We start from the raw sequence: 55,918 nt of genomic DNA on the forward strand, positions 1-55,918 counted from the left end.
GATCTGGTCGTGTCGGATCGGCGGGGACTCGCAGTACGACAGCCGGGTGCAGGAGTTCGCGATCACGACCGAGCCACGGACCACCGCCCTGACCCGGAAGGACGGCGCGAGCACGTCCGATCTGGGGCGGGCCCAGTGGGTGGCCGACGGGACGCTCGTCACCACGTGCCGGGGCAAGGACGTCTTCTTCACCATCACCGGTGGGATCACCTCGGGCCTCGAGAAGCCCTTCCTCTTCCCCGACCAGAAGGACCTGGTCCGCCAGTTCCTCACCGCCGGGGGCAAGGCGATCGGCTGCGAGCCGATCCTGTAGCGGCGGAAATCGACGGGCGAGTGTCGGAGTAATGGCCTATCTTGCGGGAGGCCTATTACGCACGACACGGGGAAGCGCCATGACCACCACCGACCTGACCGCCCGCACCGACCACACCGCCCGCACGATCGTCACCGTCTCCGAGCGGCTGGTGTTGACGCGGCCGCAGGAGGACGACGTGGAGGTGGTGTTCGCGATTCACGGGGATCCGGAGACCAACCGGTACAACCCGAACGGGCCGCAGCGGGAGATCGCCCAGGCGCAGGAGATGTTGGACGGGTTCGTCGCCGACTGGGTGCGGGACGGGGTGGGGTACTGCGCCGTCGCCACCCGGGAGGACCCGGGGACGGTCATCGGGTTCGCCGGGCTGTACCTGCACACCCTGGACGGGGAGCGGGTGTTCAACCTCTACTACCGGTTCCGGCCGTCCGCCTGGGGCCTGGGGTACGCGGCGGAGGCGGCCCGGGCGGCGATGGCCGAGGCGCTGCCCCGCTACCCCGGCATCCCTGTGGTCGCGCTGATCCACGCCGACAACCTGCCCTCGCGCCGGCTCGCCGGGCGGCTCGGGCTGGTCGCCGGCCCGGACGGCCGGACCGACGAGGAGGACCGGTTGATCCACCGCATGGCCTGAGGTCGGTCTGCCGCACGGCCTGAGAATGGTCCGCAGCACGGCCAGAGGTCGGCCCGCAGCGCGGTCCCGGCCGGAGATCCCCCGCCAGGGGGAGGGGGATCGCGCCCCCGGCGGAGGCCCCGGGGTGCGCCCCGGCGGGACCGTGGGGGCATGAGGATCAACGAGCACGTGTTGCGGGCCGGGGCGGCCTGGACGGCGGTGGCGGCGACCGGGCCGTACCTGACGCTGAAGCTGCTCTGGCTGACCGGGCATCCGGTGGGATCGGACGACCCCGGCGGGATGGACCGGCTGTGGCTGGTGAACCTGCTGACCTTCGGCATGGACGCGATCGCCGTGGCACTGGCGCTGGCGTTCGTCCGCCCGTGGGGGCGGCGGGCGCCGGCCGGGCTCGTGGCGTTCCCGATGTGGGTGGCGACCGGGCTGCTCGGCACCATCCTGGTCGCGCTGCCGCTGTACCTGCTGAGCCTGCTGGTGCTCGGGCCGGAGCGCGCCGACCCGGACGACAAGGGCGTCGGCGACTGGGTCTTCCTCGTCGTGTACGGCGGCTTCGCCGTCCAGGGCCTCGCCCTGCTCACCGCCTTCGCGCTGTACGCCCGCCGGCGCTGGGCCGGGCTGCTGCGGGAGCGGATCGGCGACCTGCCCGACTCCCCCACGCTGGCCGTGCAGCGTTCCCTCGCCTGTGTCGCCGCGCTGCTCGCCGTGGGCGTCGCGGCGGGCCGGGCCTACTGGGCGCTCGGGGGTGCCGCCGGACTGCCTCAGGTCATGGTGGAGGAGCGGAACCGGGGCGTGGCGGTGATGGACGGGGTCTGCGCGGTGATGGCGGTGGCCGCGGCGGCGGCGCTGCTGGTCCTGGTCTTCCGGTTCCGTCCGGGGCGCCGGCTGCTCGGGCCGCTGCTGGTGGTCTGGACGGCGGCCGGCTCGCTGTTCGGTTGGGGCGCCTGGCAGGTGGTGGCCTTCGGGGCGACGACGACCCGGGTGACCGAGTTGCGGATGGCCGTGCCCGGGCTGATGCCCCTGGTGCAGGCCGCCCAGGTGGTGGCCGCGGTGCTGGTCCTGGCGGTCGGGGCGATGGCGCTGGCCGAACTGGGCGCCCGCCGGCGCACCGCTGCCGTAGAGTCGCGCGGGTGATCACGGGGGTGGGCGACAGGTTGCGGCGTACGGCGCGCGCGGACGGCCGGTTGCCGCGTACGGCGCGCGCGGACGGCCGGTTGCGGCGCACGGCGGGAGCCGCGCTGGGGCGGCGGGCCCGGCTGCGCTGGGTGCACCTGGTGCTGGGCGGCGCGCTGCTGATGCCGTACTGGATGCTGTCGGTGGTGCTGTTCGGCGCGCTCAACCCGAACCAGTCACCCGCCCGCCAACTGCTGCTGTACATCCTGTCGTTGGCCACCTCGCTGCCGATGGCCGCCGTCACCGCGCTGGTGCCGATGGTGCGGGGGCTGGAGGGCGCGGCCGCGCGGGCGCTGTGCTCGGCGCCTCACCCGGAGGAGCTGGCCGCCGGACCGGCCCGCTCCTGGGCCGCCCGCCGGCGCACCGCGCTCTGGTACGTGCTGCACCTGCTGTTCGGCGGGGTGGTCGCCGGGATGACGCTGGCCGGCACTCCCTTCGCGGTGGTGCTGGTCTGCGGCTTCTCGGGGACGGAGGAGTTCGTCCGGATGTGGCAGCGGCACTTCCCCGCCTGGCTGGCCAGCGGCCCCGCCCTCGGCCTCGGCCTGCTGCTGCTGATCGTCGGCACCAACGCCGCCTGCGGCGCGCTGCTCGCCCGCTGGGCGCCCGCCCTGCTCGGCCCGACCCCGGAGGAGCGGGTGGCCGCCGCCGAGCGCCGGGCCACGGTGCTCGCCCAGCGCAACCGGCTGGCCCGCGAGCTGCACGACTCGGTCGGGCACGCGCTCAGCGCCGTCGGCATCCAGGCCTCGGCCGCCGCCCGGGTGTTGCGCAGCAACCCGGACTTCGCCGCCGAGGCGCTCGCGGCGATCGAGGAGACCGCCCGGGCGGCCGTCGCCGAACTCGACACCGTGCTCGGGCTGTTGCGCGAGGAGGACCCGCGGGCCGCCGAACCGGCCGGGCCCACCCTCGCCGGGCTGGACGACCTGCTGCGCCAACTCGGCCGCGCCGGGGTGGCGGTGGACGCCGAGCTGGCGCCCGGGCTGGCCGGCCTGCCCGAGGCGGTCTCCCGCGAGGCGTACCGGATCGTGCAGGAGGGCCTGACCAACGTGCTGCGCCACGCCGGACCCGCCCCGGCCGGGCTGCGGGTCGCACTGACGGGCGGCCGGCTGGAGATCGAACTGACCAACCCGCTCGGCCCCGCCCGACCGAGCCGCCCCGGCGGCGGACGCGGGCTGCGCGGGATCGCGGAGCGGGCGGCGGCACTGCACGGCGGCAGCGCGGCGGGGTCGGGCGAGGACGGAACGACGTGGCGGCTGGCCGTCTGGCTGCCGGTGGGAGGGACGACGTGAACGAGGGCATGGACAGCGGCGCGGAGCGGGGTGTCGACAGCATCCGGGTGGTGATCGCGGACGACGAGCGGCTGGTCCGCCTGGGCCTGCGGGTGGTGATCGAGAGCGAGCCGGACCTCACCGTGGTCGGCGAGGCCGCGGACGGCGCCGAGGTCGTCCCGCTGGTGCGCGAACTGCGCCCGGACGTGGTTCTGATGGACGTCCGGATGCCCGGTATCGACGGCATCCGGGCCACCGAGCAGCTGGTCGGCGGGATGGCCCCGCCGCCGCGCATCCTGGTGGTCACCACCTTCGAGCACGACGACCACGTGTACGACGCGCTGCGCGCGGGCGCCGCCGGGTTCCTGCTGAAGCGGGCCCGGGCGGAGGAGATGGTGCAGGCCGTGCGACTGGTCGCGCGCGGCGACTCGCTGCTGTTCCCGGCGGCCGTCCGCGACCTCGCGCTGCGCCACGGCGCGGACCGGCGCCGGGAGGCCGGGGCGGCGGACCGGGGCCCGATCGGGCGGCTGACCGAGCGGGAGGGGCAGGTGCTGCGGCTGATGGCCACCGGGCTCAGCAACGGCGAGATCGCGCGGCAGCTGGTGGTGAGCCAGGAGACGGTGAAGACGCACGTCGGCAGCGTGCTGGCCAAGCTGGGCGCGCGGGACCGCACCCAGGCCGTCATCGCGGCGTACGAGTCGGGCTTCGTACTGCCCGGCTGACAGGCTGAACTGACGGATCATCAGGCCTCGACAGGGGAGCCCGAGGGGCGAAGTGGTTCGAACACGGATTCCATCCGCTCGGCCCCAGCGAGTAGAGTGCAGCCTTCCCCCTTGACGCCCGATACCTCCCGTATCGCCTGAAACGAACTGGTGGCCGCATGACAGTCCGGACCCGGCCCGCGCTGTGGTGGCGCATGGGCATCGTGCTCTCGGCGGGCCTCGGCCTGATCCTCGGAACCGCACCGCTGGTGTACTTCACCGTGCAGAGCAACGTGATCGTGTTCGGCTACTTCGTCGGCGCGGTGTACTGGATGCTCAAGCGCGACACCGTGGACGCGCCCGCGCCCCGGCTGCGCGGCGCCGCCACGCTGTACATCCTGATCACCGGGCTGGTCTCGCACATCCTGCTCGAACACGGCGCCAACCCGCTGCCCGGGCTGGTCAGCGGACCGGACAGGCTGGCGCACTGGTCGTCGTTCTTCCTGCACTACGTGACGCCGGTGATGGTGATCGTCGACTGGCTGGTGCTCAGGCCGCGCAACGCCGCGGCCTGGAAGGACATACCGCTCTGGCTGGCCTTCCCGCTCGGCTACGCGGCGATCGTCCTCACCCGCAACGCGCTGTTCGACGACTACCCGCTGCCGTACCCCTACTTCTTCTTCGACCCGACCACCAAGGGCTACGGCTACGTCTGGGGCCAGATCGCCCTGCTGACCGTCGAGTTCGTGGTGCTCGCCGCAGTCGTCGTCGGGCTGGACCGGCTCGGGACGCGGATCGCGGGCAGGCTGCGGCCGGTGCCGCAGAGCGCAGGCACGGGCACGGGCACGGGCACGGGATCGGACACGGGAACAGCCTCGGGCACGGCCTCGGACTGACGATGACGCGGCGGTCGGCCGGCCTCAGATCCGCCAGGCGCGGATCCGGTCGGCCGCCGCGTACACGTCCGCCCGGCCCTCCGCTATGTCGCGGGCCAGCTCCACCAACGCCCCGTAGGGCGAGTCGATCCCCTCCCCGGCCGCGTGCATGTACGCGGCCGTCGTCATGCAGGCGTACAGGTTGTTGCGCACCGGCAGCGGGCGCAGCAGCACGATGGTGTGCATCAGGGTGGCCGCGCACCAGGCCGGGTCCGCTTCGTGGCCGAGTTGGGCGGTGTTCACCCGGTGCCGGGCGACGGCGGCCTGGAGCGCCGAGTAGTCCCGCACGCTGAGGTCCTCCGGGGAGGCCAGTTCCTGGACGTCGAGGAGCCAGCGCAGGTCGACGTGGAGCAGCGCCGCTCCCCCGCCCCTCACCGTGTCACGCCCGCACCGGCCGCACCGGCCGTACCGGCACCCGCCGCGCTCGCGCCCGCCGTAGCCACAGTGGCCGCCGCTCGCACCGCCGCTCGCACCGCCGCCGCACGGCCGCTCACGCCGCGGGCGCGTCCTCGGGGAACGCGGCGTCGAACTCGGCCCGGTGCGCCTTCCAGAACGCCACCGCGTGGTCGACGAAGACCCTCCGCTGCTGCTCCCGCACGCTCAGGTCGTGGACGTACGCCTTCACCGTCTTGCCGTCCGCGGCGGCGGCCTCGCGGATCGCGGCGAGCTCGTGCTCCGTGTACTCGATGTTGAGCGCAGGCATGTCGCCGATGGTACTGGAGCCAGGGGCAGTTGGGGCCGTGGACGGCGGATTTTCACCCGCACTCAAAACGGCGCTTGTCGAGAGCGCCGGGGACCATTCCGCCCGGCACGGATCGGCCCGGAGGAGGAAGCGGATGGGCCCGGAGGAGGAAGCGGGTGCGCCACCCGGGATGACGACCGGGCGACGGGGCCGGCCGTAGCGTCGGCGGGGAGCGGTGGCGGAGGGGTTCCGCGGGGGAGACCGGGGTTCGGCGGAGGCCGGAGATGACACGCAGGAACATCAGCAGGACGGCGGCCGCGGCGATGGCGCTCGCGGCGGCCGTGGGATTGGCGGCGCCGGGGGCGGCCGTGGCCCAGGGGGCGACCGCGGCCCAGGGAGGGACGGCCCAGGGAGGGCGGGCGAACCCGCTGGAGGGGGTCTGGCGATTGGAGGGCTACGGTCTGCTGGTCGCGGTCTCCGGGAGCCGGCTCACCACGTACGACGTGACGGCACACAGCTGCGTGCCCGGGTGGATCACCGGGACGCAGACGGCCGCGCCCGGGCCGGACGGCACCATCCGTTACGAGATGGGCGACAACGCCCTGACACTCACCCCCAAGGGCCGCAACCGGGCCGTCGAACGCGAGGAGGGCGGGGTCGGTAGCAAGTCGCTCGACCGTCTGGACGCCCTGCCGCCGCTGTGCGCCGAGCCGGCTCCGAACGACCCGCTGGCGGTCTTCGACCGGTTCTGGGAGAACTTCGAGGAGAACTACCCCTTCTTCGCCGCCAAGGGCATCGACTGGCACGCCGTCCGGGACGAGAAGCGGCGCACGATCACCCCGACGACGACCGTCGACCAGCTGCAGGACCTCTTCGTGGACATGCTCCGCCCGCTCGGCGACGCCCACACCGGACTGGCCCGGGTCGTCGACGGGCACCCGAGGTCGGTCTTCGGCGGACAGCGGCCCGGGACGACGGAGGAGACCGAGGAACTGACCGCCCGGGCCCGACAGGCCTCGGCCGCCCAGCTCACCGGCCCGGAGCAGCTCTTCGCCGAAGGTCGTCTCGGCGTGGGCCGGCTCCCCGACGGCATCGGCTACTTCCGGGTGAGCAGCTTCGGCAGGTACACCGAGGGCGGCCACCAGAACCAGCTCGCCGAACTGGACCGGGCGCTGGACGCCCTGTTGGCCGGGCCGGACCGCCCCACCGGCCTGGTCGTCGACGTACGGCTGAACGGCGGCGGCTCGGACGCGCTCGGGCTGCACATCGCCGCCCGGCTCACCGATCGCCCCTACGTCGCCTACCGGAAGGTGGCGCGCAACGACCCGGCCGACCCGACGAGGTTCACCCGGCCCGAGCCGGTCACCGTACGGCCCTCGGCGGGCGGGCACTTCACCGGGCCGGTGGCGGTCCTCACCTCCTCGATCTCCACCAGCGCCGCGGAGACCTTCACCCAGGCCATGATGGGCCGCTCCCCGAAGGTGCTCCGGGTCGGCGAGAACACCCAGGGCGTCTTCTCCGACGTGATGATCAAGACGCTCTCGCCGGATCTGATGGTCGGCCTGCCGAACGAGAAGTACCTCACCCGGGGCGGCGGCACCTTCGACGGACCGGGCATCCCGCCGAACGTCCGTACCCCGGTGTTCACCCCCGACGAGCTGGCCGGGCTCAGGGACTCGGCCCTGAGCACGGCCCGCCGGATGCTCACCGAGGACGCCCGGGGCACCCGGGATTCCCAGGGCGCCCAGGACTCCCAGGACTCCCAGGACTCCCAGAGCGACGAGGACCGGCAGCGGTAGCCGCCACCTCAGCCGATTCGGCCGAGGTGGCCATCTCGGCCACACTCGCTACATCGGCGCCACCGCCCGCAGTTCGCCGTCCAGCTCCAGCCACCGGGTGAGCCCCAGGCCGCGCAGGAACGGCAGGTCGTGGCTGGCCACGATCAGCGCGCCCTGGTACGCGGCCAGTGCCTGGGTGAGCTGGCGGACGCTGGCGAGGTCCAGGTTGTTGGTCGGCTCGTCGAGCAGCAGCAGCTGCGGCGGCGGGTCGGCCAGCAGCAGGGCGGCCAGCGTCGCGCGGAAGCGCTCACCGCCGGAGAGGGTGGCGGCGGGCTGGTCGGCCCGGGCACCGCGGAACAGGAAGCGGGCGAGCCGGGCGCGGACCGCGTTGTCCCCGGCGGCGGGGGCGAACCGCTTGACGTTCTCCACCACGGAGCTCCCGTCGTCCAGCAGGTCGAGCCGCTGCGGGAGGTGCCGCAGCGGCACCGGGGTGATGACCTCCCCTGCCAGCGGGGCGAGTTCGCCCGCGATGGTGCGCAGCAGGGTGGTCTTGCCGGCGCCGTTGCGGCCGACCAGGGCGATCCGCTCGGGCCCGCGCAGGTCGAGGGCGGCGGTGGTGCCGTAGGGCAGCCGGACCTTGTCCAGGGTGAGCACGGTGCGCCCGGCCGGGACGGCGGTGCGGGGCAGGTCGATCCTGATCTCGGCGTCGTCCCGCACCGCCTCCTCGGCCACGCTGAGCCGGGCCTTGGCCTCCTCCAGGCGCTCGGTGTGCATGCCCTGGAGACGGCCGGCCGTCTCCTGGCCCTTGCGCTTGAGCATCCCGGCGAAGATGTGCGGGTCGTTGCGGGTGACCGAGCGCTTCTTCCCGTACGCGGCGCTGCGGTCCAGCCGGATCCGGGCCTCGGCCAAGTCCCGTTTCTGGCGCTGGACGTCGGCCTCGGCGTTGCGCAGCTGCCGCTCGGCCGTCTCCTGCTGGGCCGCGAGGGTGCGTTCGTAGTCCTCGAAGTTTCCTCCGTACCAGGTGACTTCGCCGTCCCTGAGGTCGGCGATCTGGTCGACGTGCCGGAGCAGCTCGCGGTCGTGGCTGACGATCAGCATCACGCCGTTCCAGCCGGCCACCGTCTCGTAGAGCCGCTCGCGGGCGGCCCGGTCGAGGTTGTTGGTGGGCTCGTCGAGCAGCAGGACGTCGGGACGGGCCATCAGCAGGGCGGCCAGCCGCAGCAACACCGCCTCGCCGCCGGAGAGTTCGCCGGTGGTGCGGTCGAGGCCGAGGCGGTGCAGGCCGAGCCGGTCGAGGGTGGCGCGGGCGCGCTCCTCGACGTCCCAGTCGTCACCGATCGCGTCGAAGTGGCGCTGGTCGGTGTCGCCGGACTCGATGGCGTGCAGGGCCTCGCGGGTGGCGCGGATGCCGAGCGCCTCGTCCACCCTCAGGGTGGTGTCGAGCGTCAATCCCTGGGGCAGGTAGCCGAGTTCGCCGCCCACCCGGACGGTGCCGCCGGTGGGGGTGAGGTCGCCGGCGATCAGCCGCAGCAGGGTGGACTTGCCCGCGCCGTTGAGCCCGATCAGGCCCGTGCGGCCGGGGCCGACGGCGAGGTGGAAGCCGTCCAGGACGGGCTTGCCGTCGGGCCACTCGAACGAGAGCTCGGTGCAGAGGACGGCGGTGGTGGTGGGTTGGTGTGCCATACAGGCCTCCCGGGGTGGTTGCCGAAGGAGTGGTGAGCAACACGGGGAGACACCGCGGGTGCGGAACCGGGGACGGCCGGAGGAAACGAAGGGGTGGCGTCACGCAGGGGAGCGCCACGGGCCGTGACTGAGGTCGCACACTCGCGCACCGCGCAACGGCAGCAGGGCCTGCGCGGCGGGGGCGGTGTCCCGGGACCTCAGTAGAGCAACGGCCTTCTCCTTGTCTGGCTGATGACCCGGACCACGCTAGGCAACCGGCACGAGGCGTGCAACCGATTTATCCGGCGGAGGCCCCGGCGGCGCCACGACGAAGGCCCCACGGAGGCCCCGGCGGCGCCACGACGGACGACCCACGCAGGCCCCGACGGCGCCGCGACGGACGACCCACGGAGGCTCCACGGAGGCCCCGACGGACGACCCACGGAGGCCCCACGGAGGCCCGGTGCCGATCCCGTGCCGATCCGGTGACGGCCGCGTCCCGGTCCGGGGCGGGTGCCGAGAGGCCGCCGGCCGCATGGCAGACTCCTCACCTGCCATGCCCGCGGCCGAGTGGGGCCGCGCCCGGGGAACGGGCCGCATGGCGGTAGTCAACAGGGGGATTTGAACGCATGTCACCGATATCCCGGCCGAGCCGTGCCGTCCTGGGCGCCTCCGTCGCCGCGCTGACCATGGTGGTCGCCACCGCCTGCGGGCCGGACAACGTCGACCCGCCCGCGACCGCGGCTCCCACCGCCGGGGCCAGCGCCGCCGGCACCCCGGGGGCGGCTCCGATCAAGCTTCCGACGCTCGAGGAGCTCAAGACCTGGAAGCTGGAGGACTGGGACAAGTGGGCCCAGGCCAACGTGATCACCCCGGCGGTCAAGGGTTACTGGACGCTGCAGAAGCTGCTGGAGGCCAAGCCGAAGCCGCTGCCGCAGCCCGCGCCGGACGCGACCCAGCCGCCCGCACAGCCCGCCGCCGCGCCCACCACGCAGCCCACCGCGGCCCAGCCCGGCGGCGCCGACCAGCTGCCCGCCGTCGTCCCGGCCAAGCCCGTGGCGCACCCGTTCCCGAAGAACATGCACGTCAACGGCAAGATCTTCTTCAAGGACGGCAACGAGGACTACGTCTGCTCCGGCACCGTCGTCTCCGACCCGGCCAACCCGGGCAAGAGCAACCTGGTGTGGACCGCCAGCCACTGCCTGCACGGCGGCAAGGGCAACAAGTACTACACCGACATCACCTTCGCCCCGGCCTTCAACAGCAACGGTGTGCTGAGCAACGGCAACAAGCAGGCCAAGCTGGAGGACGCCGAGCCGTACGGCGAGTGGACCGCCACCTCCGGCATGGTCTCGCCGCAGTGGGCCGCCGAGGCCGACCCGGAGAAGGGCGGCCCCTGGAGCCAGTACGACTTCGGGATCATCAAGGTCGCCAACCCCAACCCGGGCGGCAAGTCGCTAGAGGAGACCGTCGGCGGTTCCGTCCCGCTCTGGTTCAACGCCCCGCGTGACCAGGTCGGTGCCGTCAGCAACTACGGCTTCCCGGAGGGCAAGCCCTTCGACGGCGTGGAGCTGGAGCACTGCGACGGCGGCAAGCCGTCCAAGAAGACCGGCGACCCGAGCCGCCCGGCGATGCTGCTGATCGGCTGCAACATGACCGGCGGCAGCAGCGGCGGCGGCTGGTACGCGACCAAGGACGGCAAGCCCGCCCTGGTCAGCGACACCTCCATCGGCAACGGCGCGAACACCTACGAGGCCGGTCCGTACCTGGAGGACGTCGCCCAGCACATGTTCGAGTACTTCTCGAAGAAGGCCAAGTGATCAGCACCGGGTGACCAGCCCGGAGTGATCGGCGTCGAGTGATCAGGGCCGAGTGATCAGGCCGGTGATCCGGGGACGTCAGGCCCGGGTGATCCGGGGGCGGGGGCCGCGGCGGGACAGCCGCGGCCTCCGCTTTTTCGGCCGCGCGCCCCGCTCCTCCTACAATCGGCCCCATCATGAGCGCGACACTCGTAGTCAAGGACCTCAGCGCCGGCCACGGCGAACGCACCCTCTTCTCCGGCCTGGACCTGGTCATCGCCCCCGGCGACGTGATCGGCCTGGTCGGCGTGAACGGCGCCGGCAAGTCGACCCTGCTGCGCCTGCTGGCCGGCCTGGACACCCCCGAGGGCGGGTCGCTGCGGCTGAGCCCGGCGAGCGCCAACGTCGGCCACCTGCCGCAGGAGCCGGAGCGCCGCGAGGGCGAGTCGGTGCGCGACTTCCTGGCCCGCCGCACCGGCGTGGCGGCCGCGCAGGCCGCGCTGGACGAGGCCACCGAGGGCCTGGTCGAGGGCCGGGCGGGCGCCGACGACGCGTACGCCACCGGCCTGGAGCGCTGGCTGGACCTCGGCGGCGCCGACCTGGAGGAGCGCGCCGAGGAGGTCGCCGACTCGCTCGGGCTGAAGGTCTCGCTGGACCTGCCGATGACCGCCCTGTCCGGCGGCCAGGCCGCCCGGGCCGGCCTCGCCTCGCTGCTGCTCTCCCGCTACGACGTCTTCCTGCTCGACGAGCCCACCAACGACCTCGACCTGGACGGCCTGGAGCGGCTGGAGTCCTTCGTCAAGGGCCTGCGCGCGGGCACCGTGCTGATCAGTCACGACCGCGAGTTCCTGGCCCGCACCGTGACCAAGGTGCTGGAGCTGGACCTGCACCAGCAGGAGATCAACCTGTACGGCGGCGGTTACGAGGCGTACCTGGAGGAGCGCGCGGTGGCCCGCCGGCACGCCCGCGAGGAGTACGAGGAGTACGCCGACACCAAGGCCGGGCTGGAGGCCCGGGCGCGGATGCAGCGCGGCTGGATGGAGAACGGCGTGCGCAACGCCCGCCGCAAGTCCTCCGACAACGACAAGATCGGCCGCGCGATGCGCACCGAGTCCACCGAGAAGCAGGCCGCCAAGGCCCGGCAGACCCAGCGGATGATCGAGCGGCTGGACGTGGTCGAGGAGCCGCGCAAGGAGTGGGAGCTGCGGATGGAGATCGCCACCGCGCCGCGCTCCGGCTCGGTGGTCGCCACCCTGCGCGGGGCGAGCGCCACGCGCGGCGACTTCGCCTTCGGTCCCGTGGACCTGCAGATCGACTGGGCCGACCGGGTCGCCATCACCGGCGCCAACGGCGCGGGCAAGTCCACACTGCTGGCCGCCCTGCTGGGCCGGCTCGAACTCGACGCCGGCAGCGCCTCGCTGGGCTCCGGCGTGGTGGTCGGCGAGGTGGACCAGGCGCGCGGGCTGTTCCTCGGCGGGGAGCCGCTGCTGGAGGCCTTCGCGGCGGCCGTGCCGGAGCTCTCACCGGAGGACGTGCGCACCCTGCTGGCCAAGTTCGGCCTCAAGGCGGTGCACGTGCTGCGCCCGGCCGACACCCTCTCCCCCGGCGAGCGCACCCGGGCCGCGCTGGCGCTGCTGCAGGCCCGCGGGGTGAACCTGCTGGTGCTGGACGAGCCCACCAACCACCTGGACCTGCCCGCGATCGAGCAGTTGGAGTCGGCGCTCGGCTCGTACACCGGCACCCTGCTGCTGGTCACCCACGACCGGCGGATGCTGGACACGGTGTCGGTGAACCGGCGGATCGAGGTCCGGGACGGGCGGGTGCACGAGCACTGAGCCGGTTGGGGCGGCCGGGTCGACACCGGCCTCCGGGTCGGTGCCGATCTCCGGATCGGTACCGGTCTCCGGATCGGTACCGGTCTCCGGATCGGTGCCGGCCTCCGAGTCGGCGCCGGCCTCCGAGTCGGCGCTCGACCGGCGATTGGTCTCTACCTCTCGGTCTGTACCTCTTCCCGGAGGGGCCGTCATGTGCTGTGCTGTCCGCCATGGTTGACAGCACAGACAGCGCCGTGGCGGGAACGTCCCACCCGACCGTCCCGCTCACCCCCATGACGGTGCCCGCCCACGAGGCCGAGGCCCGCAGCAGGTCCTTCCACGAGGTGATGGCCCAGCGCCGGACCGTCCGCGACTACTCCACCCGCCCGATCCCGGACGGGGTGGTCGAGTGGGCGGTCCGGACCGCGAGCACCGCGCCCAGCGGCGCACACGTCCAGCCCTGGCGGTTCGTGGTGATCACCGACCCGGAGCGCAAGCGGCGGCTGCGCGAGGCGGCCGAGGCCGAGGAGCGCGAGTTCTACCGCCACCGGGCGTCGGAGGAGTGGCTGGCCGCGCTCGCCCCGATCGGCACCGACTGGCGCAAGCCGTTCCTGGAGGACGCGCCGGCCGTGATCGTGGTGTTCGAGGTGCACAAGGGCCCCGACTCGCCGCGCCCGTACTACACCAAGGAGTCGGTGGGGATCGCGGTCGGTCTGCTGCTGGCCACGCTGCACCAGGCCGGACTGGCCACGCTGACCCACACCCCGAGCCCGATGAAGTTCCTCAACGAGGTGTGCGACCGCCCGGCGGAGGAGCGCGCGGCGTACGTGATCCCGGTCGGCTACCCCGCCGAGGGGGCGCGCGTGCCGGACCTGCGGCGCAAGGACCTGGACGAGGTGATGGTCCGGCTCTGACGCGCCGGGGTGCGACCGGGCGCGGCCGGGCCGGTCAGCACCGGCTCGTGGCCGGACGCGCCCGCCGCCGGAGGCAATCCGGGTGCTGACAGGTCCTGGCCAAGGTGATAATCGCCGTCATGAGCCAAGCACAGTCACGGTCCTGTGGCCTCGCTCCGCCGGTCGTGGAGGCGACCGCCGGGCGGCCGCCGGAACAGCTGCGGCTGCCCGGCGGCCTCTGGCTGCGGCGGCGCCGCAGCACCCACGCGGCGGCGCTGAACCGGGCCGTCCGCGCCAACCTGGAGCACCTGCGGCCCTGGATGGAGTGGGCGGCCGAGGCCCCCTCCCGGGCACAGACCGCCGAGCTGACCAGGGCCGGCGCGGCCGCCTGGGAGGCCGGCACCGACTTCATGTACCTGGCCGGCCTGGACGCCGAACCCGGCGGTGTGATCGGCGCCCTCGGCCTGCACGGGCGGATCGGCCCGGGCGGGCTGGAGATCGGCTACTGGGTCGCCGCCGGGCACGTCGGCCGCGGCATCGCCACCGCCGCGGCCGGGGCGCTGACCGAGGCCGCGCTGGCGCTGCCCGGGATCACTCGGGTGGAGATCCGCTGCGACCAGGCGAACGGCGCCAGCGCGGCCGTCCCGCGCAAGCTCGGCTACCGGCTGGACCGGATCGCCGAGGCCGCCGTCCGGGCTCCGGGCGAGACCGGACGGCAGCTGGTGTGGGTGATGGAGCGCTGACCGGCTGCCGTCCGGGCGTCGACGGCACCGTCGGTGACGCCCGCCGGTCGCGGCACCGTCAGAAGCGGCCCGTCAGTGGCGCCCGGACGTCGGCAGCACCGTCAGTGGCGCCCGGACGTCGGCACCACCGTCAGTAGCGCCCGCCGGTCGCGGCCGGCAGCGCGTCCAGTTCGGCCAGGTCCGCCGCCGAGAGCTCGACCGCGGCCGCGCCCACGTTGTCCTCCAGGTAGCGCGGCGTCCTGGTGCCCGGGATCGGGAAGACGTAGCGGCCCTGCGCCAGCACCCAGGCCAGCGCGACCTGCGCGGGGGTGGCGCCGATCCGTCCGGCGACCGTCCGGACCCTCCCGACCAGCTCCAGGTTGGCCTTCAGCGCGTCCTGCTGGAAGCGCGGCAGCCGGCGCCGGAAGTCGCCCTCGGGCAGCTCCTCGAAGGACGTGATGCCGCCGGTCAGGAAGCCGCGGCCGAGCGGGGAGAACGGCAGGAAGGCGATGCCCTGCGACTCGGTGTACGGCAGCACGTCGGCCAGCACGTCCCGGGTCCACAGCGACAGCTCGGACTGCACCGAGGCCACCGGGTGCACGGACTGCGCCCGCTTGATCTCCTCGACCGTCGCCTCGGAGAGGCCGATGCTGCGCGCCTTGCCCGCCGCGACGACCTCGGCGAACGCGCCCCAGGTCTCCTCGATCGGGACGTCCGGGTCGACCCGGTGCAGCTGGTAGAGGTCGACGTGGTCGGTGCCCAGCCGGCGCAGGCTCTCGTCGATCGAGCGGCGCACGTGCTCGGGGCGGCCGTTGCGCTCGTGCTGGCCCGAGCCGCCCGGCACGATGCCCACCTTGGTGGCCAGGAAGGCGCGCTCCCGGTACGGGCCCGCCAGCGCGGCGCCGACCACCTCCTCGTTGGTGTACGGGCCGTACATGTCGGCGGTGTCGATCAGGCCGACGCCGAGGTCCAGCGCCTGCCGGATTACCCGGACCGAGTTCTCGTCGTCCCGGCTCTGCATGTCGTAGGCCCAGGTCATGCCCATGCAGCCGAGACCGATGACGCCGATCTCGGGGCCGCTGGTACCGAACGAGGCGTTGCGCATGACGGTGCTCCCATCGTGGGTTCCGCGGGGTCCGTGGTGGCCGCCGCGGGTGTAAGCGTGGTGGTGCGTGCGGTGGTGCGTGATCAACGCCCTCAGCATTCACCTTGGAGTGCACTCAAGGTCAAGCCCGTTCGGAGCCGGTCGAGTTCGGCCCTGTTCCCAATCCAATCCCGAAAACCGCCCGCCAGGACCAGCTCCGCGAGCCGCCCGTACCCGCCCGATCCCGGGTGCGCGCCGTCCCCGGCCGCCGTCTCGGCCGTCCAGACCGGATCGGCCGCCAGGGCCTCGGTGACGTCGACGAAGGGGACCTCGGACGCGGCGCAGGTCCCGGCCATCGCCGGAACGAGCCGCCGCAGCCGTTCCCGGTGGGCCGCTCCCCCGCAGACCACCGGCGGCGGACCGACCACCAGGGCGCCGAGGCCGAGTTCGCGGGCGTCGTCGAGCAGCGCCGCGAGGTTCCGCAGGGTCCGGTCGGGTGCCACCCGTGGCACTCCGTCCTCGACCATCGCGTCGTTGGCGCCGAAGGAGAGCACCAGCCGGTTGTCCGCGCCGGGGACGGTCCGCGCCTCGACCTCGGTCCGCCAGCGGCGCCGCACCTGCGCCGAAGTCTCGCGCCGGACACCGAGGTTGAAGGCGGTGGCGCCCGGGGCGGCGGCCTGCAGCACCCGGCCGACCCAGCCGCGGAACTCCGGGTCGCCGAGCCCCTGGACGAAGGAGTCGCCGAGGAAGCAGATCCGGGGGGCGTCGAAGCTGGTTCGTATGGTCATCGGCCCACCGTAGGGGTGTGAGCGGGGCGCGCGCTTCCGGTTTCACCACCGGGTACGAAGCCTCCGGCCGTCAACCCTCGTTGTTCGCCCCCTGATCTTTCACCCGGCCATCACCGGTGGCCACCCGCCAAACCGGCGCGCGAGAGCCCGCTCACGAACCGCCCGCACCACCGGGCGCCACCGGTCCGGACTTGGCAGGGTCGGCCGCGACCGTCGACGCTCTGACCACGGCCGACCAACACAGCCGCCCACCAGGGAAGTTGGGGAACACATGTCGCTCTCGCGCACCCGCATCGCCGCCGTCGCCCTGCTCGCGGCCACCGCCACCGCACTCACCGCCCCGGCGCAGGCCGACGGCGGGCACCGCACGGCCGGCCGCTTCGACGGCGGCGGCTTCGAGTACCCCAAGGCCCCGGCGAACGCCTTCGCCACCCTGGGCACGGGCCAGGCCATCGGCCCGTGGCGGATCACCGCGGGCAACGTCGACCTGATCGGCGCGGGCTTCTGGCAGGCCGCCGAGGGCGACCAGTCCGTCGACCTCAACGGCAGCACCCCCGGCAGCGTCGCCCAGACCTTCACCACCGTGCCCGGCACCACCTACACGGTGACGTACGCGCTGGCCGGCAACCCGGCGGGCGGCGTCCCGGTGCGGACCGGCGTGGCCCGGATCGACGGCCAGGACTTCCAGGCGTTCAGCTTCGACGTCACCGGTCGGACGACCGCCGCGATGGGTTACGTGGGGCGGCAGTTCACCTTCGTCGCGCAGAACCCCACCACCACCCTGGGCTTCACCAGCACCGTGGCCGGCGCGTACGGGCCGGTGATCGACAACGTCCAGGTCAAGGAGTGCAAGTCCTGCTGCGACTGACCGGCCGGCGGCTGACTGGAGGCCGGTTGGAGGCCACAGACCACCGCCGGCGCCGCCGTCTTAACCGTTCCTAAAACCTGCCCTCGGTGAAGCGTACGGGCCCGGGAAGTGCTTGACGTGCACAGCTGGTCTAGTCCAGTTTGATGCTCAGCACCGCGCTCCCCACGCACCGGACCACCCCCAGGCCGCCGCCCGCCCCGTGTCTCCCCCCTCGCGGCGCGGGCGGCCACCACGTCCCGAGAGGCACCCCCATGCCCAGCGCGCCCCAGCACGCCCCCACGCACCGCCGCCCCGCCCGCCGGACCACCCTGCTGAGCCTCGCCGCCGCCACCGCGCTCGCCGCCGGAGGCCTGGCCGCCCTCGCCGGGAACGCCGGCGCCGCCGACGGGAACCTGCTCGCCAACGGCGGCCTGGAGAGCGGTGCGCTCGGCCCCTGGAGCTGCTCCGCCGGCACCGGCAGCGTGGTCAACTCCGGTGCGCACAGCGGGACGTACGCCCTCAAGGGGGCGGTGAGCGCCGGCGACACCGCGCAGTGCGGCCAGACCGTCAGCGTCCAGCCCAACACCAAGTACACCCTCAGCGCCTGGGTGCAGGGCCAGTACGTCTACCTCGGCGCCACCGGCAGCGGCGTCACCGACCCGGCCACCTGGACCGCGGGCGGCGCCAACTGGCAGCAGCTGTCCACCAGTTTCACCACCGGACCGGCCACCACCAGCGTCACCGTCTACCTGCACGGCTGGTACGGGCAGGGCGGCTACCTCGCCGACGACGTCGTCCTGACCGGCCCCGGCGGCGGCAACCCGTCTACCCCGCCGCCGAGTTCGACCCCGCCGAGCCCGACCGGCAGCCCGACCGGCACGCCCACCGGCGGCCCGACCACCCCGGCGCCGAACGTCGCGCTCCCGGTCGCCCCGTACATCGACATGGGCGCCTGGCCGACCCCCTCGATGCCCGCCATGGCCAAGGCGGGCGGCCTCAAGGGCTACACGATGGGCTTCGTCACCGGCGTCGGCTGCAAGGCCAGCTGGTTCAACGCCTACGACCCGCGCACCGCCTGGGCCAAGGACCAGGTGGACGCGCTGCGCGCGGCCGGCGGCGACGTCAAGGTCTCCTTCGGCGGCGCGGCCGGCACCGAACTCGCCGCCGCCTGCACCACGGTGGACTCGCTGTTCGCCGAGTACGACGCCGTGGTGAACGCCTACGGCCTGCGCTACGTCGACTTCGACATCGAGGGCGCGGCCATAGCCGACACCGCCGCCAACGAGCGCCGCTCCGCCGCGCTCGCCAAGCTGCAGCAGGCCCACCCCGGCCTCAGGATCTCCTTCACGCTGCCCGTCCTGCCCGAGGGCCTGACCGCCGAGGGCGTCGCCATCGTCAAGTCCGCCCGGGACGCCGGGGTGGCCGTCGACCTGGTCAACATCATGGCGATGGACTACTACCGCAGCGGGACCGACTACGGCAACGCCGCCGTGCAGGCCGCGCAGTCGCTGTTCGGCCAGCTCAAGGCGCTCTACCCGGCGAAGACCGACGCCCAGCTGTGGGCGATGGTCGGCGTCACCCCGATGATCGGCGAGAACGACGACCACCAGATCTACAACCAGGCCGACGCCCAGCAGTTGGTGGCCTTCGCCCGGCAGAACCACATCGGGATGCTCTCCTTCTGGGACGCCACCCGGGACGCCAACGCCTGCACCGGGGGCTCGCTGTCCACGTGCACCAACATCCCGCAGCAGCCGTACGAGTTCGCGAAGATCCTCGGCCAGTACGCGGGCTGAGCCCACGGGCCACCGCCGGCCGCACATCACCACCCCGCGCCACGGCCTCACGTCACCACCCGAGGCCACCACCTGAGATCACCACCTGACGTCACCCACCGGCGGAAATTGGCATCTCATCGTCCCGGACCGTCCGTTACAGTCCCTCCCACCTGTACGGCACGAGGGGGCGGACATGACGGTCCGGGACGACCACGACCAGCTGATCACCATCCATCCGGCGGGCGACGCCGCCTGCGCCGGCGACGTCACCGCCGAGGAACTCGCCGCCTTCAGCCGCACCCTCGGCCGGCTGCGGGCGCTCCCCGCCCACGACCGCACCCGGCTGCACGCCGAGCGGCAGCTCAGCTCCTTCGTGATGGAGAGCCGCAAGCGCCGCCGCCAGGAGGCCCGGCAGGCCCTGCGGCAGACCGACGCCGACCTGCTCGCCACCACCGCGACCGGCAGCCGGACCCGCCGCGAGGACGCGCCGCTGACGCCCGCGAACGGGCCGGTCGGCGAGCTGCTGGTGCCGCGCAAGTGCTACGTCTGCAAGCAGTCCTACCGCCAGGTCGACGGCTTCTACCACATGCTCTGCCCCGACTGCGCGACCGACAACACCGCCCGCCGGGCCCTGGGCACCGACCTGCGCGGGCGCCGGGCACTGCTCACCGGCGGGCGGGTGAAGATCGGCTTCCAGCTCGCCCTGATGATGCTGCGGGACGGTGCCGACCTGATCGTCACCAGCCGCTTCCCGCAGGACACCGTCCGCCGCTTCCGCGCCGCCGAGGGCAGCGGGCAGTGGTGGGACCGGCTCAGCGTCGTCGGCATCGACCTCCGCGACCCGCGCCAGGTCATCGGCCTGACCGAGCGGCTGCGCGCCGAGGGGCGTCCACTCGACATCCTGGTCAACAACGCCGCGCAGACCCTGCGCCGGCCGCCGGAGTCGTACGCGCTGCTGGCCGCGGGCGAGCAGGACGCCCTACCCGCCGCCGACCGCCGGGCGATCGACCACGCGCCCGGCTTCCAGCCGGTCACCTCACCGGTCTCGCCCAACTGCCTTCGGGCGCCGGGTCGTTGCTGGACATCGCCGACGAGGCCGGGCTGCTGCCCGACCTCGCGCCCGCCAACTCCTGGTCCGCCACGCTCGGTTCGCTCGACCCGGCGGAGGTCCTGGAGACCCAGCTGGTCAACGCGCTGGCCCCGGCCCTGCTCTGCGACCGGCTGCTCCCCCTGCTGCTGACCTCGCCGCACCCCGCCCGCTACATCGTCAACGTCACGGCGGTGGAGGGCCGGTTCGCCGTCCGCAACAAGACCGCCCGGCACCCGCACACCAACATGGCGAAGGCCGCGCTCAACATGCTCACCCGCACCAGCGCCGCCGAACTCGCCACCCGGGGCGTGCACATGTGCGCCGTCGACACCGGCTGGATCACCGACGAGAACCCGGCCCCGAAGAAGGCCCACCTCGCCGCCCAGGGGTTCCGCACCCCGCTGGACATCGTGGACGGCGCGGCCCGGGTCTACGACCCGATCGTCCGCGGCGAGGCCGGGGACCCGGTGTCGGGGGTGTTCCTCAAGGACTACCGGGTGGCGCCGTGGTGACGCACCCGCGGCGACGGGCGGCCGGAACGGCTCAGGTGTCGTAGCGGCCGCACCAGGGGGCGTCGAAGCCGAGGCCGTCCGGGTACAGCTCGAAGTGGACCCGCTCGTCCTCCCCGGCGTCCTCGTCCACCTCGTCCTCCTCGTAGTCCTCGCGGACCAGGCCGAACAGCTCGCCGTCGACGTGCACGGCGAACGGGGCGATCGCGATGTCCCCGTACTCCCGGCCCGGCAGGGCGTCGAGCCACTCCGCCAACAGGCGCTCGGCCTCCGGCTCCGCGTCGGTGGAGCGTATCTGCGAGTCGAGGTGCCGACCGGCGGCGTCGAAGCGGTGCAGGACGGCGTAGTACCGACCGACGCCGAGACGGAGGGCCGAGGCGAGGAACTGGCCGCCCTGCCAGCGGCCGATGGTGTCGGTGCGGTAGTCGGGCTCGTGCTTGATCGGGATGACCTCGGGAACGTTCACGGTCGAACCCTACGGGTGACCTGCGACAACGGCCCGGCGCGGGAAGCGTGCCCGGCGGCCGGTGGAACGCGGCTCGCTAACCCTGCGCCCGTCCGCGCACCAGCGGCAGGTACACCTCGTCCACGATCTCCACCAGGACGTCGTCCGGCGCGATCGGCACCCCGCGCACCACGAACTCGTTGCGCAGCAGCACCACCGCCACCGTCGCCACCCGGGGGTGCAGCACCTCGGGGGCCGCCTCGCCGCGGGCGACCGCACGGCCCAGGACGGTGAGCCAGGGGGCGGCCGCGGCGTCGCCGGACTGGTCCTGCAGCTGCGCCAGGAACTCCGTCGAACCGCCGGCCGCGGCCAGCAGCTCGCGCAGCACGGCACCCAGCGGGGAACTCCAGTGGCGGTTCGCCTGGCGCAGCAACTCCAGTGCGTCGCCGCGCAGTTCACCGGTGTCCGGGACCGGGGCCGCCTTCGCGAGCTGCTTGTACGCGGCGAGGCCGAGCGCCAGCCGGCTGGGCCAGCGGCGGTAGATGGCGTTCTTGTTGGTGCCGGCGCGGGCGGCGACCTTGTCCATGGTCAGTCCGGCGAACCCGGCGTCGGTGAGCTCCTCCACCGCCGCCCGCAGGATCGCCTCCTCCAGCGCCGCCCCGCGCCGCCGCGTCTGCCCGGCCATGCCGCCGCCCTCTCCGTAGACCGCCCCCATCCTTCTTGCCGTCGGCGACTCCAGGCAACTACGGTACTGGGCGTACCGTAAATTTCCTCTCGCCGGAAAGGCAGGAAAGCGTGCGTACCAAGGGAATCAGCTACGACACCGGATTCGTCAGGAACGGGACGTACTCCCGGGCCCGGTTCCACCCCGAGGTGGTGGAACGCGAGCTGCGGATCATCCGGGACGAGCTGCACTGCGACGCGGTCCGCATCATGGGCGGCGACGCCGACCGGATCGAGCTCGCCGCCCGGCGGGCCGCCGCGCTCGGCCTGGAGATCTGGTACTCCCCGTACCCTCTGGAGCTCACCGCGGAGGAGATGCTGGAGCTGTTCGCCGACTGCGCCGAGCGCGCGGAACGACTGCGGCAGGGCGGGGCCGAGGTGGTGTTCGTGGCGGGCGCCGAGCTCAGCCTGATGAACCCGGGCTTCCTGCCCGGTGCCGACACCGGCGAGCGGATCGCCCTGCTCGCCCGGCCCGAGCAGGTGCGCGAGCACCTCGGCGCGGTCAGCGGCCGGGTCAACGCGTTCCTCGACCGGGCGGTGGCCACGGTACGCGAGCGCTTCGGCGGGCGGGTCACGTACGCCGCGGTGCCGCTGGAGCGGGTGGACTGGGAGCCCTTCGACCTGGTCTCGCTGGACCTGTACCGCTCCGCCGAGACCGCCGACCGCTTCGCCGACGGCGTCCGCGACCTCACGGCCCAGGACAAGCCGGTCGCCGTCACCGAGTTCGGCTCCGCCACCTACCGCGGCGCCGGCGACCGCGGCGCACTCGGCCTGGACGTCGTCGAGTACGACGACAACGGACCGGTCCACCTCGACGGCACCTACCAGCGCGACGAGGCCGCACAGGCCGCCCACCTGCGCGAACTGCTGGAAGCCTTCGACACCGGCGGCATCGACGCCACCTTCGTCTTCACCCTCGCCCTCTACGACCACGTCCACCGCCCGAACGGCGACCCCCGCGACGACCTCGACCTCGCCAGCTACGGCATCACCAAGACCTACGAGGACCGCCTGGGCACCACCTACCCCGGCGTCCCCTGGGACCCGAAGAAAGCTTTCTTCACCCTCGCCGAGTACTACGCCACCCACTGACCAGACCCCCTGCTGCGCGAGAAGTCGGCCTGGCCGACTTCTCACGCACGCAGCGGACTACCCAGCACCAGCCAGCACAGAAAGTCGGCCCCTCCGACTTCTCATGCAGCCCGAAGCGGGGGTAGCCGTCGAAGCCCCCAAACAATGCACCAGCAGGCACAGGAAGTCGGCCTGGCCGACTTCCTATGCTGCGGTGGCGAGGGGTCGGCCCGCGTGGCGGCGGCGGTGGTAGTAGGAGCAGGCGAGGGCGAGGGTGATGGGGCCCCAGAGCATCGCCGTCGAGGTGCAGATCCGGCCGAGGGCCATCCACCAGGCGTTGCTGTAGCCGACTTCCTTGAACACGCCCAGCCAGGCGAGGGGCATGCCACCGAAGAGGGCCACCAGGGTCAGGCCGCCGAGCACGGCCGGGACGAGTGCCGCGAGTGGTGGCACTCGGCGGCCGCGCAGCACGGGTACCCAGCGCGGGAAGACCTCACCCCAGCCGCTGACCAGCCCCAGGGTCAGGATCGTCAGCGCCTCGGTGACCACGCTCAGGCCGATCACGTACGGCGTGCACCACCAGACGTAGGCCGGGGCGGTCGGGTCGACCGTCCCCATCCGGAAGTCGAACGCGAACGGCAGCCGCCACAGGCAGTGCGGCAGTACGACGAACGGGAGGGCCTTGGCGAGCCGCAGGGCCCACCGGGGCACGGGGCGTTCGGTGTCACCCACCGGGATGTTCTTCAGCATGTGTCCACCGTCCCGGACAGCACCCCCGCCCCACGTCCGCCCCGAGGCCGGTTCCCCTCCCCCGCGCGAGCCAGCCCGCCGTCGGCCCAGCGGTGGAGCCGAGGCGTCAGCCGATGGAGGCCAGGCCGAAGGCGGACTTCACCAGCCCGATGACGTACGGGGTCTCGGCGCCCTTCAGCGCGGTCGGGTCGGTCGAGTACACGACCGTACGGGCGAGGTCCCGGGTGGCGAAGACGCCGCTGGTGGAGCCGGGCCGGGAGCCCGTCTTGCCCCAGACCACGATGCCGTCGGACGCGAGGCGTTCGAGCCCCATGCTCATGCACGCGGCGCCCCCGCAGTGGCTGCTGTGCGGGGCGAGGGGCACGTCCGGGACGGTGAACAGCTTCTCCTGCTGGGCCGGCGGGAGGAGGCGCCCCCGGAACAGGGCGGTCATGAAGCGCTCCAGGTCGGAAGCGCTGGAGATCATGCCGCCCTCCGCCCAGGGCCACGGGCTCTGCTCGGTCACGTCCGCCCGGTGCGAGCCGCCGTCGGCGTCGGGGACGGTCAGGTACGGGTGGGTCGCGGGGTGCCGCAGCCGCGGGTCGTCGGCGTCCGGGAGGTCGGTGTCGCGCAGGCCGAGCGGGCGGATGATCCGGTCGCGCAGTTCGTCGGCGTAGCGGTGGCCGGTGACCTTCTCGACGACCAGCCCGGCGACGAAGGTGTTCATGCCGTTGTACTGCTGGGCGGTGCCGGGGTCGAAGCCCAGCTTCTGGCCCTTCATCGTGGCGACGACCTCCTCGGGGGTGGCCGAGTCGAGCCGGTGCTCGGCGAACCAGCCGGTGGTGCCGTCGCCCCAGGCCTTGCCGTCGCCGGCGGGCAGTCCACTGGTGTGGTTGAGCAACTGCCCCACCGTGACGGCCTCGTAGGGGAAGTCCGGGAGGTACTGCCGGACGCTGCCGTCGAGGTCGATCCGCCCCTCGGCGGCGAGTTGGAGGACGACGGTGGCGGTGAAGATCTTCGAGATCGACCCGATCCGGAACCTGCCCCGCGGGTCCACCGACATCCCGCCCTCCGCCGAGGTGCCCTCGAACCTCCCCGCGGAACCGGTGACCCGCACGAAGGCGGCGGAGACGTCGGCGGCGGGCCGCTGGGCGAGGGCGGCGCGGATCGCCGCCCGGTCCAGCGGCGGTACGGAAGCAGAGGCAGCGGAAGCAGAGGCAGCGGAGGAGACAGGCGCAGCGGCGAGGGCGGGCGCGCCCGCCCCGACCGTCAGCGCGGTCGCCAGGGCCCCGGCGGCGGCCAGGACGGCCCAACGGCTCCGACTCTTCCACGCGTTCACGTTCGTACTCATGTGCGTCCATCTCCAGACTGTTCGTCCCCCGGCCGGCGGTTCCCGGCCCGGCGACGAGTCTTCCGGCGACGCCCGCCCGCGGCATCAGGGGCGGGACGCCACCGTCCCCTGATCTTCCGTCAGGGTCGACCCGGAGCCGCAGCACGGTCCAGCCGGACCGGAAACGATCAGAATCGTCACCGATCACATCCCATAAAGCGACTTCAGGAAACCTGAGTTAATCAACTTCGTACACCCCACGACCCGCTCCCCCTACCGGCGGAAGCGGCCGGCGACCCCCGGGTACGGTACGTGCGCAACGCACCCCGGCCGACCGATCGGAGACCTCGCATGCCCCCTGCCGTCCTGCGTCTGGGCGATCTGGAGATCGCGTTCACGACCAGCTTCCGCCTGGGTTTCGACACGAAGGGCAAGCGGACGCGCCGTTCCAGCGCGTTCTACCACCCGCTGCCCCCCGAGGGCTTCCAGGCGCTGGGCAGCGTGGGCCTGCCGTCGCTGACGGACGCCAACGGCGTGGTGGCGGCGCCGTGCGTGCGCCAGGCCGCCGGTACGGGCGGGAGCCTGCTCGCCCGGCCGGTGGACTACACGTGGGTGTGGGACGACACCAAGACCGGCGGGCAGACGGACGGTACGTGCTGGCGGCCGGTGCCGCCGCCCGGGTACCGGGCGCTGGGCAACGTCTTCGTCAACTCGTACGACAAGCCGTCACTCGACGATGTCGTCTGTGTCAAGGAGGAGTTGACCATCCCGGTCGAGGCCGGCGACCTGCTCTGGGACGACGGCGGTGGCGGCGGCAAGTACGACTTCAGCGCCTGGCGCATCGCCGCCCCGACCGGCTTCGTGGACGACAGCCCCGGGGCCACCAAGGCGGTGATCGCCTCCGAGTCCTTCGTCGCGCTCGGCGGCTACGACAAGCCCTCCCGGGCACCGGAGTTGTACGCGCTGCTGCTGCCGCTGCCCTCCGAGCACACCGAGGTGACACCCGTCCCGCCGCAGCTGACCGGCCGCACCCGGCCGGCCGCCGCCACCGCCGCGGTCTCCGACCACCGCGTCCGGGTGCCGCTCACCGCCGTGCGCGACGACGCCAAGTCCATGGCCTGGCGGGTGGAGAACTCCCCGTACTACACGATCGAGCGTCGCGCCTGGTGGTCGCTGCTGCTGTTCAACGACAACCGCACCTCCAGCGACCAGACGGTCGAGGACGCCGTGACCGTCGGCGTCGAGAAGACCAGCAGCGAGACCTTCCAGGCCTCCACCGCCGTCAGCGTCACCGCCGAGGCCGGCGTCAAGGTCTTCGGCATCGGCGCCACCGTCTCTGCCACCGTCAGCACCGAACTCGGCTACGAGAGCTCCACCTCCGTCTCCGAGTTCCGCTCCCGCACCCTCACCCGGCGGCTCGTCACGCCCAAGAACACCGCCGGTGCGCTCTGGGTCGGCTCGTACGGGCTGCGCACCCTGCGCGCGGACGGCAGTGTGGTGGCCACCCAGCTGAAGTTCGACGGGGACGCCTTCCACCACGCCCAGTACCCCGAGGTCCAGGCCGAGACCACCACCTCCCCCGCCTCCGGCTCCGGCTCCGTGCCGGCCCAGGCCCGGCTGACGCCGAAGCACAGCGGCAAGGCCGTGGACGTCGCCGGCGGCTACGCGGCCACCCAGGACGGTGTCCTCGTCCACCAGTGGGAGTGGCTGAACGGCAGCAACCAGAAGTGGCGCCTGGAACCCGTCGCCGACGGCTACTACCGCCTCATCGCCCAGCACAGCGGCAAGGCCCTCACCGTCGACCAGGAGTCCACCGGCGACGGCGCCGCCATCGTCCAGGCCCAGTGGACCGGCGCCGCCGGCCAGCAGTGGCGCGTCGAACCGGCCGGGGACGGCCACTACCGGCTCACCGCCCGCCACAGCGGCAAGGTCCTCGACGTCGCCGGCGGCCCGGCCGACCAGCGCAACGGCGTCCAGCTCCGGCAGTGGGAGTGGCTGGCCGCCGACAACCAGCGGTTCCGCCTCGACCCGACCAGCTGACCCGCACGGAGTCCCACACGGAATCCCCGCCCCGACAGTTCGGCCGGGGCGGGGATTCCCCGGTGATCGGGTCGGGTAGCTGTCCACGGTGCGTCGGGGCCGCCCGTGTCGCCGTCGCTCCCGGGAGGTCGGGAATGAGGTCGGGAACGTGCTCACCGGAGGTTCCTCCCCCGACTCCCCCGACTCCCTCGCCCCCTCCCACGTCCCCTCCCCCGTCCCCGATCCGCCAGGCCGTGATCCTCGCGGGCGGGCGCGGCGGCCGGCTCGCCCCGTACACGGACCTGCGCCCCAAGCCGATGGTCGAGGTGAACGGCGCACCGCTGCTGCGCCACCAGATCGACCGGTTCGCCGCCGCGGGTGTGGAGACGGTGGTCGTCTCGGCGGGCTACCGCTCGCAGGTGATCACCGACTACGTGCGCACGGCGGCCCTGCCGGTCCGCACCACCGTGGTCGTGGAGGACCTCCCGCTGGGCCGGGGCGGCGGGCTGAAGCTCGCCGCCCGCGCGCTTCCGGCGCCGCGGGAGCCGTGGTTCGCCGTCTACGGCGACATCTGGGCCGAGTTCCCGCTCACCGCGCTGGCCGCTCACCACGTACGGTGCGGGGCGCTGGCCACGGTCGCCCTGGTCCCGCCCCGGCTGCCCCACGGCACGGTGGTCTGCGACGCCGGCGGGAGGGTCGCCGAGCTCGCGGCGCCGCCCCCACCCGGCTGCACGGTCAACGGCGGGGTGTACGCCTTCGCACCCGGTGTGGTCCCCCTGCTCCCGGACGAAGGGGACCACGCGGACACCACGCTGCCGCACCTCGTCCGGCTGGGACAGCTGGCCGGCTACCGCACCGACGGCTTCTGGTGCGCCGTGAACACCCCTGGCGACCTACGGGAGTTGCGGGCCCGCGTGGCGCCGTAGGCCCAGGCGGCGTAGGCGGCCCGGCCCGCTTCCACTCCCCCGCGGCCTGCGGTCAGTTGTCCACCGGAGGCAGCACGTTCTGCTGGTAGGCGGCCGGGTCTCCGGCGTTGCCCGGCACCTTGTACAGGCAGACGATGTACGACTCCAGGCCGTCCTTGGTCTCGCCCGTCCCCTCCCCCGCGGCGCGGGCGCAACCGATGCGGGTCGTGGCCTTCCAGACCACCTGGGTGAACAGGCCGGTGCCCGGGTTCTGGTCGTAACCGGGCTTGTCGAACCGGTAGTTGCTGCCCTGCTTGTACCAGGCCTCCACCGCGGAACCCGCCGGGGCCGGGTCGATGCCCAGTTCGAGGGGGCCGCTCCAGCCCCACCACGCGTTCTCTCCCGCGCCCTTGACCCGGCCCTCGTGCACCAGGTCGAGCCTGCGACCGGTGCTCAGGTGGATGACGCGCTGCTTGGCGTACTCGACGAGTTCCGGATCGACCGTCAGGGGCGGGGAGTTGTGCCTGGCGCGGTACTGGTTGTGCGCCTGGAGGGCCTCGTCCTGGAACGCCTGGTCCGTCACGACGGGAAGCGCGGGGCGGGGGTAGCCCTCGGCGGCCTGGACGGGCTGCGCCTGGGCGGGCTGCGCCGGCACGAGCACGCCGACGGCCGCCGCGGCGCTGCACGCGCCGCTCAGGACGGCGTTGCGGATTCGGCGTCGTTCCACGGCGGTCTCCTTCGCACTTCGAGCGATCGTCAGCGGCTTAACGCCGCCGCGGGAGACGAGGGCACGGGAGGTCAGGCGGAAGGATCAGTCCCGGCCGCCGCGACGCCGCGGGCTTCAGCCGGTGCTCCGGGCCTGCTCGATCTCGTCGAGGTGGGACTCGCCCCAGGCCAGGAGGGGCTGCAGGGCCTGCCTGAGGGATCGTCCGAGGTCGGTGAGTTCGTACTCGACGTGCGGCGGGACGACCGGGAAGACGGTGCGGGTCAGCAGCCCGTTGCCCTCCAGTGAACGCAGGTGCTGGGTGAGGACCTTGGGGGTGATCCCGACGACTGCCCGCTGCAGTGCGCTGTAGCGGGCGGTCCCCTCGGACAGCACGCAGAGGATCGACAGCATCCACTTGTCGGCGACCAGGTCGAAGACCCGGCGGGTCGTGCAGCCCTGCTCCAGCTGCACCGTGGTGCCGGCGTCAGCGGCCTTGGCGACGTTCCGCGATGAGGTGACACTATCCATTGGGGAAGTATGGCACTTCGTTGTGCATACTTCCCGGCCCGAGCCGTACTCCAGAGACTGGATGCGTGACGACATCGCAATCTCTGGACGCGTCCGCCCTCCGGGCGGCATCTCAAGGCTCCGGTGGCTCCGGTGGCTCCGGGGCGGCACTGGCCGTTCTGTGCACCGCCCAGGCCCTCGACATCATGAACCTCTCGTCGGTCAACATGGCGTTGCCCGGGATGGCGCGGGACTGGAACGCCTCCCCCGGGCAGCTCTCCTGGGTGGTCTCGGCCTACTCCCTGATGTTCGCCGGCTTCCTGATGGTGGCCGGGCGGGCCGCCGACCTGTACGGGCGGCGCCGGGCGCTGCTGTGCGGGATGGCGGTGTTCGCCGCCGCGTCCGCGGTGGTGTGGGCCTCGCACTCGCTGCTGCTCGCCGTGGCGGCCCGCGCGGTCCAGGGCGCCGGTGCGGCGGTGACCGTCTCGGCCGCACTCGGCCTGATCGGCGCCCTGTGGCGTACGGAACCGGGGCGGTCGCGGGCGCTCGGAGCGTTCGGCGCCATGGGCGGCGTCGGCCTCGCGTTCGGGCTGGTCGTGGGTGGCGCGCTGGCGGGGTCGATCGGGTGGCGGTCGATGTTCGCCGTGAACGTCCTGGTGGTGGTCGCGCTCATCGCGGGTGTGCTCGCGCTGATCCCCGCGGACGCGCCCGTGGACCGTGCCCACGGACGCCTCGACCTCCCCGGTGCGGCGCTGGTGACCGTCGGTCTGCTGGGGCTCTCCTTCGCCTCGACCCGGTTCGGCGCGAACGCGGCCGATGCTCCCGGCTGGGCGGCCGCGGCGCTCGCGGTGGCCCTGCTGACCGGCTTCGGGCTCTGGCAGCGCCGGGCGGACCAGCCGCTCGTCCCGCCGGCGGTGTGGAAGCGGCCGAACCTCGCCGCGGCCCTGGCGGTCGCCGTCCTCATGTACGCGGGTTGGGTCGGGGTGAACTACTTCGCCGCACTCCTGTTGCAGAACGTCCTCGGGTTCAGCCCGCTCGCCACGGGCGTGGCCTTCCTGCCGCTGGCCGTCGGCGGCACCCTCCTGCCTCTCGTCGCGGGGCGCTTGCTCCCGCGGCTGGGCGCGCGGCGGCTCATGCTGTTCGGCCTGACCTGCTACACGATCGGCCTCGCCCTGTTCTCGCTGGTCGGCCCCGGGGCGAACTACTGGGCCGTCATCCTGCCGCTCCTGGTCGTCCTCGTCATCGGCCTCTCGCAGACCTTCGTGTCGGCGAACGTCACCGCGCTGTCCGGCGCGGGAACCGGTGAACAGGCCCTGGCCGGCGCCCTGTTCAACACCGCGCTCCAGGTCGGGGGCGGACTCGGCCTCGCGGTCCTGTCCACCGTCGCCGCCACAGCCGGTGACGACGTGCTGGGCGGCTACCGGGCGGCCTTCCTCACAGCGGCGGGCCTCTCGCTCGCGGCGCTGCTCACCGTCGCCGTCGCCGTCCGCGGCCCCCGCAGCCCGAGCGGCTGAGCGGCTGAGCGGCTGAGCGAGCGGCGGCGAATCAACTCGGTGGCCGCCACCGGCGGACCGGCCCTACGCTCCCGGGAACTGGTGTTCCTCGAAGGGGTGGGGCTGGGGTGGGGATGACACGCAGTTCCACCGTCCGGGCCGTCAACGCGTTGACGGCGCGCTGGGCTTCCGCGCTACCGGAAGGCGGCACGGCCTTCACCACCGCCGGGGTGTGGCCGCTGCTCGCCCTGCTGGCGCACGGCGCCGCCGGCCCCGCCCGCGGTGAACTCGCCGACGCCGTCGGCATCCCGGCGGAGCACGCCGCGGAGGAGGCGCGGGGCCTGCTGGCCGCGATCGATGCGATGCCGGGCGTGCGGAGTGCGCTCGGCCTGTGGACCGACGAGACGCTGCCGCTCGAACCGGGCTGGCTCGCCGAGCTCCCCGAGCACGTCCACCAACAGCTCACCGGCGACGCGGTCTCGGACCAGGCTCGACTCGACGCCTGGGCTGCAACGTGTACCGACGGGCAGATCGCGTCGATGCCCGTCGACGTCGACACCGACACCCGGGTGGTGCTGGCCGGCGTCCTGACGGTCCGCACCGACTGGATCCGCCCGTTCGAACGTGCCGGCCTGGAGGCGGGGGCGGGCCCTTGGCGGGGCAGAGACCTGGCCGGGCTGTTCCGGACCACCGCACTGCTCGACCGGGTGGGAGTCGCACAGACCCCGATCGGCCCGATCACCGTACTGCAGGTCCTCGGGGCCCAAGGAGTCGACGTCCACCTGTTCCTGGGAACCGAGGACGCCTCGCCCGGGCAGGTACTACCCGCGGCCGTACGAACCCTCGACGACCGCAGGTCGGTGCTCCCAGGCGACCGACTCCCCTACGGCGCTCCAGGCCCCGGGCTGACCGTCGAGCGCGTTCCCAGCCTCGACGGCACACCGGAGCTGCTGGTGGAGACGGTGCCGTTCACCGTCACCGCCCGCCACGATCTCCTCGAAGACCCCGACCTGTTCGGTCTCCGGACGGCGACGGACCGAACCCGAGGGCACTTCCCCGCCATCAGCAACGATCCGCTGGCGGTAGGGGCGGCCGCCCAGACGGTCACGGCCACGTTCGGGGAGCGCGGCTTCCGTTCCGCGAGCGTCACCGCGCTGGGTGTGGCAGCTGCGGGACTGCCGCCGCAGTACCGCTACCGCGCCCGCAGGATCACCGCCCGATTCGACCGCCCCTTCGGCTTCCTCGCCATCCACCGCACCTCACGGCTCGTCCTGAACGCCGGCTGGGTCACCGAACCCGAGGCCTTCGAGGAGCCGGCCTGGGAATGGTGAGTCCGTGAAGCAAGGGACCGCACCGGGCCGAAGCGCGGCCGCACAGGCATCACGCCAAGGGAGTGGGAAGTCGGTCGGGCCGACTTCCCACTCCCTTGGGCTTCCCCCGGCCGGCGCCGGGGGCTGCGGAGGTGGTCAGGCCATGCAGGCGTACCACTGGGTGCGGGCGAAGGCCGCGCCGCCGACCCAGTAGTTGACGTTGTACGCCGCCGTGCACTGCTCCGTCTTCGACAACGTCCTGGGGTAGGCGTTCGCCTGGGTGCCGGCGGCGAGGACGAGCACGGGGGCCAGCACGGCCGCGGCGGCCGCGGTGGCGGCCAGTCGGCGGATGTTCATGGGTGTGGGTTCCTCCTTCGAAACGGCGGCCGGGCGCTCCCCCGCGAAGCCCGGCCGGAGTGTTCGGCTCCGTACGCCACATCCTGGCAGCGGCCGTCGACACGGGGATATCCCATAAATCTCGGATGTCGGAGGAGTGGGAAGTCGGCCTGGTCGACTTCCCACTCCTGTTGGTTCATCGGGGTGTTGGGGTGGGGCTATGCCGGGGTTCAGGGGGCATCGGGGGCGGTGGCGGCGAGGTCGAGTTCGGCCCAGACGGTCTTGGAGTTGGGGTGGCGGGGGATGGTGCCCCAGCGGTCGCAGAGCGCGTCGATGAGGGTGAGGCCGCGACCGCTCTGGGCGTTGGGGGTGTGGACGACGGGGAGGATGGGGAGCCTGTCGCCCCGGGGATCGCTGATCTCGATGCGCAGGGTGGTGCCCCGGCGCACGGAGGTGGTGAGGGAGAGGTGAAGCTCGAACCCGCGCCCCGCAATGCGTCCGTGCGTGATCGCGTTCGCGGCCAGCTCCGCGATGACCAGCAGCGCGCAGTGGAAGGGCTCGGTGTGCGTGGAGTGCAGCCCCCAGTCGGTGAGTTGACGCCGAGCCAGGCGGCGGCCGATGGCGGCGCCCTTGGGGGTGGCGGCGAGGAGGGCGGTACGGGACCGGGGATTGTCGAGGGGGATGTCCGTCGTCATGGCAATCAAGCGTGGCGAGGCGGAAGTACGCTGACCAGGATCCCGGCGGGCACGGAGGGTGCCTGTACGGACACCAAGGGTCGATATGACGGTCGGCCCGGATCAATCGATCGCAAGGGCGGGTGGTACTCATGGCTGGCGTCGAGCGCACGGTGTTCGATGACGGCGAGACGGCGGAGTTCTCCGACGGGGTCGCGGAGTTCTACAGCGCGGTGGGCAAGCTGATCAAGCACTTCCGCACGCGGGCCGGCATCACGCAGAAGGAGCTGGCCAAGCTGACCGGCTACAGCGAGGAGCAGATCGGCGCGATGGAGCGGGGGGTGCGAACGGCGCGGATCGAGTTCCTGACGATGGTGGACCCGATCATCAACGCCGGAGGCGCCCTGAAGGTTGTGGCGAACGACGTGATGAAGGCGAAGATCCGGATGAGCGAGCGTCATCCGGCCTACTCCAAGGCCTTCACATCGGAGGAACACCGGGCCATCGAGATCCACGAGTACGGCACGATGGTGATCCCGGGACTGCTGCAGACCGAGGCGTACATCCGCGCTCTGTACGAGATGCGCCGGCCGATCCTCTCCCCCGAGAAGATCGAGGAGTGGGTGGCAGCGCGACTGGCCCGGCAGGAGATCCTGGCCCGCTGGCCCCTACCGGTGGTGACGTGGGTGATCGACGAGAGCGTGCTGCGGCGCCCGCTGGGCGGGTGGGACGTGCACAAGGAGCAGCTCCAGCACCTGCTGAAGGTGGGGCAGATGCGGGGCCCCGAGCTCCAGGTCATGCCGCTCGACCGGATGAGCCATGCGGGCATGAGCGGCTCGTTCACACTGCTGACCCCGCCCAACCGACCGCAGATCGGTTATGTAGAGGCACAGCACGTAAACCGCCTGATCACGGACCCGGTGGAAGTCCGTAATATGGCCGCACGGTACAGCAGTATCCGGGCCCAGGCCCTGGGGCTGAAGGAGTCCCTGGCCCTGATCGAAGCGATTCTGGGAGAGCGGTAGGCATGGCCGAGCTGGCGTGGTTCAAGAGCAGCTACAGCACCAACGAGGGCGCGCAGTGCATCGAGGTCGCCGAGACCCCCGGTGTCGTCCACATCCGTGACTCCAAGGACAAGAGCGGCCCCCAGCTGGCCTTCGAGCCGGCCTCATGGGACGCCTTCGTGAAGTTCGCCGCCACCACCGAGGTCTGACCGACCGGACCTCCCCTCAACGGCCCACCGCCTACCGGGCGGCGGGCCGTTGGCGTATCGACAGATCCACTCTGTACGGGTCCGGCCCGCGCGTGTCAGCCGCCGATGCTCGGCTTGCCGTTCTCGATGTGGCCCATGAAGCGGCGCCGGTAGGTGGAGCCCTTCTCCATGGTGGTGAAGGTTGCGTCGTACCAGCCGTGAGTGTCCTTGGCTTCCCAAGTCATCGTTACCGGCAGCCCGTTCGCGGGAATTTCCTTCTCCTGCGGGTCGGCGTCGCCGTACCCGCCCTCGGTCCGGGCGAGTTTCACCTTGACGGGCGTAGAGCCCCGGTTGGTGACAGTGAGCTTCAGTTCCAGAGCCTTCTCGTCCACCGTCGTGGCAACGTCGACCAGCGCCGAGTCGCCGGTGGTCTTGCCCGCGAACTCGCGCCGGAAGCCGTTCGGGCCGACGAGGGTGAAGTTGTAGGCGCCGTCCTTGACCGGGACGCCCTCGACCTCGCTGCCGAGCACGTCGAAGTGATGAGGGACGTCGAACTCACCGGCGTACGGGTAGAGCGTGAGGTGCACGCTTTCCTTCCCGCTGTTGTGCATCCGCAGGATGAAGTTCTGCGTGTCGTCGTCGAACGTCCCGTGGGCGTCGGGCTGGTAGGGCAGCGGCCGCGCCCAGCGGGTCTTGAACTCGGCAGGCAGGCGTCTCACGGGCTTGGTGCGGCCGAAGTCGAAGACCGAGGAGAGGTCCCCCGCCACGGTACGACGCCACCGGCTGATGGCCGGCTGGTGCACGCCCAGCCAGTTCTCCAGGAAGCGGACCTGCGAAGTGTGATCGAAGATCTGCGAGTTGACGAAGCCGCCGACCGTCCACGGGGACACCGCGATCATGGGCGCCCTGGTCCCCAGCCCGATGGGTACGCCGTCCACGAGCTCGTCGGCCCACCGCCACGGCGGCACCGGCGGCGGGACGTGGTCGAAGAGGCCGCCGTTCTCGTCGTAGCTGATCAACACGATGGTGGAATCCCACACTTCGGGCTTCTGGGCGATGGCGTCCAGCACCTGGTAGGCGACCTGCTGACCGAATCCCGGTGACGAGTTCCCCGGGTGCTCCGAATCCCGCGCCGAGGCGAGCAGGTACGACACCTGCGGCAGCTTGTTCGCAGTGACGTCGTCCGCGAACGCCTGGACGAAGCCACGGATGCTGTCGACGCCGCCTCCGTTCTTGGCGGGCCTTTGACGGCGCAACCCGCGCTCGAAGAGGCTCCGCTCGGAGGGGGAGAGTTTCTTGACCTCGGCATCCAGGGCGTCCAGATCGGCCTGGCTGATGTCGTCCGGCCCAGGAGGGGAGCTGTCGTTGTCCGTCGGGTGGTAGAAGTTGTACAGGCTGTGCCGGTTCTTGAGTTTGCTACTACCCCCCAGAACCTTGAGGGCGATCCTCCGGAACTCCTCGTGGAATTCCAGGTTGTTGTCGTAGAAGTTGTCCCACTCCTGGTAGACCTGCCAGGAAACCCCGGCGGCTTCCAGGAGTTCCGGGTAACTCGTCCAGTTGTAGGCCTCCTTGCTCCCGGTCTTCTCCCGCACGTGGGCCTCGGAACCGGTCACCCGCACCCCCGTGGGTTCCCAGCCGCCGAATCCGGAGAAGAAGTAGTTCCGATTGCTGGTGGTCTCGCCGATCACGGACGAGTAGTAGCCGTCGCAGATGGTGAAGGCGTTGGCCAGCTGCCGGTAGAACCCGACCACCTCGGGCTGGTCGTAGAACCCCATCGTGGCTGCCGTCTTGGCCGCCACCCAGCGGTCGTACCAACCCTCGTGCCAGGCCTCGTGACCGCCCTCCCAGTTGTGATTGAGATCGTTGTCGGTGTCCTTGCCGGGGATCGGCCACCGCTGCGGCCCGTCGGAGCCCGGCTGTTGCTTGACCGCCGTCTTGCCGTCGGGCAGTAGGACCATGTTGCGGTCCTCGAAGCCCCGCACGCCGTCGAAGCCCTTGCCGAAGTAGTGGTCGAAGGAACGGTTCTCCTGCATCAGGAGGACGACGTGCTTGACCGCTTTGAGCCCTCCCTTCGGCGGCTGGCGCTTCATGGCGTCCTTCAGGGACTGCGGCAGGTCGGTCGGGACCGTCTTGTCACTCATCTCGTCTCCATGGATGGGGCGCACGGACCGCTCGGCCGGATTCCCCGGTCGAGCGGCCGGTTTCGACAAGGCGCCAGAAATCTGGGTGGTGAACGGCGCGATCAGTCGCCGGCGATGCACGTCCACTCGCTGAGCGGCGCCGGCCCGTAGGTCTTGGTGTCCGGATGTCCCTCCCCGTTCGCCACGTTGATGCGGACGAACCGGTCACCGGAAAAGACCCAGTACTCGTTGCTCCCGTCGGGGACCTTCATGACGGCGTCCACCGAGGAGAAGTCGGACAGGCTGGGCCAGTCCTCCTTGAGGGTTCCCTGGTAGATGATGTTGCACGGATACGGATGCGAACTCTTGACCTCGATCTCGACGGTCCGATAGTCGCTGCCACTGAACACGAAGAACTGATTCGGCTGGTCGGGTACGGCCATCACCGCGTCCACGTGACTGAATCCCATGACGAACCCCTTCCCTGGTCATGCCTCCTGAGGTGCCCGGCCGCTTGCCACGGGCGGCACGATCACACCCGGTCTGCAGGCCACTGCGGGGCGGACACCCGCATTCCGGCACCACTCTCAGGCTACGCCTGATCACTGTGAGGTGCAGTGCTTGAAAGATCCATGAGTTCGTACAGGATCTGCATTTTCGGGAGCAAGATTTCCCTTTCAGTGAACGGCGTCCACCTGGTCCGGGATCACGTGCCCGCTGTCGTCGTGCACCGGCCCCGCCGTGCCGTCCGACGCCGTGTAGGCGGTGGTGGAGCAGGGGTACGGGCAGGGCCTGGCGGGCAGGGGGTCGATGAACATCGGGTTCACCAGCCACTTGCCGTCCTCGTTGGCGTACGCGTGGCACATCAGCTCGGGCGCCTGCCGGTTGATCACCAGGCGGATCCCCGTCGCGTCGCCGACGAAGGTGACGTCGGTGGTGGAGTCCCCGGCGGCGAAGGCCTGGCGCTTGGCCTCGGGGGCCTCCTGGAAGGCCGCCTGGCCCTTGATGCCGAGGATTTCCTGGTTGACGAAACAGCGCTTGCCGTCGATGTAGGTGATCACGGAGTCGGCCTCTGCGCCGCCACAGTCGGCCAAGTGGGCCGTCAGCTTGCCGTTTTCGGTCTTGTTGCGGACCCCGATCACCTTGTCGGCCGCGAAGCCGAGGCCTTCGGCCCACACCTGCACCACGGGCTCCGGGGAGGCGGAGACGACGCGTGTGTCGAAGCCGGCCTTCTGCAAGGTGCCGACCAGGTCGCGCATGTGCTCGTAATACCGCACCCAGACGGTGCGGATCGCCTGGGCGGAGTCCGACGGGGACGCCGCCAGGCTCTCCGCGCGGGCCTCGCCGGCGAACGCCTTGACCTCCTCGGCGGTGTACCCGGCGAGGAGTTGGGCGCCCCAGGCGTACGCGGGGTTGATGCGCCGGTGGTCGAAACCCGCGAAGGCCACCTTGCCGCCGGTGGTGGTGTGCTCGTCGTACACCGAGAGGATCTCGTCCGCACACCCGGTGTCGGTGGCGGTGGGGAGGGGGCTACCGGCGGCGGTGGCATCCCCGCAGGCCTTGCTCAGCGCCGTAGCGGCGTCGGATGTCAGGTAGCGGCTGGTAGACGTCCACTTCTTGCCGGCGGGTTGGAGGATCCTGCTGTTGCGCAGCAACCAGGACATCATCGCGTCGCCGACGTCGTTCTTCACCAGCGTGTTGTCCCAGTCGAACAGGGCCAGCGGGTGGGCGTCGGGGTGGGCGCAGCTGCCGGTCGCGTTGATGAAGTCCTGGAGCTTCTGGCGGTTGTCGCCGTACCAGGCCAGCCGGGTGTCCAGGGTCGGACAGTTCGCCGCCGAAGCGGGTGGGGCGGCGGCAAGGGGCGGCACTCCGGCCGCCGGGACGGCGACGAGTACGGCGCGGATCCCCCAGCGAGGGACTCTCATGACTGAACGGCGGGCTTGCGATCGAGGTAGAGCCACGTCGTTCTGATGCCGTGGTCGGGGTCCTTGGTGTCCTTGCTGACGCCGTCATTCAGATCGGGCTTGATCCTGCTGTAACCAGGCGGCGGGTCAATCGGCTTGGCAGGGTTACTGTCGTCTTTGGACCAGGACGTGATCACCAGGTCCTCAATGGCCTTGCGGCCCTTGCCCTTCTCACGGGTCACAGCCATGAAGAGCGGATGTGGCTTGCCCGTTTTTGCGTCGGAGGCACCTTTGTTGAGATCCACCAGGATCTTCTGGTAGCCCTCTGGCGTCTTCTCGTCCCCCTTGAGGATGCGGATGTCCGTGATCGGGCGCTCCTGGTCCTGGTCAGCCCGCTCGTAGACGAGGTAGACGTAAGCACCCCCCACGCCGCTGTTGAGGTCGGTGTCCAGCTTGTTCCAGCCACTGGGCACGTGGACCAGCTGGTCTCCGTAGGGGGCGAGGATGTTCACGTCCGTGATGTAGCGGCCCATGGGGCGCTCCTTCGGCATTCCGGATGACCCCGCTCGCCCGGGGCGGAAACGCGGATCGCGGAAGGATCGGCCGGGCTGGGGAACGGTTCGATCGTCCCCGACCGAATGCCCGCCCGCGCGGGCTCGTGCCCCGTCCAGGTGATTCAGGCCGTGACGTGCCCGTCGGCAGGCGTGGCCAGCAGGCAGACGTAGGAGCGTTCGGCCCGCTGCGGGTTGGGCTGTTCGAGGCGGGTCGTGACGGTGAAGCCGGCCGCCTCCAGCAGCTCGACGAGGCGCCCGACCGGGACGAGGTGCGAGGCGTACGACACCGGGTGGCCGTACGCCCGGGCGGGGCGCAGCAGTTGGGCCTCACCGGCGTGGCCGCCGAGGAGGAGGTGGCCACCAGGCGCGAGGATGCGGTGGAACTCGGCGAAGAGCTGCGGCAGTTGATCTTCCGGGGTGTGGTGGACGGAGTACCAGGCGAGGATGCCGCCGAGGGCGCCGTCGGGAAGGTCGAGGTCAGCCATCGATCCCTGGAGGAAGCGCAGTTGGGGGTAGGCCCGGCGGGCGAGCGTGACCATCTCGCCGGACACGTCCACCCCGAAGGCCGACAGCCCCAGACCGCACAGGTACGCCGTCACCCGCCCGGGCCCGCACCCGAGGTCGGCGACCTCACCCCCGCCCGCCTCCCGCACCAGCTCCGCGAAGGCGGCCAGCATCGCCCGGGACACCGGGTCCATGCCCTCGGGCGGGACGACGAGGCGGAGGTAGTCCGCGGCGACGGTGTCGTACGACTCCCGGACGGCGGCGAGGTGCGCGGGCTCGGTCACCGCCCCAGCGTAGGGCTGCGATGGTGCCACCGCGAACGACTACCCGAGCCGCCTGGATCTCATCCGGCAGCTACGCGGCGAGCACCAGAAGACAACCGAATTACACGGAAGCAACTCCGGCGGAAAGCCGTATGTGAACGGCGAGATTCAGGATCTTGGCAGGGTTTACCAGGAAGTCTTCATGGGCGACCGGATACTCGACTCCGCAATCGGAGCATTGTGATCCGATTATTGAATGATGAGTCAACACCTCTCATTGGTGGGACGATCGCCACGCACCTGTAAAGTCGCGAGAGGGCAGGCAATGAATCTTCTGGTAGCCGAGGAGCTGAGCCTCAGTTTCGGCACGACCCGTGCGCTGGACGGCGTCTCGTTCGCAGTCGCCCCACGGGAGGTGGTGGCCGTGACCGGGTCCAGCGGCTCAGGCAAGTCAACGCTGCTGCACTGCCTGGCCGGGATCCTCACCCCCGAGGCCGGCAGCGTCCGGCTCGACGGCGAGCGGTTCGACAACCTCCCCGAGGCGGGTCGCAGCACCCTGCGCCGACGGGACTTCGGCTTCGTGTTCCAGCTGGGCGAGTTGATCCCCGAACTGTCCGTACTGGAGAACGTCGCCCTGCCGCTGCGGCTCGCGGGACTGACCCGCAAGGAAGCCGCCCGCCAGGCCGCGGAAGCACTCGAACGACTGGAGATCGCCACCCTCGCCGCCAAGCGCCCCTCCCAGATCTCCGGCGGGCAGGCCCAACGAGCGGCCGTGGCACGGGCCTTGATCCACCGCCCGAAGGTGGTCTTCGCGGACGAGCCCACCGGCGCGCTCGACACCGTCAACGGCGAACGGGTACTGACCGCGCTGACCACCGCCGCCCGGGAGCAGGGCGCCGCCGTGGTCGTGGTGACCCACGAGGCGCGCGTGGCGGCCTGCGCGGACCGCGAGATCGTGATGAGCAACGGCCGGGTGGTCGGCACGAAGGAGCGGGTGTGATGCGAGCCCGCCTCTACCCCTTACTGCTGGGTGTCCGCCTGGTACGCGGCTACGGCCGCTCGGGCTGGGCCCGGGTCGCGCTGATGGCCGGCGGTACGGCGCTCGGCGTGGTCGTGCTGCTGCTCGCGGTCGCCGTCCCCGGGATGCTGCAGCACCGCGCCGACCGGGCCGACGCCCGGACGGTGATCTGCGCGGCCACGGACAGTAGCCCGGCGGCCGGCTGCGGGCTGCTCGGCGAGAGCGTGTCGGACAGCTGGTACGGCCGTCCCCTGCAGCGCCAACTGGTCCCCGGGACCACCGACGCCCCGCCGCCAGGCCTGAGCCGACCGCCTGCTTCGGGCGAGGTCGTTCTCTCGCCCGCGCTGCGAAAGCTCTACGACGAGCCGGGCAACCAGGCGCTGCGCGACCGGCTGCCCGGCCGGGTCACCGCGACGATCACCGCCGACGGCCTGCTCCAGCCCGACGAACTGCTCGCCTACGTCGGCGTCGGGAGCACCCCGAACGCCCCGGTCCAACAAGTCGAGGGGTACGGACCGCTGGCGCACGACGTCACCGGCCCGGCGGTGGTGGCCGAGGCCGGGGCAGTCGCGGACGCCCGCAAGAACACCATCACCCTGATCGTCGGCGTGATCGCCGTCCTCACACCCGTCCTGCTGTTCCTCGCCTCCTGCGCCCGGCTCTCCGCCGCCACCCGGGACCGGCGGCTGGCCGCGCTCCGCCTGCTCGGGGTGACGCCGCGCCAGGCGCAGGTGGTGAACGCGGGCGAGAGCGCCGTGGTGGCGTCGCTGGGCGCGCTCCTCGGCCTGGCCGTCTTCGAGGCGCTGCTGCCGTTCACCTCCCGGTGGACCGTCGCGGGCTACGGCTGGTACTCCGCCGACCTCCAGCCCCCGCTGTGGCAGACCGCGGCGCTGCTGCTCGCCGTTCCTGTCCTCGCCGTCGCCGTGGGGGCCGTCGCGGTACGGCGGGTCACCGCCGCCACGCGGGCCGGGCGCACCGATGCCGTGCCGAAGGCGCCGTCCCCCTGGCGGCTGGCGCCGCTGGCCCTCGGAATCGCGGTCAGCGGATACGCGGCGGTCAGCCCTCCGCCGGAGCGCGGCGACCCGAACACCTCGATGCTGCTGACGATGGCCGCCGGACTGCTGCTGGTGTTCATCGGCCTCGCGGCGGGCACCCCGCTGATCGCCCGGAGCATCGCTGTGTTCCTCGGGCGGGTGGCCCGGTCGATCGCCGTCCTGCTCGGTGCCCGGCGGCTGGAGACCGAGGCCGCCGCCGCAACCCGGGTCGTCTCCGGGCTGGTCCTGCTGGTCTTCGCCGGGGCGTTCGGGCAGTCGGTGTTCGCGGCGATCCAGTCCCGCACCGCCGCCGAGTCCTGGGCCCAGGTGATGGCACCCGGCGTGTACCAGGGTCCGACGACCGGCGCGGACGGCATGCCCCTGGCGGCGGCCACCTTCGCGGACGTCCCCGGGGTGCGCTCCGTCGTCCCCGTGCGGCGGCTACAGACGCCGCTGCTCCCCGTCACGGCACCGACGCCCGGCCAGGGCATCCCGGCCGGTGTGTCCCAGGCGCCCCCGCGCGTCCACAACGCCATCGTCCTGACCTGCGCCGAACTGTCCTCGGTCATCAGGCAGGCGCCGCAGGCCTGCGAAGAAGGGACGCCGTACTGGCTCGCCGGGTCCGGGCAGCCGGCCGGGGTCGACGACGGGGCGCCGCTGACCCTGGCTCCGGCGACAGCCGCCGACAGCCCCGTCACGGTGACCGCGCCCACCCGCACCCTCGCCGTCCCCGACCGCAACGCGGTCTCCGACGGTTCTCCGGTGGCGGCCGACATGCTGCTGCCGCCCGGCACGCCGGGGCTGTCCACCGCGGCACTGCCCGCCACGACGTACCTGATCGTCACTGACGGCGAGCGGTCCACCTTCGAGGCGCTCAACGCGGCGGCCGCCCGGGTGGATCCGAGCCTGAAGGTCTCCGTCCCGGACATCGCGCTCGAGGAGCAGTACCAGTTCCCGCTGTTCCGGGCCCTGCTCACGATCGGGACCCTACTGGTGCTCGCGATCTCCTGCGCCGCCATCGCCGTCGGCTCGATCGACCGGGCGGTCGAACGCCGCCGCGAGGTCGCCCTTCAGGCCGTGGTCGGGGTCCCGCTTCCGACCATGCGGCGCGCCCAACTCCTCCAGGTGCTCATCCCGTACGGCACCGGCATCACGCTGGCCCTCGGCCTCGCGGCGCTGGTCGGCCGCGCCTACGGACGGGCGGGAGGCACCTCGGGGGCGATCCCGCTCGGAGGGCTCGGCGCCGTCGCCGCCATCGCGCTCGCCGGCGCCGCGGTGGCGGGGCTGAGCGCGCTCCCCGCCCTCGGCCGGGGCGTCAAGGCGGAGTTCCTGCACCGGGAGTGACCCGCCGCACTCCGGGTGACGGCAGGGTCCGCGCGGGCCCTGCCGTCACCGGAAGGCGGCCGATACCAGCAGCCAGAGGAACAGAGTCACGATCAGCGCCAGGATCAGTGCCGGCAGTGCCACGATGGCGAGGAACACCCAGGAGGCCCGCTTGGCGAGGGGTGTGCCGTGCTCCCGCAGCACGGCGAAGCAGAGCAGCGCTACCAGGAGCGCCGGCACTGACCAGAACACTATGAATGTTCCGTCCGGCATCTCCACTCCCCCGGCCGCGCCGATGTAAGGCGCCCGTCGCACGATCCTAGCGAGGCAGGGGCCCGTCCTGGCGGCCGGCCTCAACCAGCTTGGCGGCCTTGGCGGCGCGCTGGGCGAAGACCTTCTCGCGGCGGTCGGCGGTCTGCTTCATCATCCGCTTGCGGTCGCGGATGGAGAGCCGGTCGATGTAGAGCCCGCCGCTCAGGTGGTCGGTCTCGTGCTGGAGGCAGCGGGCGAAGTAGCCGGCGCCCTCGATGACGACGGGCTCGCCGTGCTGGTCGACGCCGTGCACCACGGTGCGGGCCGGGCGGGCGAGCTTGGTGCGGGCGCCGGGGACGGACAGGCAGCCTTCGGTCTCCTCGATCAGCGCGCGGCCCGCCTCCTGCTCCTCGACCACCGGGTTGAGGACGTGGCCGGCGTGCCGGACGCCGTCGTCGTCGACGCAGTCGTAGACGAACAGGCGCAGGTCCACGTCGACCTGGTTGGCGGCGAGGCCGCAGCCGTCGGCGACGTACATGGTGGCGAACATGTCGTCGATCAGCCGGGCCAGCCGCTCGCTGCCGAAGTCCTCCTCGGTGGCCGTCCGGCAGGTGCGGCGCAGGATCTCCTCCCCCACCTCGGTGATCCGCAGGACGGACGGGCGTTCGCTCAGCTCGGACACGGGCGCTCCTTCGAGGGTTGGGCTTGCTGCCGACTTTGCAAAGTAGCAGACTTTGCAAAGTGACCGAAGACCTCGTCAGAACCGGCCCCCTCCCCGAACACGCCGTCCGCACCGCGCTGCTGGAACTGCTCGCCGAACACGGCACCGTCACCTCCACCGAGGCCGCCGCCCGGCTCGGCCTCAGCTCCGGCCTCTGCTCGTTCCACCTGCGGCAGCTCGCCCGGTACGGGCTGATCGAGGAAGCCCCCGCCACCGACGGACGGGCCCGGCCCTGGCGGCTGCCGACAGCTCAACAGCCCGACAGAGACGGCGAGTTCGGGGAACTGGCGCGCGGTCTGGAGGACGAGAGCTACCAGCGCTGGCTCGCCCGGCGCGGCGAAGCCCCCGCCGAGTGGCAGCAGGACGAGGCCTTCAGCGCCGTCGTCTACCTGACGCCCGCCGAACTGGCCGCCGTCGGCGAGGAGGTCCGCCGGGTGCTGGCCCGCTACCGCGACCGCGAGACCAACCCGGCCGCCCGACCCGCCGAGGCCCGGCCGGTCGCCGCCGTCGCCCGGCTCTTCCCGCTCCTCGACCAGTAGTCCAGGGCGCGGTTCAGGTGCGGCTCAGGGTGCGGCTCAGGCCGCGCGCGACCACGACCGCGACCGCGCCGCCCGGAGCAGCGGCCCGGCCACCAGCCCCAGCGCCGCCCCCAGGACGACCCCCTGCACCCCGTCCCAGACGTCCTGCACGTCACAGGCCCGCCCGATCGCCGGCAGCGCGTAGTGCAGCGCCGACACCGCGAACGGCAGCGCCGCCGCGCCCAGCAGCGCCACCACCGCCCGCCGCCGGGTGCCCGCCAGCGCGGCCGCGAAGCCGACCGGGGCGTAGGTCGCCAGCTTGAGCTCGATGTGCCGCACGTGCAGCAACTCGTACGGGGAACGCGGGCGGCCGCCCTCCACGGCGCAGTGCCGGATGCCGCCCTCCGAGAGCCGGAAGGCGTCCGGCAGCAGCATCGCCACGACCACCCCGCCGAGCCCGAGCAGCAGCACGAAGCCCACCGCCCAGTGGGCCCGCAGCAGCCGCCCCACCGGCCGGTTCAACAGGGCCGCGGGCACCAGCGAGAGCAGCAGCCCGGGCCAGAACATCGGCATCCCGCCGAGCACCGCACTGATCACGCCTGAAACGGACGCCCCTCGCGCCCGCCCGGTTCTCCCGGGGACGAGGAGAAATGCCGGACCGTCACCGTACGGTCACCCCGCGACCGCGCGCCCGCCGCAACGACCACCCCGGTGTGAGGTCGCGCGTCGCGCCTGCTCCGGCCCTTGGAGCCGGGGCGAGGAACCGGAGGTGGAGTGCCAGGACTCAAGGCGGCCGTGGGCGGGGCCCGAGGTGGCCGGGGCGGAAGCAGCGGGGCCGAGAACGCAACGCCCCGAGGCCGGGAAGCCAGCGGCGGTCGGGCCGCCGCTGTGGCCCCGACCCGGCCCCTCCCCCCTCCCCGGGTCAGTGCGGGATCGAGGAGATCAGCTCCTGCGCCCCCTGCCGCTTGAGCGCCAGGGCCACCGACGTCCCGAGGTCCTCGGGGCTGAGCGCGCCCGCCCACTCGTGGGCGTCCAGCACCTGCTTGCCGTCCGGGGTGAAGACCCGGCCGCGCAGGGACAGCCGGCCGTCGCGTTCGGCGTTGGCGTAGCCGGCGATCGGGCTGTTGCAGTGGCCCTGGAGGGCGTGCAGGAACATCCGCTCGGCCGCCGCCTCGCGCCAGGTGTCGTGGTGGCCGAGGCCGGTGACGGCCTCGATGGTGGCCTCGTCGCCCTCGCGGCACTGCAGGACGAGGATGCCGGCGCCGATCGGCGGGCACATCGCCTCGATGCCGAGCACCTCGGTGATCCGGGCCTGCTCGCCGATCCGCTCCAGGCCGGAGACGGCGAGCAGCAGGGCGTCGACGTCCCCGGCCTCCAGCTTGGCGAGCCGGCTGTTGGCGTTGCCGCGGATCGGGACGCACTCCAGGTGCGGGTGGGAGGAGGCGAGTTGGGCGACCCGGCGGACGGAGGAGGTGCCGATCCGGGTGCCGGGCGGGAGGGCGGCGAGCGGCAGGCCGCCGGGGTGGACGAGGGCGTCGCGGATGTCGTCGCGGCGCAGGTAGGCGGCGAAGACGGTGCCGGCCGGCAGCGGGCGGTCGGCGGGTACGTCCTTGAGGCAGTGGACGGCGACGTCGGCCTCTCCGGCGAGCAGTGCGGCGTCGACCTCCTTGGTGAAGGCGCCCTTGCCGCCGAGTTGGGCGAGATCACCCGTCCAGCGGTCGCCCGAGGTGGTGACGGGCACCACCTCGGTGCGCAGGCCCGGGTGCAGGGCGGCGAGTTCGGTGCGGACCCGCTCGACCTGGGCCAGTGCCATGGGTGAGGAGCGGGAGACGATGCGGATCAGCTCAGCGGTGGCCATGGCGCGATGATAGGGGCCCTCACACCGTGGATTGAGCATCCGTCAGCGCCATGACAGACGCGGCGGACGATACCGCAAGCTCGGACAACGCGGACGGCCGGTCGGGGTGTCCGACCGGCCGTCCGCACCTGGGGTCCACGCCCCCGCGGCTTCACTCGTTGTGCAGCACCTCGGCGATCGGCAGCCGGGCCGCCGAGCGGGCCGGGACGAGGGCGCCGAGGACGGCGATCGCGACGCCCGCGAGCGCGAGGCCGGCGAGCAGCGGGGCGTTCCAGACGTCGATCGTCTCCTCCGGGAAGACGATCGTCACCACGTTCTCGGAGATCAGCCGGTGGGCCACCACCCCGACCGGGATGCCGATGATCCCGCTGACCAAGCCCTGCCAGGCCACCGAGGTGACCGTCATCGCGACCACCTGCCGGGGTGTCATCCCGATCGACTTCAGCATGCCGAGGTCGCGGCGGCGCTCGCGGACGGTGAGCAGCAGGGTGTTGAAGACGCCGAGCGAGGCGACCACCGACAGCAGCACCGTGAAGATCGTGGTGAAGGCGATGACCGCGGCGATCGGCCCGGCCAGGTTCGGCGCGAACACCGAGGCCGAGAGGCTGGGGTCGGCGTCCGTCACGGCCTTGCGGTAGGCCTCGGCGTCGGCGCCCTTGGCGAGCTTCACGTCGTACTCGACCACGTGCGGGTCGTCGGTGAGGGCGGCCCTGGTGGCGTCGTTGGAGGCGAAGGCCCGGGGGTTACCCTCGGACTCCTCGCCGACGAGGGTGACGGGCAGTTGCCGCCCGTCCAGGGACAGGGTGAGCTTGTCGCCGACCCTGAGGCCGTGCTGCCGGAGGAAGGACGGCCCGGCCTCGATCTCGTTCGGGCCGGTCGCCGGGCGGCCGTCCACCACGGAGAGCCGCTTGGAGTCGACGATGTCGTCGCCGCCGTAGAAGTCGGCGAACGCGGGCTGGTTGTGGCCGACCAGCCCCACCTGGACCAGTCCGCGCGTGCTGACCTGTTCGGCGCCGGGGGCGGCGCGCAGCATCGCCTCGGTCTGGGCGGGGGTGAGCTTCGGCGCGACCTTGTTGCCCGCGAAGTGGGCGGTCTGGACGTTGACGTGGGTGTGGCCGTCGGTGTGGTCCACCAATCTGGTCAGGGTGCTGCTCAGACCGGTCGTCATCGTCACGGTGACCACGCCGAGCACGATCGCCGACATGGTCAGCGCGGTGCGGGCGGGGCGGGCGAAGGGCTGGCCGAGGCCGAGGCTGACCGCGCGCGGCAGCCGGGTGCCGCTCAGCCAGCGCTGGACCTTCAGCCCGCGGCCGTTGCGCGGCGTGCTGCCGGCCGAGATGGCCCGGGCGGCGGGGAGCCGGTGGGCGCGCGAGGCGGGGGCCAGGGCGGCGAGGACGACCAGCAGCGGGACGCTGACCAGGGTGGCGGCGGGCAGCCAGCCGGCGGGCTCGATCACGGCGGTGCCGGTGACGATGCCGGAGAAGGCGGACTTGAGAATCGGGTACGCCGCCACCCAGCCGGCCGCCGTGCCGAGGACGGTGCCGGCGACCGCGGGCACCGAGACCATGGTCAGGTAGACGGTGACCACCTGGCGCGGGGTGAAGCCGATCGACTTCAGCACGCCGATGTGCCGGTAGCCGGAGACCACCGCGCCGCTCACCACGTTGCCGACGATCAGCGCGGAGACCACCAGGCCGAGCACGCCGAAGACCGTCATCAGCGGCAGGTAGGAGTCGGCGCCCGCCGAGAAGGCGTCCTTGAGCACCAGGTACGACTGGGTGCTGACGACCGCTTCCCCGGGCAGGCCCTCGGTGGCGGTGGCCAGGGCGGAGGCGAGCCGCTGCTCGTCGGCGGCGTCGGTGAAGCGGTAGAGCATCTGGCGGCCGGTGGGGTGCAGGGCGGTCGCCTGTTCGGGGGTGACCCAGCCGCCGGCGCTCTGGCTCATGCTGGTGGCGAAGCCGACGATGGTGAGCTGTCGGCCGCCGCCGATGGGGATCGGGGTGTTCAGGAGCCGGTCCGCCGCGCCGCCGAACAGCGAGTTGAGGACCACCTCGCCGGGTGCGGCGGCCCAGCGGCCGGAGAGCAGCTCCACCCGGTCCACCGGCCCGGCCGGGTCGGCGCGGCCGACCAGGGTCAGCGGCCCGGGCGGGCTGCCGACCCAGTCGATGGGGATCTGCACCGTGACCTGGTCGAACGGCCCGGCGGCCGCCTCGACGCCCGGCCGGTGGGCGGTGGCGGCCAGCTGCTCCGCGGAGGCCGCGGCCGGGTCGAAGGCCGCGACGACGTGAGCGCCCCGCTGCTCGCCGAAGGCCGCGTCGAAGGGGGCCCGGGCGGCGCTGATCACCGCGAGGGCGAGCAGCACGGTCGTGGTGGCGCAGAAGACGACCAGGCCGATCACGACGGTCTGCACCCGGCGGCGCTTCACGGCCGCCCGCGAGGCGCGCCAGACGGCGCCGGTCATGCGGACGCCTCCAGCATCCGCTCGTTCGCCACGCGCCCGTCCGCCACCTCGACCAGCCGGTTGGCGCAGCGGGTGGCCAGCTTGGGGTCGTGGGTGACGATCAGCAGGGTCTGCCCGATCTGGTTGAGGTCGATCAGCAGGTCCATCACCTGCTCGCCGGAGCGGCTGTCCAGTGCGCCGGTGGGCTCGTCCGCGAGCAGCAGGGCCGGGCGGTTCATCAGGGCCCTGGCCACCGCGACGCGCTGGCGTTCGCCGCCGCTGAGCGTGGCCGGGTAGACGTCCTTGCGGTGCGCGACGCCGAGTTCGTCCAGCAGCTCCAGTGCGCGGCGGCGGGCCTGGCGGGCGCTGGTGCCGGTCAGCTGGGCGGCAAGGGCGACGTTGTCGAGGGCGGGGAGGTCGTCGATCAGGTTGAAGAACTGGAAGATCATGCCGATGTGGCGGCGACGGAACAGGGCCAGCCCGTGCTCGTTCAGCTGTCCGAGGTCCTGCCCGTGCACCCGGACGGTGCCGGCGGTGGGCCGGTCCAGCCCGGCCACCATGTTCAGCAGGGTGGACTTGCCGCACCCTGAGGGGCCCATCACGGCGACCGCCTCGCCGGCGCGGATCCGCAGGTCGAGGCCGTCGAGCGCCTTGGCGTCGCCGAACTCCTTGTGGACCCCGGACAGCTCGACGACGACCTGCGCGTCGTCCGGCCGGGAGGTCCCGTCGTGGTCGTTGCTCATGGTGGACGACCGTAGGGGCGGGGCCCCCGTCCGTACGTCCCACCCCGGGTGTAACCGTGGGCGGCCGTAGTACCGGGGATGTACGGGAGCGGCACCCCCGGATGATGTGGATCACCGTGTGGCCTGGGAGGCTGACGCCGTGTGGGGAACGGGGTGGGAGTGGGCGGCCGTCGCGACGGCCGGTGCTGCGGGCACGGCGGCCGGCTGGCTGGCGGTGGCGCTCGCCCGGGCGCGGCGGCTGCACCGGGCGGCCATCGGCGAGCGCGGCTGGCTGCTGGAACGGGAGCGGGATCGCGCCGCCCGTACCGCCGTGGACGCCGAACGGGCCCGGATCGCCGCCGAGTTGCACGACATCGTGAGCCACAACGTGAGCCTGATGGTGGTGCAGGCCGGGGCCGCGCGCGAGGTGCTGGCCACCATGCCGCAGGAGGCGGCGGCCGCGATGGCCGCGGTCGAGGCCGCCGGGCGGGACACCATGACCGAGCTGCGGCACCTGCTGGGCCTGCTCGCCCCCGCCGCGGACGGCGGCGAGGAGCCGGCCGGGGACGGCTTCGCCCCGCAGCCCGGCCTGAGCCGGCTGAGCCCGCTGGTCGACCGCTTCGCCTTCGCCGGGCTGCCGGTCGAGGTGCGGATCTCCGGCGAGCCGAGGCCGCTGCCCGGCGGCATCGACGTGACGGCGTACCGGATCATCCAGGAGGCGCTGACCAACGCGCTCAAGCACGGGGACGGGGTGACGGCGGAGGTGACGGTGCGCTACGCGGACCACTACCTGCGGGTGGAGGTGCTCAACAGCGGCCCGAGCGTGCTCTCCGGGGCACCCGGTCCGGCCCCGCGGCCGGCGGACGGCGCCGGGCGCGGGCTGATCGGCCTGCGCGAGCGCGTCGCCGTGTACGGCGGGGACCTGGACGCCCGGCGCCGGATCGGCGGCGGCTTCCGGGTCCGTGCCCGCATCCCGCTGGACCGGCCGTGACGGAGGGGAGCATGGACGTGGAGCAGGGGGCCATGGACGCGGCGCAGGGCCAGGAGCCTGGCCAGGGTCAGCAGCCGGAGCAGGAGAGCCGCCCGCGGGTGGTGATCGCGGACGACCAGGAGCTGGTCCGCACGGGCTTCCGGATGATCCTCACCGCGCGCGGCATCGACGTGGTCGCCGAGGCCGGCGACGGCGCCGAGGCGGTGGCCGCCGCCGTCCTGCACCGCCCGGACGTCGCACTGCTGGACATCCGGATGCCCGGCATGGACGGCCTGGAGGCCGCCCGGCGCATCCTGGCCCAGGTGCCCGGCTGCCGGGTGATCATGCTGACCACCTTCGACCTGGACCACTACGTCTACGCCGCGCTGTCCGCCGGGGCCAGCGGCTTCCTGCTCAAGGACGTCACCTCGGCCCACCTCGCCGCCGCCGTACGGCTGGTGGACACCGGGGACGCGCTGCTCGCCCCCTCGATCACCCGCCGCCTGGTCGAGCGCTTCGCGGCCGGTGCGCCGCGCCCGGCCCCGGGCACCGACGGCCCGCCGCTGCACCGCGACCTCGCGCCGCTCACCCCGCGCGAGGCGGAGGTGCTGGCGCTGCTCGGCCGCGGGCTGTCCAACACCGAGCTGGCGCGCGAACTGACGCTCAGCGAGTCGACGGTGAAGACCCACGTGGCGCGGATCTTCGCCAAGCTCAACCTGCGCGACCGGGCGCAGGCGGTGGTGCTCGCGTACGAGACCGGGCTGGTCGCGCCGGGCGGTGGCTGACCGTCAATTCATATTTACCGTACACCAGTTCGCGTGACTATCAGCCGAATCTCACTCATTTGAGTTAACTCCGCACCGAACTCCCCTTTTTGCCATTTCATGGGGCACCATCTGCATGTCCACGCCCGAACCGGACCGATCACCTCGGGCGCCACCCCGGCATGACGAGCACACCTGGACCGGCCCGTGACCACCAAAACCTCCGTGTGGGACTGCCCCTTCCACCACACCGACGGCCTGGAGTTCGACCCCCTCCTGAAGCGACTGCTCACCGAAGCCCCGGTCGCCAGGATCCGGCTGCCGCACGGCGAGGGCGAGGCCTGGCTGGCCACCCGCCACGAGGACGTCAGGACCGTCACCACCGACCGCCGGTTCAGCCGCGCCGCGGGCATCGGCCGCGACCTGCCCCGAATGACGCCCGCCCCGATCGCCCAGGCCGAGGCGATCAACCTGATGGACCCGCCCGCCCACAACCGGCTGCGCCGGCTCGTCGCCCAGGCCTTCACCAACCGCCAGGTCGAGCGGATGCGCCCGGCCACCCAGCGGACCGTCGACGGCTACTTCAACGAGATGACCGAGCACGGCGCCCCCGCCGACCTGATGCACTTCCTGGCCGGCCGCCTCCCGCTCGCCACCATCTGCGAACTGCTGGACATCCCCGCGGCCGACCGCACCGAACTGCGCGGCCACGCCGTGGCGATGATGCGGATGGGCCCCGGCAGCCGGGACGGCCAGGAGGCCGCCAAGGCCGCCCTGCGCGCGTACTTCACCGAGCTCACCGCCGAACGCCGGGCCCACCCCCGCGAGGACCTGATCAGCGCCCTCGCCACCGCCCGCGACGGCGACGAACTGCTCGACCCGGACGAGCTGACCGTCATGGCGATGGTCCTGCTGGTCACCGGCCACGACACCAGCACCTACCAGCTCGGCAACATCGGCTACACCCTGCTCACCCACCCCGAGCAGCTCGCCAAGCTGCGCGCCCAGCCGGACATGCTGCCCCGCGCCCTGGAGGAGCTGCTGCGCTTCATCCCGTTCCGCCAGGGCGTCGGCATCGCCCGGGTCGCCACCGAGGACGTCGAGCTGGGCGGCACGCCGATCCGGGCCGGCGAGGCCGTGCACGTCTCCTACCTCACCGCCAACCGGGACCCTTCGGTCTACGAGCGCCCCGACGAGCTGGACCTCGACCGCGGCGCGCCCACCCACATGGCCTTCGGGTACGGCCAGCACCACTGCCTCGGCTCGCACCTGGCCCGGATGGAGCTGCAGGTCGCCATCGGCACCCTGCTGCGCCGCTTCCCCCGGCTGCGGCTGGCCGTCGACCCGGCCGAACTCGACTGGGACTCCGGCTCGATCTGGCGCTTCCCGCGCACCCTGCCGGTGGCCTGGTAGCGCCTCCCCTCGACCCACCGTTCCCGCAGCACTGGGGAGATCCCGCACCCATGGCAACACTCTGCCGCCCCGCCATCGCCGTACCCGAGCACGTCATCACCCTCGACGAGACCCTCGACCTGGCCCGCACCCTGCACGCCGGGCACCCGCAACTCGGCCTGGCACTGCGGCTGATCGAGAACACCGGGGTGCGCACCCGGCACCTGGTCCAGCCGATCGAGCGGACCCTCGCCCACCCGGGCTTCACCGTCCGCAACGAGCTGTACGAGCGCGAGGCCAAGCGGCGCGTCCCCGAGGTGGTCGAACGGGCGCTCGACCACGGCGAGTTGACGGCCGGTGACATCGACCTGATCGTCTACGTGTCCTGCACCGGCTTCATGATGCCGTCGATGACCGCCTGGCTGATCAACACCATGGGCTTCCGCTCCGACACCCGCCAGGTGCCGATCGCCCAGCTCGGCTGCGCGGCCGGCGGCGCCGCCGTCAACCGGGCCCACGACTTCTGCCGCGCCTACCCGGGCGCCAACGTACTGATCGTGGCCTGCGAGTTCTGCTCGCTCTGCTACCAGCCGACCGACCTCGGCGTCGGCTCGCTGCTCTCCAACGGCCTCTTCGGGGACGCGGTCGCCGCCGTGGTGATGCGCGGGAACGGCGGGCGCGGCGTCCAGGTCGAGCGCAACGGCTCGCACCTCGTCCCGCACACCGAGGACTGGATCTCGTACGGGGTGAAGGACACCGGCTTCCACTTCCGGCTGGACAAGCGGGTGCCCGGCACGATGGAGATGCTCGCGCCCGCGCTGCGCGGCCTGGCCGGGGAGCATGGCTGGGACGTCTCCGGGCTCGGCTTCTACATCGTGCACGCGGGCGGCCCGCGCATCCTGGACGACCTGTGCCGCTTCCTCGACCTGGAACCGGCCACCTTCCGCTACAGCCGGGCGACACTCACCGAACGCGGCAACATCGCCAGCGCCGTGGTCTTCGACGCCCTGGCCCGGCTGTTCGCCGACGGCGGCGTGCCCGAGGGCACCACCGGGCTGATCGCCGGCTTCGGTCCCGGCATCACCGCCGAGATCTCACTGGGCAGTTGGGTCGGCGCACCGACCGAGGGGGCGCGCCCGCGCGCCATCTCCACCTCCGACATTGCCCTCGTCCACCCGACCGCCCCCCGCCGTTTCCCGGCCGGCACTACGATCACGGAATGACCGACACCGCGAACCGCGCCGATGCCTCTGCCAGATCAACCGAACTAGCAGCACTGTTCCCGGCGTTGCACGCGCCGCAGTACTGGAGCTGGGGGCGGTTCGACGCCCGGTTCTCCACCGAGCTGCCGCCGGACGCACTGGTCACCAACATCCACCTGGTCGGCTTCGCGGACGACCGGGTGGTGCTCTGCCGGGACGACCGGGACCACTGGTTCCTGCCCGGCGGCACCCGGGAACGGGACGAGAGCATCGCCTCCTGCCTCGCCCGCGAGCTGGCGGAGGAGGCCGGCGCCCGGCTGCTCGACGAGCCGCGCTGGCTGGGCGCCCACCGCTGCCGCACCGAGGACCCGGTGCCGTACCGGCCGTGGCAGCCGCACCCGGAGAAGGCCTGGCTGTGGGGCTGGGGCGAGGTCGTGCTGGACTCCGCGCCGACCAACCCGGCGGACGGCGAGCAGGTGGTCGAGGTCCGCGCGGTGCCGCCCGCGGAGGCCGAGCGGCTGCTGCTGACCGGGCACGACGCCTGGTGGGGCGAGCTGGTCGCGCTGGCCGTGGAGCTGCGCCGGCGGGCCGGACTGGGGTGAGACCCCGGCCCGGGCGGCTATTCCCGCGGCTGCCGAAGGTCACTTGAACGGCCGAACACCGAGTGAAGATGTCCGTTTTGCGGTGGTATTACTCAGCCATGGACACCACCTCACTGGCCGTGGACTACCCGGTGCTCAACATCTTCTGGACGATGCTGGAGTTCTTCCTCTGGGTGCTCTGGTTCTTCCTGCTGTTCAAGATCATCACGGACATCTTCCGCAGCCACGACCTCAGCGGCTGGGGCAAGGCCGGCTGGCTCGTCCTGGTGATCATCCTTCCCCTGATCGGCGTCCTCGTGTACCTGATCGCACGCGGGCAGTCGATGACCAAGCGCGACATCCAACAGGCCCAGGAGAACCAGGCCGCGTTCACGGCCTACGTCCGGGACGCGGCGGCGTCGGGGCCCGAGGGCGGCGGCCGCAGCCACGTCGACGACCTGGCGAAACTGGCGGAGCTGAAGGAGAAGGGCGCGATCTCCGAGGAGGAGTACCAGAAGGCCAAGGAGAAGATCCTGGCCTGAACGTCCGGACGGTCAACGACGGCCCGGGGCCGGTGGACGCGGTGCGCGCGTCCACCGGCCCCGGGCCGTGGTCGGTCGAGGGCCCGGCTCAGCGCCGCCCGGAGCGGCGACCGCCCGAGCCGCCCTCGCCACCGCCGGCCAGGCCGGCCCGGCGCAGCGCGTCCGCCATGGCGCTGTTGGCCGGCGCGCCGCCGCCGAAGCCGCCGCGCTCCCCGCCCTGGCCGCCACCGCGTCGGTCCTGGCCGCCGCGACCGCCCTGGCCGCCCTGGCTGCCCTGGCTGCCCTGGCCGCCGCCGCGGCGCTCCTGGCGGGGCGGGCGGGCCTGCCGCTCGCCGCGGTCCCCGCCGCGCTCGCGCCCGACCTCGTCGTCCAGCCGCAGGGTCAGCCCGATCCGCTTGCGCGGCACGTCCACCGAGAGCACCCGGACCTTGACGATGTCACCGGGCTTCACCACCTCGCGCGGGTCCTTGACGAAGTTCCTCGACAGCGCCGAGACGTGCACCAGCCCGTCCTGGTGGACGCCCACGTCCACGAAGGCGCCGAAGGCGGCGACGTTGGTGACCACGCCCTCCAGCACCATGCCGACCTCCAGGTCGCCGATCTTGTCGACGCCCTCCTTGAAGGTCGCGGTGCGGAAGGCCGGGCGCGGGTCCCGGCCCGGCTTGTCCAGCTCGCCGAGGATGTCGGTGACGGTCGGGACACCGAAGGTGTCGTCGGCGAAGTCCGCCGGGCGCAGCGCCCGCAACCGCTCGCCGTTGCCGATCAGTTCGCGCAGCTCCCCGCCGGTCGCGGCCAGGATGCGGCGCACCACCGGGTAGGCCTCGGGGTGCACGCTGGAGACGTCCAGCGGGTCCTCGCCGCCGGGGATGCGCAGGAAGCCTGCGCACTGCTCGAAGGCCTTGGGGCCGAGCCGGGAGACGTCCTTGAGCTGCCGGCGGGTGCGGAACGGGCCGTTGGCGTCGCGGTGCGCCACGATGTTGTCGGCCAGCGTGCCGGTGATCCCGGAGACCCGGGTGAGCAGCGGCGCCGAGGCGGTGTTGACGTCCACGCCGACGGCGTTGACGCAGTCCTCGACCACGGCGTCCAGCGAACGGGAGAGCTTCACCTCACTCAGGTCGTGCTGGTACTGACCGACGCCGATCGACTTGGGGTCGATCTTGACCAGTTCGGCCAGCGGGTCCTGGAGCCGGCGGGCGATCGAGACCGCACCGCGGATCGACACGTCCAGGTCCGGCAGCTCCTGCGAGGCGAACGCGGAGGCCGAGTAGACCGAGGCGCCGGCCTCGCTGACCATCGCCTTGGTGAGCTTCAGCTCGGGGTGGCGCCCCAGCAGGTCCT

General features: G+C 72.5%; 54 protein-coding genes and 1 pseudogene (2 of these 55 cut by a window edge). 30 read left to right on the forward strand and 25 right to left on the reverse strand.

Going from position 1 to position 55,918, the window contains the following annotated elements:
• From ACGF13_RS04535 to ACGF13_RS04560, 6 genes are all read left to right on the forward strand, one after another.
• Nucleotides 1–313, forward strand: partial view of a hypothetical protein gene (locus ACGF13_RS04535; protein ID WP_392868887.1) — the 3' end only. Its footprint begins 761 nt before the window's first position; the window shows 313 of its 1,074 coding nt (coding positions 762–1,074); its start codon lies beyond the left edge, outside the window; its stop codon occupies nt 311–313.
• Between the two features lie 79 nt (nt 314–392).
• Complete coding sequence (locus tag ACGF13_RS04540; RefSeq protein ID WP_392868888.1) at nt 393–944, forward strand: GNAT family N-acetyltransferase; 552 nt, start codon at nt 393–395, stop codon at nt 942–944.
• Nucleotides 945–1,094: 150 nt separating this feature from the next.
• The gene (locus ACGF13_RS04545) at nt 1,095–2,072 is read left to right on the forward strand and encodes a hypothetical protein (protein WP_392868890.1); all 978 of its coding nucleotides are present in this window, start codon (nt 1,095–1,097) and stop codon (nt 2,070–2,072) included.
• Nucleotides 2,069–3,397 (forward strand): sensor histidine kinase, encoded by a 1,329-nt coding sequence (locus tag ACGF13_RS04550; RefSeq protein ID WP_392868892.1) that lies wholly within the window; start codon nt 2,069–2,071, stop codon nt 3,395–3,397. The genes ACGF13_RS04545 and ACGF13_RS04550 overlap by 4 nt, the downstream gene beginning before the upstream one ends.
• Nucleotides 3,398–3,405: 8 nt before the next feature.
• Nucleotides 3,406–4,098 (forward strand): response regulator, encoded by a 693-nt coding sequence (locus tag ACGF13_RS04555; protein WP_392870024.1) that lies wholly within the window; start codon nt 3,406–3,408, stop codon nt 4,096–4,098.
• A gap of 158 nt (nt 4,099–4,256) precedes the next feature.
• Complete coding sequence (locus tag ACGF13_RS04560; RefSeq protein ID WP_392868894.1) at nt 4,257–4,973, forward strand: Pr6Pr family membrane protein; 717 nt, start codon at nt 4,257–4,259, stop codon at nt 4,971–4,973.
• A 24-nt stretch (nt 4,974–4,997) separates the two neighbouring features.
• Here ACGF13_RS04560 and ACGF13_RS04565 read toward each other — a convergent pair whose 3' ends face one another.
• Both ACGF13_RS04565 and ACGF13_RS04570 read right to left on the reverse strand, forming a co-directional pair.
• On the reverse strand, nt 4,998–5,387 hold the full coding sequence (locus ACGF13_RS04565) for a toxin Doc (protein WP_392868896.1): 390 nt from the start codon (nt 5,385–5,387) through the stop codon (nt 4,998–5,000).
• Between the two features lie 115 nt (nt 5,388–5,502).
• Nucleotides 5,503–5,715: a hypothetical protein gene (locus ACGF13_RS04570; protein WP_224280451.1), complete on the reverse strand. Its 213-nt coding sequence runs from the start codon at nt 5,713–5,715 to the stop codon at nt 5,503–5,505.
• Between the two features lie 263 nt (nt 5,716–5,978).
• On the opposite strand from ACGF13_RS04570, the gene ACGF13_RS04575 reads away from it, so the two are divergent.
• Entirely contained in the window at nt 5,979–7,493 is a 1,515-nt protein-coding gene (locus ACGF13_RS04575) for a S41 family peptidase (protein WP_392868898.1), read from the forward strand.
• Between the two features lie 48 nt (nt 7,494–7,541).
• Here ACGF13_RS04575 and ACGF13_RS04580 read toward each other — a convergent pair whose 3' ends face one another.
• The gene (locus tag ACGF13_RS04580) at nt 7,542–9,155 is read right to left on the reverse strand and encodes an ABC-F family ATP-binding cassette domain-containing protein (protein WP_392868900.1); all 1,614 of its coding nucleotides are present in this window, start codon (nt 9,153–9,155) and stop codon (nt 7,542–7,544) included.
• A 608-nt stretch (nt 9,156–9,763) separates the two neighbouring features.
• Here ACGF13_RS04580 and ACGF13_RS04585 point away from each other — a divergent pair.
• The 4 genes from ACGF13_RS04585 to ACGF13_RS04600 all read left to right on the forward strand — a co-directional run bounded on the left by ACGF13_RS04585 (nt 9,764) and on the right by ACGF13_RS04600 (nt 14,383).
• Nucleotides 9,764–10,954 (forward strand): trypsin-like serine peptidase, encoded by a 1,191-nt coding sequence (locus ACGF13_RS04585; protein ID WP_392868902.1) that lies wholly within the window; start codon nt 9,764–9,766, stop codon nt 10,952–10,954.
• A 176-nt stretch (nt 10,955–11,130) separates the two neighbouring features.
• Complete coding sequence (locus ACGF13_RS04590; protein ID WP_392868904.1) at nt 11,131–12,768, forward strand: ABC-F family ATP-binding cassette domain-containing protein; 1,638 nt, start codon at nt 11,131–11,133, stop codon at nt 12,766–12,768.
• A 209-nt stretch (nt 12,769–12,977) separates the two neighbouring features.
• Nucleotides 12,978–13,661, forward strand: a complete 684-nt coding sequence (locus ACGF13_RS04595; RefSeq protein ID WP_392868906.1) for a nitroreductase family protein — start codon at nt 12,978–12,980, stop codon at nt 13,659–13,661.
• A 119-nt stretch (nt 13,662–13,780) separates the two neighbouring features.
• The gene (locus ACGF13_RS04600; protein ID WP_392868908.1) at nt 13,781–14,383 is read left to right on the forward strand and encodes a GNAT family N-acetyltransferase; all 603 of its coding nucleotides are present in this window, start codon (nt 13,781–13,783) and stop codon (nt 14,381–14,383) included.
• 130 nt (nt 14,384–14,513) lie between these two features.
• On the opposite strand, the gene ACGF13_RS04605 is transcribed toward ACGF13_RS04600, so the two are convergent.
• Both ACGF13_RS04605 and ACGF13_RS04610 read right to left on the reverse strand, forming a co-directional pair.
• Nucleotides 14,514–15,467, reverse strand: a complete 954-nt coding sequence (locus ACGF13_RS04605; protein ID WP_392868910.1) for an aldo/keto reductase — start codon at nt 15,465–15,467, stop codon at nt 14,514–14,516.
• A 92-nt stretch (nt 15,468–15,559) separates the two neighbouring features.
• Entirely contained in the window at nt 15,560–16,234 is a 675-nt protein-coding gene (locus tag ACGF13_RS04610; RefSeq protein WP_392868912.1) for a GDSL-type esterase/lipase family protein, read from the reverse strand.
• Between the two features lie 271 nt (nt 16,235–16,505).
• Between ACGF13_RS04610 and ACGF13_RS04615 the strand changes: the two genes are divergently transcribed.
• From ACGF13_RS04615 to ACGF13_RS04625, 3 genes and pseudogenes are all read left to right on the forward strand, one after another.
• Nucleotides 16,506–17,102: a choice-of-anchor C family protein gene (locus ACGF13_RS04615; RefSeq protein WP_392868914.1), complete on the forward strand. Its 597-nt coding sequence runs from the start codon at nt 16,506–16,508 to the stop codon at nt 17,100–17,102.
• Between the two features lie 251 nt (nt 17,103–17,353).
• The gene (locus ACGF13_RS04620) at nt 17,354–18,877 is read left to right on the forward strand and encodes a carbohydrate binding domain-containing protein (protein WP_392868916.1); all 1,524 of its coding nucleotides are present in this window, start codon (nt 17,354–17,356) and stop codon (nt 18,875–18,877) included.
• Nucleotides 18,878–19,052: 175 nt separating this feature from the next.
• Nucleotides 19,053–20,461 (forward strand): annotated as a pseudogene (locus tag ACGF13_RS04625) (SDR family NAD(P)-dependent oxidoreductase).
• Between the two features lie 31 nt (nt 20,462–20,492).
• On the opposite strand, the gene ACGF13_RS04630 reads toward ACGF13_RS04625, so the two are convergent.
• Both ACGF13_RS04630 and ACGF13_RS04635 read right to left on the reverse strand, forming a co-directional pair.
• Nucleotides 20,493–20,924, reverse strand: coding sequence for a hypothetical protein (locus ACGF13_RS04630; RefSeq protein ID WP_392868918.1), 432 nt, complete (start codon nt 20,922–20,924; stop codon nt 20,493–20,495).
• Nucleotides 20,925–21,000: 76 nt separating this feature from the next.
• Nucleotides 21,001–21,588 carry a TetR/AcrR family transcriptional regulator gene (locus ACGF13_RS04635; RefSeq protein ID WP_392868920.1) on the reverse strand — a complete coding sequence of 196 codons (588 nt, stop codon included), beginning with the start codon at nt 21,586–21,588 and terminating at the stop codon, nt 21,001–21,003.
• Nucleotides 21,589–21,698: 110 nt separating this feature from the next.
• Between ACGF13_RS04635 and ACGF13_RS04640 the strand changes: the two genes are divergently transcribed.
• Nucleotides 21,699–22,718, forward strand: coding sequence for a hypothetical protein (locus ACGF13_RS04640; protein ID WP_392868922.1), 1,020 nt, complete (start codon nt 21,699–21,701; stop codon nt 22,716–22,718).
• Nucleotides 22,719–22,901: 183 nt separating this feature from the next.
• On the opposite strand, the gene ACGF13_RS04645 is transcribed toward ACGF13_RS04640, so the two are convergent.
• On the reverse strand, nt 22,902–23,447 hold the full coding sequence (locus ACGF13_RS04645) for a hypothetical protein (protein ID WP_392868924.1): 546 nt from the start codon (nt 23,445–23,447) through the stop codon (nt 22,902–22,904).
• Nucleotides 23,448–23,553: 106 nt separating this feature from the next.
• On the reverse strand, nt 23,554–24,777 hold the full coding sequence (locus ACGF13_RS04650) for a serine hydrolase domain-containing protein (RefSeq protein WP_392868926.1): 1,224 nt from the start codon (nt 24,775–24,777) through the stop codon (nt 23,554–23,556).
• A 330-nt stretch (nt 24,778–25,107) separates the two neighbouring features.
• Here ACGF13_RS04650 and ACGF13_RS04655 point away from each other — a divergent pair, with 330 nt between their 5' ends.
• The gene (locus ACGF13_RS04655) at nt 25,108–26,796 is read left to right on the forward strand and encodes an RICIN domain-containing protein (protein WP_392868928.1); all 1,689 of its coding nucleotides are present in this window, start codon (nt 25,108–25,110) and stop codon (nt 26,794–26,796) included.
• Nucleotides 26,797–27,029: 233 nt separating this feature from the next.
• Complete coding sequence (locus ACGF13_RS04660) at nt 27,030–27,701, forward strand: NDP-sugar synthase (RefSeq protein ID WP_392868930.1); 672 nt, start codon at nt 27,030–27,032, stop codon at nt 27,699–27,701.
• Nucleotides 27,702–27,753: 52 nt separating this feature from the next.
• Here the strand turns inward: ACGF13_RS04660 and ACGF13_RS04665 are convergent, their stop codons facing one another.
• Both ACGF13_RS04665 and ACGF13_RS04670 read right to left on the reverse strand, forming a co-directional pair.
• Nucleotides 27,754–28,407 (reverse strand): CAP family protein, encoded by a 654-nt coding sequence (locus ACGF13_RS04665; RefSeq protein WP_392868931.1) that lies wholly within the window; start codon nt 28,405–28,407, stop codon nt 27,754–27,756.
• 114 nt (nt 28,408–28,521) lie between these two features.
• Nucleotides 28,522–28,914, reverse strand: coding sequence for a winged helix-turn-helix transcriptional regulator (locus ACGF13_RS04670; RefSeq protein WP_392868932.1), 393 nt, complete (start codon nt 28,912–28,914; stop codon nt 28,522–28,524).
• Nucleotides 28,915–28,979: 65 nt separating this feature from the next.
• On the opposite strand from ACGF13_RS04670, the gene ACGF13_RS04675 reads away from it, so the two are divergent.
• Both ACGF13_RS04675 and ACGF13_RS04680 read left to right on the forward strand, forming a co-directional pair.
• Nucleotides 28,980–30,407, forward strand: a complete 1,428-nt coding sequence (locus tag ACGF13_RS04675; RefSeq protein ID WP_392868933.1) for an MFS transporter — start codon at nt 28,980–28,982, stop codon at nt 30,405–30,407.
• A 113-nt stretch (nt 30,408–30,520) separates the two neighbouring features.
• Nucleotides 30,521–31,717, forward strand: coding sequence for a serpin family protein (locus ACGF13_RS04680; RefSeq protein ID WP_392868934.1), 1,197 nt, complete (start codon nt 30,521–30,523; stop codon nt 31,715–31,717).
• A 135-nt stretch (nt 31,718–31,852) separates the two neighbouring features.
• Here ACGF13_RS04680 and ACGF13_RS04685 read toward each other — a convergent pair whose 3' ends face one another.
• On the reverse strand, nt 31,853–32,053 hold the full coding sequence (locus tag ACGF13_RS04685; RefSeq protein WP_392868935.1) for a hypothetical protein: 201 nt from the start codon (nt 32,051–32,053) through the stop codon (nt 31,853–31,855).
• A gap of 209 nt (nt 32,054–32,262) precedes the next feature.
• On the reverse strand, nt 32,263–32,727 hold the full coding sequence (locus ACGF13_RS04690; RefSeq protein WP_392868936.1) for an ATP-binding protein: 465 nt from the start codon (nt 32,725–32,727) through the stop codon (nt 32,263–32,265).
• A gap of 131 nt (nt 32,728–32,858) precedes the next feature.
• Between ACGF13_RS04690 and ACGF13_RS04695 the strand changes: the two genes are divergently transcribed.
• Complete coding sequence (locus tag ACGF13_RS04695; protein WP_392868937.1) at nt 32,859–33,731, forward strand: helix-turn-helix domain-containing protein; 873 nt, start codon at nt 32,859–32,861, stop codon at nt 33,729–33,731.
• A 2-nt stretch (nt 33,732–33,733) separates the two neighbouring features.
• Nucleotides 33,734–33,919 (forward strand): DUF397 domain-containing protein, encoded by a 186-nt coding sequence (locus tag ACGF13_RS04700; RefSeq protein WP_392868939.1) that lies wholly within the window; start codon nt 33,734–33,736, stop codon nt 33,917–33,919.
• 95 nt (nt 33,920–34,014) lie between these two features.
• Here the strand turns inward: ACGF13_RS04700 and ACGF13_RS04705 are convergent, their stop codons facing one another.
• The 5 genes from ACGF13_RS04705 to ACGF13_RS04725 form a co-directional block, all read right to left on the reverse strand.
• Nucleotides 34,015–36,039: an alkaline phosphatase family protein gene (locus ACGF13_RS04705; protein WP_392868941.1), complete on the reverse strand. Its 2,025-nt coding sequence runs from the start codon at nt 36,037–36,039 to the stop codon at nt 34,015–34,017.
• Between the two features lie 101 nt (nt 36,040–36,140).
• Entirely contained in the window at nt 36,141–36,488 is a 348-nt protein-coding gene (locus tag ACGF13_RS04710) for a hypothetical protein (protein WP_392868943.1), read from the reverse strand.
• Nucleotides 36,489–36,695: 207 nt separating this feature from the next.
• Nucleotides 36,696–37,943, reverse strand: coding sequence for a haloacid dehalogenase-like hydrolase (locus tag ACGF13_RS04715; RefSeq protein WP_392868945.1), 1,248 nt, complete (start codon nt 37,941–37,943; stop codon nt 36,696–36,698).
• Complete coding sequence (locus ACGF13_RS04720; protein ID WP_392868947.1) at nt 37,940–38,455, reverse strand: hypothetical protein; 516 nt, start codon at nt 38,453–38,455, stop codon at nt 37,940–37,942. Before ACGF13_RS04720 ends, ACGF13_RS04715 begins: the two co-directional genes overlap by 4 nt.
• Nucleotides 38,456–38,598: 143 nt before the next feature.
• Nucleotides 38,599–39,264, reverse strand: coding sequence for a class I SAM-dependent methyltransferase (locus ACGF13_RS04725; protein ID WP_392868949.1), 666 nt, complete (start codon nt 39,262–39,264; stop codon nt 38,599–38,601).
• A 304-nt stretch (nt 39,265–39,568) separates the two neighbouring features.
• On the opposite strand from ACGF13_RS04725, the gene ACGF13_RS04730 reads away from it, so the two are divergent.
• Entirely contained in the window at nt 39,569–40,243 is a 675-nt protein-coding gene (locus ACGF13_RS04730) for an ABC transporter ATP-binding protein (RefSeq protein WP_392868951.1), read from the forward strand.
• Entirely contained in the window at nt 40,243–42,639 is a 2,397-nt protein-coding gene (locus ACGF13_RS04735) for an FtsX-like permease family protein (RefSeq protein ID WP_392868953.1), read from the forward strand. Before ACGF13_RS04730 ends, ACGF13_RS04735 begins: the two co-directional genes overlap by 1 nt.
• A 45-nt stretch (nt 42,640–42,684) precedes the next feature.
• Here ACGF13_RS04735 and ACGF13_RS04740 read toward each other — a convergent pair whose 3' ends face one another.
• Both ACGF13_RS04740 and def read right to left on the reverse strand, forming a co-directional pair.
• Nucleotides 42,685–42,870, reverse strand: coding sequence for a hypothetical protein (locus ACGF13_RS04740; protein ID WP_392868955.1), 186 nt, complete (start codon nt 42,868–42,870; stop codon nt 42,685–42,687).
• Nucleotides 42,871–42,937: 67 nt separating this feature from the next.
• Nucleotides 42,938–43,552 (reverse strand): peptide deformylase, encoded by a 615-nt coding sequence (gene def / locus ACGF13_RS04745; RefSeq protein ID WP_392868957.1) that lies wholly within the window; start codon nt 43,550–43,552, stop codon nt 42,938–42,940.
• Nucleotides 43,553–43,611: 59 nt separating this feature from the next.
• Here def and ACGF13_RS04750 point away from each other — a divergent pair, with 59 nt between their 5' ends.
• Nucleotides 43,612–44,130: an ArsR/SmtB family transcription factor gene (locus ACGF13_RS04750; RefSeq protein ID WP_392868958.1), complete on the forward strand. Its 519-nt coding sequence runs from the start codon at nt 43,612–43,614 to the stop codon at nt 44,128–44,130.
• 36 nt (nt 44,131–44,166) lie between these two features.
• On the opposite strand, the gene ACGF13_RS04755 is transcribed toward ACGF13_RS04750, so the two are convergent.
• The 4 genes from ACGF13_RS04755 to ACGF13_RS04770 form a co-directional block, all read right to left on the reverse strand.
• Nucleotides 44,167–44,706, reverse strand: a complete 540-nt coding sequence (locus ACGF13_RS04755; protein ID WP_392868960.1) for a hypothetical protein — start codon at nt 44,704–44,706, stop codon at nt 44,167–44,169.
• Between the two features lie 325 nt (nt 44,707–45,031).
• Nucleotides 45,032–45,967, reverse strand: coding sequence for a hydroxymethylbilane synthase (gene hemC, locus ACGF13_RS04760; RefSeq protein ID WP_392868962.1), 936 nt, complete (start codon nt 45,965–45,967; stop codon nt 45,032–45,034).
• A 151-nt stretch (nt 45,968–46,118) separates the two neighbouring features.
• Nucleotides 46,119–48,428, reverse strand: a complete 2,310-nt coding sequence (locus ACGF13_RS04765; RefSeq protein WP_392868964.1) for an FtsX-like permease family protein — start codon at nt 48,426–48,428, stop codon at nt 46,119–46,121.
• Entirely contained in the window at nt 48,425–49,150 is a 726-nt protein-coding gene (locus ACGF13_RS04770; RefSeq protein ID WP_392868966.1) for an ABC transporter ATP-binding protein, read from the reverse strand. Before ACGF13_RS04770 ends, ACGF13_RS04765 begins: the two co-directional genes overlap by 4 nt.
• A 118-nt stretch (nt 49,151–49,268) precedes the next feature.
• Here ACGF13_RS04770 and ACGF13_RS04775 point away from each other — a divergent pair, with 118 nt between their 5' ends.
• The 6 genes from ACGF13_RS04775 (at nt 49,269) to ACGF13_RS04800 (ending at nt 54,580) form a co-directional block, all read left to right on the forward strand.
• Nucleotides 49,269–50,120 (forward strand): sensor histidine kinase, encoded by an 852-nt coding sequence (locus tag ACGF13_RS04775; protein WP_392868968.1) that lies wholly within the window; start codon nt 49,269–49,271, stop codon nt 50,118–50,120.
• 32 nt (nt 50,121–50,152) lie between these two features.
• Nucleotides 50,153–50,884, forward strand: a complete 732-nt coding sequence (locus tag ACGF13_RS04780; RefSeq protein WP_392870027.1) for a response regulator — start codon at nt 50,153–50,155, stop codon at nt 50,882–50,884.
• Between the two features lie 186 nt (nt 50,885–51,070).
• Nucleotides 51,071–52,276 (forward strand): cytochrome P450, encoded by a 1,206-nt coding sequence (locus tag ACGF13_RS04785; RefSeq protein ID WP_392868970.1) that lies wholly within the window; start codon nt 51,071–51,073, stop codon nt 52,274–52,276.
• 50 nt (nt 52,277–52,326) lie between these two features.
• Nucleotides 52,327–53,478 (forward strand): type III polyketide synthase, encoded by a 1,152-nt coding sequence (locus ACGF13_RS04790; protein WP_392868972.1) that lies wholly within the window; start codon nt 52,327–52,329, stop codon nt 53,476–53,478.
• Nucleotides 53,475–54,059 (forward strand): NUDIX hydrolase, encoded by a 585-nt coding sequence (locus tag ACGF13_RS04795; RefSeq protein ID WP_392868974.1) that lies wholly within the window; start codon nt 53,475–53,477, stop codon nt 54,057–54,059. Before ACGF13_RS04790 ends, ACGF13_RS04795 begins: the two co-directional genes overlap by 4 nt.
• A gap of 98 nt (nt 54,060–54,157) precedes the next feature.
• The gene (locus ACGF13_RS04800; RefSeq protein WP_392868976.1) at nt 54,158–54,580 is read left to right on the forward strand and encodes an SHOCT domain-containing protein; all 423 of its coding nucleotides are present in this window, start codon (nt 54,158–54,160) and stop codon (nt 54,578–54,580) included.
• Nucleotides 54,581–54,668: 88 nt separating this feature from the next.
• Here the strand turns inward: ACGF13_RS04800 and ACGF13_RS04805 are convergent, their stop codons facing one another.
• Nucleotides 54,669–55,918, reverse strand: the 3' portion of a protein-coding gene (locus ACGF13_RS04805; protein WP_392868978.1) for a Tex family protein. The gene runs 1,231 nt beyond the window's last position; only the last 1,250 of its 2,481 coding nucleotides appear in the window; the start codon falls outside the window, past its right edge; its stop codon occupies nt 54,669–54,671.

The sequence above is a fragment of the Kitasatospora sp. NPDC048286 genome (genome assembly GCF_043201735.1).
GTDB lineage: Bacteria > Actinomycetota > Actinomycetes > Streptomycetales > Streptomycetaceae > Kitasatospora.

Bases quoted from the DNA above. Each gene is read 5' to 3' on its own strand.
- ACGF13_RS04540 (WP_392868888.1), top strand. From the start codon at position 393: ATGACCACCACCGACCTGACCGCCCGCACCGACCACACCGCCCGCACG.
- ACGF13_RS04545 (WP_392868890.1), top strand. From the start codon at position 1,095: ATGAGGATCAACGAGCACGTGTTGCGGGCCGGGGCGGCCTGGACGGCG.
- ACGF13_RS04555 (WP_392870024.1), top strand. From the start codon at position 3,406: ATGGACAGCGGCGCGGAGCGGGGTGTCGACAGCATCCGGGTGGTGATC.
- ACGF13_RS04560 (WP_392868894.1), top strand. From the start codon at position 4,257: ATGACAGTCCGGACCCGGCCCGCGCTGTGGTGGCGCATGGGCATCGTG.
- ACGF13_RS04570 (WP_224280451.1), bottom strand. From the start codon at position 5,715: ATGCCTGCGCTCAACATCGAGTACACGGAGCACGAGCTCGCCGCGATC.
- ACGF13_RS04575 (WP_392868898.1), top strand. From the start codon at position 5,979: ATGACACGCAGGAACATCAGCAGGACGGCGGCCGCGGCGATGGCGCTC.
- ACGF13_RS04580 (WP_392868900.1), bottom strand. From the start codon at position 9,155: ATGGCACACCAACCCACCACCACCGCCGTCCTCTGCACCGAGCTCTCG.
- ACGF13_RS04585 (WP_392868902.1), top strand. From the start codon at position 9,764: ATGTCACCGATATCCCGGCCGAGCCGTGCCGTCCTGGGCGCCTCCGTC.
- ACGF13_RS04590 (WP_392868904.1), top strand. From the start codon at position 11,131: ATGAGCGCGACACTCGTAGTCAAGGACCTCAGCGCCGGCCACGGCGAA.
- ACGF13_RS04595 (WP_392868906.1), top strand. From the start codon at position 12,978: ATGGTTGACAGCACAGACAGCGCCGTGGCGGGAACGTCCCACCCGACC.
- ACGF13_RS04600 (WP_392868908.1), top strand. From the start codon at position 13,781: ATGAGCCAAGCACAGTCACGGTCCTGTGGCCTCGCTCCGCCGGTCGTG.
- ACGF13_RS04605 (WP_392868910.1), bottom strand. From the start codon at position 15,467: ATGCGCAACGCCTCGTTCGGTACCAGCGGCCCCGAGATCGGCGTCATC.
- ACGF13_RS04610 (WP_392868912.1), bottom strand. From the start codon at position 16,234: ATGACCATACGAACCAGCTTCGACGCCCCCCGGATCTGCTTCCTCGGC.
- ACGF13_RS04615 (WP_392868914.1), top strand. From the start codon at position 16,506: ATGTCGCTCTCGCGCACCCGCATCGCCGCCGTCGCCCTGCTCGCGGCC.
- ACGF13_RS04620 (WP_392868916.1), top strand. From the start codon at position 17,354: ATGCCCAGCGCGCCCCAGCACGCCCCCACGCACCGCCGCCCCGCCCGC.
- ACGF13_RS04635 (WP_392868920.1), bottom strand. From the start codon at position 21,588: ATGGCCGGGCAGACGCGGCGGCGCGGGGCGGCGCTGGAGGAGGCGATC.
- ACGF13_RS04645 (WP_392868924.1), bottom strand. From the start codon at position 23,447: ATGCTGAAGAACATCCCGGTGGGTGACACCGAACGCCCCGTGCCCCGG.
- ACGF13_RS04650 (WP_392868926.1), bottom strand. From the start codon at position 24,777: ATGAGTACGAACGTGAACGCGTGGAAGAGTCGGAGCCGTTGGGCCGTC.
- ACGF13_RS04655 (WP_392868928.1), top strand. From the start codon at position 25,108: ATGCCCCCTGCCGTCCTGCGTCTGGGCGATCTGGAGATCGCGTTCACG.
- ACGF13_RS04670 (WP_392868932.1), bottom strand. From the start codon at position 28,914: ATGGATAGTGTCACCTCATCGCGGAACGTCGCCAAGGCCGCTGACGCC.
- ACGF13_RS04680 (WP_392868934.1), top strand. From the start codon at position 30,521: ATGACACGCAGTTCCACCGTCCGGGCCGTCAACGCGTTGACGGCGCGC.
- ACGF13_RS04685 (WP_392868935.1), bottom strand. From the start codon at position 32,053: ATGAACATCCGCCGACTGGCCGCCACCGCGGCCGCCGCGGCCGTGCTG.
- ACGF13_RS04690 (WP_392868936.1), bottom strand. From the start codon at position 32,727: ATGACGACGGACATCCCCCTCGACAATCCCCGGTCCCGTACCGCCCTC.
- ACGF13_RS04695 (WP_392868937.1), top strand. From the start codon at position 32,859: ATGGCTGGCGTCGAGCGCACGGTGTTCGATGACGGCGAGACGGCGGAG.
- ACGF13_RS04700 (WP_392868939.1), top strand. From the start codon at position 33,734: ATGGCCGAGCTGGCGTGGTTCAAGAGCAGCTACAGCACCAACGAGGGC.
- ACGF13_RS04705 (WP_392868941.1), bottom strand. From the start codon at position 36,039: ATGAGTGACAAGACGGTCCCGACCGACCTGCCGCAGTCCCTGAAGGAC.
- ACGF13_RS04710 (WP_392868943.1), bottom strand. From the start codon at position 36,488: ATGGGATTCAGTCACGTGGACGCGGTGATGGCCGTACCCGACCAGCCG.
- ACGF13_RS04715 (WP_392868945.1), bottom strand. From the start codon at position 37,943: ATGAGAGTCCCTCGCTGGGGGATCCGCGCCGTACTCGTCGCCGTCCCG.
- ACGF13_RS04720 (WP_392868947.1), bottom strand. From the start codon at position 38,455: ATGGGCCGCTACATCACGGACGTGAACATCCTCGCCCCCTACGGAGAC.
- ACGF13_RS04730 (WP_392868951.1), top strand. From the start codon at position 39,569: ATGAATCTTCTGGTAGCCGAGGAGCTGAGCCTCAGTTTCGGCACGACC.
- ACGF13_RS04735 (WP_392868953.1), top strand. From the start codon at position 40,243: ATGCGAGCCCGCCTCTACCCCTTACTGCTGGGTGTCCGCCTGGTACGC.
- hemC (WP_392868962.1), bottom strand. From the start codon at position 45,967: ATGGCCACCGCTGAGCTGATCCGCATCGTCTCCCGCTCCTCACCCATG.
- ACGF13_RS04765 (WP_392868964.1), bottom strand. From the start codon at position 48,428: ATGACCGGCGCCGTCTGGCGCGCCTCGCGGGCGGCCGTGAAGCGCCGC.
- ACGF13_RS04770 (WP_392868966.1), bottom strand. From the start codon at position 49,150: ATGAGCAACGACCACGACGGGACCTCCCGGCCGGACGACGCGCAGGTC.
- ACGF13_RS04780 (WP_392870027.1), top strand. From the start codon at position 50,153: ATGGACGCGGCGCAGGGCCAGGAGCCTGGCCAGGGTCAGCAGCCGGAG.
- ACGF13_RS04790 (WP_392868972.1), top strand. From the start codon at position 52,327: ATGGCAACACTCTGCCGCCCCGCCATCGCCGTACCCGAGCACGTCATC.
- ACGF13_RS04795 (WP_392868974.1), top strand. From the start codon at position 53,475: ATGACCGACACCGCGAACCGCGCCGATGCCTCTGCCAGATCAACCGAA.
- ACGF13_RS04800 (WP_392868976.1), top strand. From the start codon at position 54,158: ATGGACACCACCTCACTGGCCGTGGACTACCCGGTGCTCAACATCTTC.